General features: G+C 31.9%; 51 protein-coding genes (1 of these 51 cut by a window edge). 31 read left to right on the top strand and 20 right to left on the bottom strand.

All coding sequences use genetic code 11. The features are described 5' to 3' along the window. On the top strand, nucleotides 1–557 hold the 3' portion of the coding sequence (locus IW20_RS15555) for a hypothetical protein (protein ID WP_035624176.1). The gene continues 223 nt to the left of window position 1, outside the view; only the last 557 of its 780 coding nucleotides appear in the window; its start codon lies off the left edge, out of view; it ends in the stop codon at nucleotides 555–557. 169 nt (nucleotides 558–726) lie between these two features. Next, a complete protein-coding gene (locus IW20_RS15550) occupies nucleotides 727–1,278 on the top strand; it encodes a DUF1697 domain-containing protein (protein WP_035624175.1) in 552 nt (183 codons plus the stop codon). 13 nt (nucleotides 1,279–1,291) lie between these two features. Here the strand turns inward: IW20_RS15550 and IW20_RS15545 are convergent, their stop codons facing one another. From IW20_RS15545 to IW20_RS15530, 4 genes are all read right to left on the bottom strand, one after another. Beyond that, nucleotides 1,292–1,585 (bottom strand): hypothetical protein, encoded by a 294-nt coding sequence (locus tag IW20_RS15545; protein ID WP_240478499.1) that lies wholly within the window; start codon nucleotides 1,583–1,585, stop codon nucleotides 1,292–1,294. Nucleotides 1,586–1,891: 306 nt separating this feature from the next. Then, entirely contained in the window at nucleotides 1,892–2,584 is a 693-nt protein-coding gene (locus tag IW20_RS15540; RefSeq protein ID WP_035624170.1) for an aspartyl/asparaginyl beta-hydroxylase domain-containing protein, read from the bottom strand. 3 nt (nucleotides 2,585–2,587) lie between these two features. Continuing rightward, nucleotides 2,588–3,094, bottom strand: coding sequence for a hypothetical protein (locus IW20_RS15535; protein ID WP_035624168.1), 507 nt, complete (start codon nucleotides 3,092–3,094; stop codon nucleotides 2,588–2,590). A 177-nt stretch (nucleotides 3,095–3,271) separates the two neighbouring features. After that, nucleotides 3,272–4,000, bottom strand: a complete 729-nt coding sequence (locus tag IW20_RS15530) for a Dph6-related ATP pyrophosphatase (protein WP_035624165.1) — start codon at nucleotides 3,998–4,000, stop codon at nucleotides 3,272–3,274. A 104-nt stretch (nucleotides 4,001–4,104) separates the two neighbouring features. Here IW20_RS15530 and IW20_RS15525 point away from each other — a divergent pair, with 104 nt between their 5' ends. Both IW20_RS15525 and IW20_RS15520 read left to right on the top strand, forming a co-directional pair. Continuing rightward, complete coding sequence (locus IW20_RS15525) at nucleotides 4,105–6,168, top strand: M1 family metallopeptidase (protein ID WP_035624162.1); 2,064 nt, start codon at nucleotides 4,105–4,107, stop codon at nucleotides 6,166–6,168. Nucleotides 6,169–6,342: 174 nt separating this feature from the next. Beyond that, entirely contained in the window at nucleotides 6,343–7,242 is a 900-nt protein-coding gene (locus tag IW20_RS15520; protein ID WP_035624159.1) for a patatin-like phospholipase family protein, read from the top strand. 235 nt (nucleotides 7,243–7,477) lie between these two features. Here the strand turns inward: IW20_RS15520 and IW20_RS15515 are convergent, their stop codons facing one another. Next, a complete protein-coding gene (locus tag IW20_RS15515) occupies nucleotides 7,478–7,999 on the bottom strand; it encodes a DUF7935 family protein (RefSeq protein WP_035624156.1) in 522 nt (173 codons plus the stop codon). Between the two features lie 125 nt (nucleotides 8,000–8,124). On the opposite strand from IW20_RS15515, the gene IW20_RS15510 reads away from it, so the two are divergent. The 3 genes from IW20_RS15510 to IW20_RS15500 all read left to right on the top strand — a co-directional run bounded on the left by IW20_RS15510 (nucleotide 8,125) and on the right by IW20_RS15500 (nucleotide 12,315). After that, nucleotides 8,125–8,892, top strand: coding sequence for a sulfite exporter TauE/SafE family protein (locus IW20_RS15510; protein WP_035624153.1), 768 nt, complete (start codon nucleotides 8,125–8,127; stop codon nucleotides 8,890–8,892). Between the two features lie 398 nt (nucleotides 8,893–9,290). Next, entirely contained in the window at nucleotides 9,291–11,630 is a 2,340-nt protein-coding gene (locus tag IW20_RS15505) for an ATP-dependent helicase (RefSeq protein ID WP_035624152.1), read from the top strand. Between the two features lie 64 nt (nucleotides 11,631–11,694). Further along, nucleotides 11,695–12,315: an L-threonylcarbamoyladenylate synthase gene (locus IW20_RS15500; protein ID WP_035624150.1), complete on the top strand. Its 621-nt coding sequence runs from the start codon at nucleotides 11,695–11,697 to the stop codon at nucleotides 12,313–12,315. A 641-nt stretch (nucleotides 12,316–12,956) separates the two neighbouring features. On the opposite strand, the gene IW20_RS15495 is transcribed toward IW20_RS15500, so the two are convergent. The 3 genes from IW20_RS15495 to IW20_RS15485 are packed head-to-tail and all read right to left on the bottom strand — an operon-like array spanning nucleotide 12,957 to nucleotide 15,317. Beyond that, nucleotides 12,957–13,793: an OmpA/MotB family protein gene (locus IW20_RS15495; RefSeq protein WP_035624148.1), complete on the bottom strand. Its 837-nt coding sequence runs from the start codon at nucleotides 13,791–13,793 to the stop codon at nucleotides 12,957–12,959. Nucleotides 13,794–13,829: 36 nt separating this feature from the next. After that, complete coding sequence (locus tag IW20_RS15490) at nucleotides 13,830–14,849, bottom strand: glycosyltransferase family 2 protein (protein ID WP_035624143.1); 1,020 nt, start codon at nucleotides 14,847–14,849, stop codon at nucleotides 13,830–13,832. A gap of 15 nt (nucleotides 14,850–14,864) precedes the next feature. Then, a complete protein-coding gene (locus tag IW20_RS15485) occupies nucleotides 14,865–15,317 on the bottom strand; it encodes a type I restriction enzyme HsdR N-terminal domain-containing protein (RefSeq protein ID WP_035624139.1) in 453 nt (150 codons plus the stop codon). Between the two features lie 94 nt (nucleotides 15,318–15,411). On the opposite strand from IW20_RS15485, the gene holA reads away from it, so the two are divergent. From holA to ettA, 3 genes are read left to right on the top strand one after another with little or no spacing between them, the layout of a single operon-like run. Beyond that, a complete protein-coding gene (gene holA, locus IW20_RS15480) occupies nucleotides 15,412–16,416 on the top strand; it encodes a DNA polymerase III subunit delta (RefSeq protein WP_035624135.1) in 1,005 nt (334 codons plus the stop codon). A gap of 54 nt (nucleotides 16,417–16,470) precedes the next feature. Next, a complete protein-coding gene (locus IW20_RS15475) occupies nucleotides 16,471–16,653 on the top strand; it encodes a CAL67264 family membrane protein (protein ID WP_035624132.1) in 183 nt (60 codons plus the stop codon). Between the two features lie 35 nt (nucleotides 16,654–16,688). After that, nucleotides 16,689–18,383: an energy-dependent translational throttle protein EttA gene (gene ettA, locus IW20_RS15470; protein ID WP_035624130.1), complete on the top strand. Its 1,695-nt coding sequence runs from the start codon at nucleotides 16,689–16,691 to the stop codon at nucleotides 18,381–18,383. Between the two features lie 345 nt (nucleotides 18,384–18,728). Here ettA and IW20_RS15465 read toward each other — a convergent pair whose 3' ends face one another. Both IW20_RS15465 and IW20_RS15460 read right to left on the bottom strand, forming a co-directional pair. Continuing rightward, nucleotides 18,729–19,172 carry a thiol-disulfide oxidoreductase DCC family protein gene (locus IW20_RS15465; protein ID WP_035624127.1) on the bottom strand — a complete coding sequence of 148 codons (444 nt, stop codon included), beginning with the start codon at nucleotides 19,170–19,172 and terminating at the stop codon, nucleotides 18,729–18,731. A 304-nt stretch (nucleotides 19,173–19,476) separates the two neighbouring features. Beyond that, nucleotides 19,477–21,642 carry an endonuclease MutS2 gene (locus IW20_RS15460; protein WP_035624124.1) on the bottom strand — a complete coding sequence of 722 codons (2,166 nt, stop codon included), beginning with the start codon at nucleotides 21,640–21,642 and terminating at the stop codon, nucleotides 19,477–19,479. Nucleotides 21,643–21,753: 111 nt separating this feature from the next. Here IW20_RS15460 and IW20_RS15455 point away from each other — a divergent pair, with 111 nt between their 5' ends. Next, a complete protein-coding gene (locus IW20_RS15455; protein ID WP_035624121.1) occupies nucleotides 21,754–22,425 on the top strand; it encodes a uracil-DNA glycosylase in 672 nt (223 codons plus the stop codon). On the opposite strand, the gene IW20_RS15450 is transcribed toward IW20_RS15455, so the two are convergent. The 9 genes from IW20_RS15450 to IW20_RS15415 form a co-directional block, all read right to left on the bottom strand. After that, complete coding sequence (locus IW20_RS15450) at nucleotides 22,422–22,805, bottom strand: DUF4258 domain-containing protein (protein ID WP_035624119.1); 384 nt, start codon at nucleotides 22,803–22,805, stop codon at nucleotides 22,422–22,424. The two genes, IW20_RS15455 and IW20_RS15450, sit on opposite strands and share 4 nt — an antisense overlap. Nucleotides 22,806–22,841: 36 nt before the next feature. After that, nucleotides 22,842–24,041, bottom strand: coding sequence for an alanine dehydrogenase (locus IW20_RS15445; RefSeq protein ID WP_035624117.1), 1,200 nt, complete (start codon nucleotides 24,039–24,041; stop codon nucleotides 22,842–22,844). Nucleotides 24,042–24,154: 113 nt separating this feature from the next. Further along, nucleotides 24,155–24,562, bottom strand: coding sequence for a tRNA (adenosine(37)-N6)-threonylcarbamoyltransferase complex ATPase subunit type 1 TsaE (tsaE, locus tag IW20_RS15440; RefSeq protein ID WP_035624115.1), 408 nt, complete (start codon nucleotides 24,560–24,562; stop codon nucleotides 24,155–24,157). 32 nt (nucleotides 24,563–24,594) lie between these two features. Beyond that, on the bottom strand, nucleotides 24,595–26,148 hold the full coding sequence (porX, locus tag IW20_RS15435; RefSeq protein ID WP_035624113.1) for a T9SS response regulator signal transducer PorX: 1,554 nt from the start codon (nucleotides 26,146–26,148) through the stop codon (nucleotides 24,595–24,597). A gap of 172 nt (nucleotides 26,149–26,320) precedes the next feature. Further along, complete coding sequence (locus IW20_RS15430; protein WP_035624110.1) at nucleotides 26,321–27,724, bottom strand: efflux transporter outer membrane subunit; 1,404 nt, start codon at nucleotides 27,722–27,724, stop codon at nucleotides 26,321–26,323. Further along, nucleotides 27,714–30,884, bottom strand: a complete 3,171-nt coding sequence (locus IW20_RS15425) for an efflux RND transporter permease subunit (protein ID WP_035624108.1) — start codon at nucleotides 30,882–30,884, stop codon at nucleotides 27,714–27,716. Before IW20_RS15425 ends, IW20_RS15430 begins: the two co-directional genes overlap by 11 nt. A 47-nt stretch (nucleotides 30,885–30,931) precedes the next feature. Further along, the gene (locus tag IW20_RS26710; RefSeq protein ID WP_240478498.1) at nucleotides 30,932–31,117 is read right to left on the bottom strand and encodes a hypothetical protein; all 186 of its coding nucleotides are present in this window, start codon (nucleotides 31,115–31,117) and stop codon (nucleotides 30,932–30,934) included. Next, entirely contained in the window at nucleotides 31,118–32,014 is an 897-nt protein-coding gene (locus IW20_RS15420; protein WP_240478497.1) for an efflux RND transporter periplasmic adaptor subunit, read from the bottom strand. 28 nt (nucleotides 32,015–32,042) lie between these two features. Beyond that, complete coding sequence (locus IW20_RS15415) at nucleotides 32,043–32,537, bottom strand: GbsR/MarR family transcriptional regulator (RefSeq protein WP_035624105.1); 495 nt, start codon at nucleotides 32,535–32,537, stop codon at nucleotides 32,043–32,045. A gap of 236 nt (nucleotides 32,538–32,773) precedes the next feature. Between IW20_RS15415 and IW20_RS15410 the strand changes: the two genes are divergently transcribed. The 17 genes from IW20_RS15410 (at nucleotide 32,774) to IW20_RS15330 (ending at nucleotide 51,618) form a co-directional block, all read left to right on the top strand. Next, nucleotides 32,774–34,003 carry an HD domain-containing protein gene (locus tag IW20_RS15410; protein WP_035624103.1) on the top strand — a complete coding sequence of 410 codons (1,230 nt, stop codon included), beginning with the start codon at nucleotides 32,774–32,776 and terminating at the stop codon, nucleotides 34,001–34,003. Nucleotides 34,004–34,043: 40 nt separating this feature from the next. Further along, on the top strand, nucleotides 34,044–35,087 hold the full coding sequence (gene lpxD / locus IW20_RS15405; protein WP_035624100.1) for a UDP-3-O-(3-hydroxymyristoyl)glucosamine N-acyltransferase: 1,044 nt from the start codon (nucleotides 34,044–34,046) through the stop codon (nucleotides 35,085–35,087). Continuing rightward, nucleotides 35,080–36,468, top strand: a complete 1,389-nt coding sequence (locus IW20_RS15400) for a bifunctional UDP-3-O-[3-hydroxymyristoyl] N-acetylglucosamine deacetylase/3-hydroxyacyl-ACP dehydratase (RefSeq protein ID WP_035624285.1) — start codon at nucleotides 35,080–35,082, stop codon at nucleotides 36,466–36,468. The genes lpxD and IW20_RS15400 overlap by 8 nt, the downstream gene beginning before the upstream one ends. A gap of 73 nt (nucleotides 36,469–36,541) precedes the next feature. After that, nucleotides 36,542–37,327: an acyl-ACP--UDP-N-acetylglucosamine O-acyltransferase gene (gene lpxA, locus IW20_RS15395; protein ID WP_035624097.1), complete on the top strand. Its 786-nt coding sequence runs from the start codon at nucleotides 36,542–36,544 to the stop codon at nucleotides 37,325–37,327. 94 nt (nucleotides 37,328–37,421) lie between these two features. Beyond that, nucleotides 37,422–37,988: an elongation factor P gene (gene efp, locus IW20_RS15390; protein WP_035624093.1), complete on the top strand. Its 567-nt coding sequence runs from the start codon at nucleotides 37,422–37,424 to the stop codon at nucleotides 37,986–37,988. Between the two features lie 97 nt (nucleotides 37,989–38,085). Further along, nucleotides 38,086–39,015, top strand: coding sequence for a UDP-3-O-(3-hydroxymyristoyl)glucosamine N-acyltransferase (locus tag IW20_RS15385; RefSeq protein ID WP_035624092.1), 930 nt, complete (start codon nucleotides 38,086–38,088; stop codon nucleotides 39,013–39,015). Nucleotides 39,016–39,017: 2 nt separating this feature from the next. After that, nucleotides 39,018–39,380: a nuclear transport factor 2 family protein gene (locus IW20_RS15380; protein ID WP_035624090.1), complete on the top strand. Its 363-nt coding sequence runs from the start codon at nucleotides 39,018–39,020 to the stop codon at nucleotides 39,378–39,380. Nucleotides 39,381–39,466: 86 nt separating this feature from the next. Beyond that, on the top strand, nucleotides 39,467–40,339 hold the full coding sequence (sucD, locus tag IW20_RS15375) for a succinate--CoA ligase subunit alpha (protein ID WP_035624087.1): 873 nt from the start codon (nucleotides 39,467–39,469) through the stop codon (nucleotides 40,337–40,339). A 144-nt stretch (nucleotides 40,340–40,483) separates the two neighbouring features. Then, nucleotides 40,484–40,912, top strand: a complete 429-nt coding sequence (locus IW20_RS15370) for a hypothetical protein (protein WP_035624084.1) — start codon at nucleotides 40,484–40,486, stop codon at nucleotides 40,910–40,912. Nucleotides 40,913–41,021: 109 nt separating this feature from the next. Then, complete coding sequence (locus IW20_RS15365; protein ID WP_035624081.1) at nucleotides 41,022–43,424, top strand: DUF7619 domain-containing protein; 2,403 nt, start codon at nucleotides 41,022–41,024, stop codon at nucleotides 43,422–43,424. A 123-nt stretch (nucleotides 43,425–43,547) separates the two neighbouring features. Beyond that, nucleotides 43,548–44,294 carry a 3-oxoacyl-[acyl-carrier-protein] reductase gene (gene fabG, locus IW20_RS15360; protein ID WP_035624079.1) on the top strand — a complete coding sequence of 249 codons (747 nt, stop codon included), beginning with the start codon at nucleotides 43,548–43,550 and terminating at the stop codon, nucleotides 44,292–44,294. 68 nt (nucleotides 44,295–44,362) lie between these two features. Further along, nucleotides 44,363–46,390, top strand: a complete 2,028-nt coding sequence (locus IW20_RS15355; RefSeq protein ID WP_035624076.1) for a hypothetical protein — start codon at nucleotides 44,363–44,365, stop codon at nucleotides 46,388–46,390. Between the two features lie 63 nt (nucleotides 46,391–46,453). After that, nucleotides 46,454–47,287: a DUF4846 domain-containing protein gene (locus tag IW20_RS15350; protein ID WP_035624074.1), complete on the top strand. Its 834-nt coding sequence runs from the start codon at nucleotides 46,454–46,456 to the stop codon at nucleotides 47,285–47,287. Next, the gene (locus IW20_RS15345; protein ID WP_035624072.1) at nucleotides 47,288–48,034 is read left to right on the top strand and encodes a M15 family metallopeptidase; all 747 of its coding nucleotides are present in this window, start codon (nucleotides 47,288–47,290) and stop codon (nucleotides 48,032–48,034) included. Nucleotides 48,035–48,101: 67 nt separating this feature from the next. Continuing rightward, nucleotides 48,102–48,998, top strand: a complete 897-nt coding sequence (locus tag IW20_RS15340) for a LysR family transcriptional regulator (RefSeq protein ID WP_035624282.1) — start codon at nucleotides 48,102–48,104, stop codon at nucleotides 48,996–48,998. A gap of 75 nt (nucleotides 48,999–49,073) precedes the next feature. Next, nucleotides 49,074–50,039 (top strand): YeiH family protein, encoded by a 966-nt coding sequence (locus tag IW20_RS15335; RefSeq protein ID WP_035624069.1) that lies wholly within the window; start codon nucleotides 49,074–49,076, stop codon nucleotides 50,037–50,039. Between the two features lie 580 nt (nucleotides 50,040–50,619). Beyond that, entirely contained in the window at nucleotides 50,620–51,618 is a 999-nt protein-coding gene (locus IW20_RS15330; protein WP_035624066.1) for a zinc dependent phospholipase C family protein, read from the top strand. A gap of 395 nt (nucleotides 51,619–52,013) precedes the next feature. Here the strand turns inward: IW20_RS15330 and IW20_RS15325 are convergent, their stop codons facing one another. Then, nucleotides 52,014–54,107: an LTA synthase family protein gene (locus IW20_RS15325; protein ID WP_035624063.1), complete on the bottom strand. Its 2,094-nt coding sequence runs from the start codon at nucleotides 54,105–54,107 to the stop codon at nucleotides 52,014–52,016. A gap of 303 nt (nucleotides 54,108–54,410) precedes the next feature. On the opposite strand from IW20_RS15325, the gene IW20_RS15320 reads away from it, so the two are divergent. The 3 genes from IW20_RS15320 (at nucleotide 54,411) to hisG (ending at nucleotide 57,665) form a co-directional block, all read left to right on the top strand. Further along, complete coding sequence (locus tag IW20_RS15320) at nucleotides 54,411–55,073, top strand: response regulator transcription factor (protein ID WP_035624060.1); 663 nt, start codon at nucleotides 54,411–54,413, stop codon at nucleotides 55,071–55,073. 3 nt (nucleotides 55,074–55,076) lie between these two features. Further along, the gene (locus IW20_RS15315; RefSeq protein WP_035624057.1) at nucleotides 55,077–56,471 is read left to right on the top strand and encodes a sensor histidine kinase; all 1,395 of its coding nucleotides are present in this window, start codon (nucleotides 55,077–55,079) and stop codon (nucleotides 56,469–56,471) included. Nucleotides 56,472–56,807: 336 nt separating this feature from the next. Then, on the top strand, nucleotides 56,808–57,665 hold the full coding sequence (gene hisG / locus IW20_RS15310) for an ATP phosphoribosyltransferase (protein ID WP_035624052.1): 858 nt from the start codon (nucleotides 56,808–56,810) through the stop codon (nucleotides 57,663–57,665). Nucleotides 57,666–57,671: the final 6 nt, after the last annotated feature.

The raw sequence follows: 57,671 nt of genomic DNA, 5'->3' as shown, positions 1-57,671 counted from the left end.
AAAAACACTCAGCCAATATAGAAGCCGAGATTAATCAGATTAGAAATAATCACAAAAGAACTTTATGGCAGTTATTATACCCGTGGTCATTTTGTATTGTATTGCCATTAATCGTTTTAATTGCATTGGGTTATAGTAAGATTAATAACAAATCTATTGAGAAAAAGTCTGAGGAGTATGCTGCATTAATTGCTAATCCGCAATCTGGAGATATTTACAAATCAACATGGTCTCAAGAAAATAGCCAGTTACAAGGTGCATTAGTGAAACTGATACGAATTGATGCTGATACGATGTATGTTATTCGTAGTAAAGAAATGATTCCTATGAGTTTTTCTAAAGCTGAATGGGATAAGCTTTCTTCTAATGCCGACGCATTCGATTCTAAAGAGTATAAAGTAAAGAAATTTACAGATTTAAATGGAGGCAATTTTGGGCAGTTTTTCATGTACAATAAAGATAATAACGGTAAAATAACTCCAAAATATTTGGGAGCAATACTTGATAATACTGCTGTAATGGATTTAAATTTTGAAACGATAGTACGAGCAAAATAAAAAACATAATATCAGTAGTTTTTATGATTCTAAATAGATTTATAAAAACTACTGATATCTTGATAAATTAAGAATCTGTGCATTTATTAGTAATTGGTAACTATTTTTAAACCACTCTAGGTTTTTATTATAATTGAATCTTTACCTTTGAAAAATAAAAATCAATACAATGACAACTCATCTCGCATTACTTCGTGGCATCAATGTTTCTGGACACAACATGATAAAAATGGAAGCCCTAAAAACAACACTCGAAGCTATTGGTTTTAAGAACGTGCAAACGTATATTCAGTCAGGAAATGTTTTTGTTGATACAGATGAAGAGAATGCGTCTAAAGTTGGCTTTTTAATCAAGCAAGAAATTTTTAAAGTTTTTGGACACGAAGTGCCTATTGTTGTTATTAATAAACAAGATCTAGAAGCTTGTTTTAAGAACAATCCTTTCTTAAAAGAAAAAGACGCAGACATTAAAAAATTGTATGTGGCTTTTGTATCAATAGCATTACGAAGCGAAAGCATTAATGACTTAAAAATAAGCCAGTTTAAACCAGACGAAGCTAGTATTGATGGCAATAGAATATTTATTAAGTATGCTGTTGGCGCAGGAAAAACTAGATTTGACCAAAAATATATTGAGAAAAAACTAAATGTAACAGCAACTATAAGAAACTGGAATACAGTAACTCAATTATTAAAAATTTACGAAGAAAGAGAAGCTTAAAAACTAAACTTATTTACTTAGAAACTTGAATCGATACTTTTTTTAGATAAATAGTATCGGCATTATGTACGGCACCTTTTCTCATTCCGCCACCAAAAGGATTGTGTAAATCAATAGATTTTTTTTCGTAGCCTTCTTTGTAAATCGCTTCATTTACATGTAATGGCGGTGCTTCATACCCAACAAAAGTAAATTGAGAATATCTTATTTCTTTTAAATTAAAATAACCTATTGCGTTGGTTAAACTTTCTCCTACTTTACAATTTTCGATGGGAGTATGAGTCGTTTCGTCATAGATATAACCCATAATTTGTGGTCTTTGGCATCTACTTACTAAACAGCTCTGGAATGAAAATGCGACAATAATTAAGGTAATTATTATACCACATTTTCTAAAATTTGATTTATTCACTTTATGTTTATTCTTTAGCACCACAAAGGGCACAATTAATTTTAACACATAGAGACATAGATTTTTGTACTTTCAAAAAAGGCGTTTTACTTAATTTAAATGTACATAGCTAGTTAACTATGTGAAGGAAAAGTTTTTCTTTTTGTGTTCTTTTTTACACATAAGATCTATGTTTCTATGTGTTAGACGAAACTTTAAAACTTATAACTCTAAATTTTTAATGAGTTCATCTGCCATTGGCGTATTCATTCGTTTTAATTCGGCAATCATAAGTTGTTTTTGCTCTTCGCTCATAACCAGAGCAGCTTTTACAAATTGATCTTTGTTTGCTTCTTTATAAAACATCTCGTCAGTCCAATCATTTCTTACCCCATCGATTACAAGATGAATACGATTTTCGGTACCACGATTAGCAACCGAATGAATAAAGTTAGCATCTATATACCAACATTCACCCTCGTTCATTATTAAACGAGTACCATCTAAGATAAATTCGACTTCGCTATTTGTAATTATCGGAATATGCAATCTAAAAGAATCATCTTCATATCCTAAACAATTATCACTATGTGGCTTAATTTCAGCTCCAGCGGCTAATTGCAATAATCGGACAGCAGTTTTTTCGAATAAAAACCCATCCAATATTTCTTTAAAATAAGTGCACGAATTTAAAATTTCGGTAGCAATTAGTTTTTCGTCATTGTTTGGTAAAGCATAAATAGCATCCGATTTTCCGCTTTGTGACATTAAAGCAATCGAAGTCCATTTTCCAGAATAATCATTTGTATTATAATGATCAATCCAGTTTTTATCCATGATTTTCTGAAAATCATTTTGTAGTTTTTCCTTATCAAACAAAAGAGGAAATTTTATAGAGCGTACTAATTTATCCATGATTTATTCTCTTAGCCATTTAATCATTGCAGGAAATGCTTCTTTTCCCTCATTTGCTGCCCGTTCTTTTCCTAATGTAAGTCCAGCCCATTCAAGAAAAGGCAAGCCAATATAATTCTCATCATTAAAATTTGAAATTAACCATTCTGAATCGTTTTTATATCCATTAGGATGAAACACAAATTCTATTGGTAATTTTAAATGTTTTGCTGCTGCAAAAGACCAAAGGATTGTTGCAATTTCTTCACCTTCTGTTGGCCAATTAGTAGCCATTTTATCTGTGCCAACTAATTCTCTTTCAACTGTAGTAGTAACAGCTAGATGTCCTGCTTCGTGCAGAATATCTCCTGGATATAATAATTTATCAAAATCAATATAAATGCAACTTGGACCTAAAGCCAAGCCGGGCAAAAAAGTATTATCTAAGTCTTTTTCAACAACCTTAATTCCGATTTCATCCAAGAAAAATAAAATTTTCTCTACTTCTAAGCTCTTTTCTTTTACAGGCATATGTATGAGTTTTTAAATAATAGTATTGAGTTATATCGTTAGATTAGATAAGCTTAAGACCACTATAAGAAAAAGTTAACCATATAAGCTATATAAGTTCATTTAAGTTTATACAGGTTGATTATACTTATATTTGCTTACATAGCTTATATGGTCAAATGATTAATTTTTAGCTGTTTATGTCAAATCGCAATACCAAAATCCATAATCAAAAACATCGCTTGCACTTGTGTCACAAGCAGTATCACTAGATTCGGTTTTAGGTTTTTCATATTTTCTATGTACAATTTCTCCAATTTCAAATTGTATTGGTTCCGAAAAAATTGGTCCATCGAAAGTAAAGGTATGAAATTCACCATTTTCTCCGCATACATCTACATTATCTGGTAAATCATTTATAAAATTCTGATCGATTACACGACCTACAAAACTCTTATCAAGAAAACGTTCGTTTACACAAACAACTATTGTTTTAAAACCCAAAGAAATAAATTCCTGAATTATATCTTTCGTTGGTATTTTCCACAACGGGAATACGCCTTCAAAACCAATATTTACCAATTTATCTTCACGATACTTTCGCAAATCTTCCAGAAAGATATCTCCAAAAATAGAATTTTTAACGCCTTGATCTTTAAGCTTAGCCAATGTTTTGGTCATTACTTCTTCGTACACTTCCATTGTTGGCATTTCTGGAATTTGCATGATTTCGAGTGGTAATCCAATGCTTTTTGCTTGTTGTTCTAATAATTCCACACGAACTCCATGCATCGAAATACGCTGAAACTGTTGATTTACACTTGTAAGCAAACAATTTATTTCGAATTCTTTTTCTTGTTGTATTTTGTATAATGCTAAAGCTGAGTCTTTACCGCTGCTCCAATTAAATAAGGCGATTTTTTTCAAAGGAATTGTTTAAATATTTTCTAAAAGTAAACATACAAATTTCCTTCGATTTGTTCATCAATCCTTTGTAACTTTGGAGACCTTCGCATCAAATTAAATAAATAATGAAATACCTATTTTTTCTCTTTTCCCTTTTCAGTTTTGCACAACAAACCCAATATGTCGATTTTAAATCCGTTTTGGGAGAAATCACTATCAATACAACAGATAAGGCAATTTCGGGGAATATAAAATATAATTTTGACGTTCTAAAACCGATAGATACTATAAAAATTGATGCCCAAAATATGTCATTTTCGGATTTAAAAATCAACGGAAATGAAATTATGTTTATCAATACAAACAAGCAACTACAATTGATTTTTCCGTTTCAGAAAGGAAAAAACACGCTTACATTTAATTATTTGGCTAAGCCAAAACAGGCGTTATATTTTATAAACGCTGAAAGTAAAGACGGTTTAGAAATATGGACACAAGGACAAGGAAGATATACTAGCAATTGGTTTCCTAGTTTTGATGATGTAAATGAAAAAGTAGTTTTTAATCTAGATATTACTTTTGATAAAAACTATAAAGTGATCTCTAATGGAGTTTTGAAAAACAAACTCGAAAACGGTAATTCTTTCGTTTGGCAATACCGAATGCAAAATCCTATGAGTTCTTATTTGCTTATGCTTGCCATAGTAAAATATGAAGAAAAAGAACTTAAATCTAAATCTAGAATCCCTCTGGAGTACTACATCGAAAATAACGACATTTCCCGTTTTGAGCCAACATATCGTTACTCAAAAGAAATCTTTGATTTTTTGGAAAAAGAAATTGGAGTGAAGTACCCTTGGGAAATATACAGGCAAGCTCCTGTTCGTGATTTTATATATGCGGGTATGGAGAACACAACTGCTACTTTATTCTCAACCAGATATGTTGTTGATTCTATAGGATTTGAAGATAGAAAATATACCAATATTAATGCACATGAATTAGCGCACCACTGGTTTGGTAACTTAATTACTGCCGAAAGTAGTACACATCATTGGCTACAAGAAGGTTTTGCAACTTATTATGCCTTGCTTGCTGAGAAAGAAATTTATGGTGAGGATTACTTTTATTCTAAATTATATGATACAGCACAACAGCTAAAATATGCATCAAGAACCGATACTATTCCGGTTTTGAATGCCAAAGCCAGTTCGCTTACTTTTTATGAAAAAGGAGCTTGGGCTTTATTTGTTTTACATGATGCTTTAGGCGATAAAATATTCAAAAAAGTAATCAAGAATTATTTAAAAAAATACGCCTATCAGACTGTAAATACGGATGAATTTTTTGAAGAAATAAAAAAACTATCTAATTATGACTTAAAAGAATTCTCAAAAGTATGGTTAGAAACAACCGCTTTTAATACCCAACAAGCAAATGAATTGTTGAGTAAAAATAAAGCAATTCAAATGCGTTTAGAAGTTGATAAAGTCAATAAAAAACCTTTGTCCGAAAAAGAAGCCTTTCTGTCGAAAGTTTTACAATCCGATGTTTATTTTACAGTTAAAAAAGCAATTGTAAACCAATTGAAGAATGAAAAATATGAGGCGAAAAAGCAATTACTCATTCTGGCTTTAAACACAAACGACCTACAAGTTCGACAAGAAGTAGCTGTTTCTTTACCAAAGATTCCTGAAGATTTTAGACCTCAATACGAGACTTTACTTAATGATAAATCTTACCAAACACAGGAAATAGCTTTGTATTATTTGTGGAATAATTTCCCTTCTCGTCGTAGCGAATATTTAGATAAATCGAAAAATTGGATTGGTTTTAACGACTATAATTTAAAAACATTGTGGTTGTCTTTAGCTTTATCTACACCTAATTATGCACCTGAACCAGAGATTTTAGTTAATGAGTTAATAGCGTATTCTTCACCTAAATATGAAGCAACAACGCGTCAAAATGCTTTAGAAAAATTAATAGATTTTAGATTAACAAATGATATTGTATTAGCAAATTTAGTAAATGCTACAACACATCATATGTGGCAATTTTCTAAATTTGGTAGAGATTCCATTCGATTATTATTAAAAAATAGTGAAATGCGTAGTTCGTTTGAAAGAATTTTGCCTAATTTGTCCTCGAATGAACAGTTCCAATTAAATCGTTTATTAAAAGAGTAAAAAAGAGATATAGAATAAGAGTATAGAATAAAGAGTATAGAATAAAGAGCAATACAGAATCATGATTGTTGAGAGTTAAGAGATGAGAATTAAAGAGTGTAGATTTAGTACATTCTCTTTATTCTTTCATCTATTCTCTTTTTTCTCTTCTCTAAAAAAAACTACAATACATTTATGAGAGCATTGGTTATTTCAGGAGGAGGAAGCAAAGGAGCTTTTGCCGGAGGAGTTGCACAATATTTATTACAAATTAAAAAATGTGAATATGATTTATTTCTGGGAACATCTACAGGAAGTTTACTTATTCCGCATTTGGCACTCGGAAATATTGATAAAATCCATGGAATCTACACTAATGTAAACATGAATAAGATATTCAATATCAGTCCTTTTGTAGTAAAAGAGAAAGACGGTGTTGATATTGTTACAATCAACCATTTTAATGTATTACGTCAATTCTTTAAAGGAAAAAGAACTTTTGGCGAAAGCAAAAGATTGCAAAAATACATTAAAGATCATTTGTCTTTATCTGAATTTAATCAGCTAAAAAAGCTTAAAACAGATGTTGTTGTTACGGTTACTAATTTGTCTCGTAATGAAGCTGAATACAAATCGATAAAAGATTGTTCTTATGACGAATTCTGCGATTGGATTTGGATATCGAGTAATTACATTCCGTTTATGAGTTTAGTGTCAAAAAATAACTCCGAATACGGTGACGGAGGGTTTTCTAGTTTGGTACCTATACGCGAAGCTATAAAACGTGGTGCTACTGAAATAGATGTAGTTATTCTGGAAACAGAAGTAAATACTACCAAAAGTACAATAGGTAAAAATCCGTTTTCGTTAATGATAGATTTGTTTAGAATTGCTCTCGATCAAGTCGAAAAACATGATATCGCGCTTGGGAAACTGGTGGCGAAAAACAAAAATGTAAAACTAAATTTGTTTTATACACCAACAAAGCTAACTAACAACGCACTCATTTTTAATAAAGAAGAAATGAAAAAATGGTGGGAGGAAGGGTATGAATATGCTCAGAATAAATCTGAAATTATGAGTGATAATAGATAATGATTTTAGATTTTAGAGTTCAGATTTTAGATTAATAAAGATTGAACTTAATTAAATAAGTTAGTATTCACTGAATCATTTTAACCATGTAAGTGATGTAAGTAAATATAAGTACAACAAATCGGCATAAAGCTTAAATGAATTTATATCACTTATATGGTTAACTTTTTTATTACAATCTTAAATTTTATGGGTTAGATATTTTATTCTTCACTCTAAAATCTAAAATTAAACCTTACCACATTTCGCTTACTTCTCTTTTAATATATCCTAAAGCAGCACTACTTGGTGATTGTTTATCGAATAAATCGTTTAAGATAACTTCACGTAATTTATCGGCACTGTCTACACGGTCGCTCATATTTGCTTTACGAATCATTTGGATTGTAGCGTTCTTAGCTGTAGTTACAATAGTCCAACATTCATCAGACATGTATATTTGTTGTGTTAAGTTATGTTCAAATTCTTGCTCAATTTGTGCAATAACTAAATTTTCATAATCATTCTTATCGGTAGATATTGGCGCAACACGTATTAATAGGTTAGTTAAACTGATGCGCTCTAAGTATAATGTGATACGCTCGTAAGCTTGTAATCGTAAAGGCAAAGCTTGTTTTTGAGCATCTTTTTGCAACAACCATCTTCTTGTGTTTTGTTTATCCTGAAGATACGATTTGAAGAAATAATAAGCTACGCTTCCTGTTATGATTGAAGGTATAGTATAAGCTAGAACTTCTATAATTTTGTTTGAATCCATTTTTATAATTTAAGGAAACAAAAATATACTTTTTGGTTGTAATTCAACATCATTTTAATTGTAATGTTTGTTTAAGAAGGTTAATTTTGCAAACATTAAAAATCAAACTAAATACTACAAAATAATTGGAAGACTATATTATAATTTTACTTTGTTTAGCTGCTTTTGCTGCTGGATTTATTGATGCTATTGTTGGCGGCGGCGGATTAATTCAGACTCCGATGGGATTAATTTTATTACCAAATTTACCTGTTTCGACTGTTATTGGAACTTTAAAATTACCTGCGTTTAGCGGAACTGCTTTTGCTGCTTTTCAATACATGAAAAAAGTAGTTATACAATGGAAGTTGTTACTCATTATGATGATTTTAGCAGTGCCATCGGCATTTTTAGGATCTACTTTATTAACTTATGTAAGTAATGATTTTATGAAACCGTTGTTACTAGTGGTTTTATCTCTGTTATTAATTTATACGTATGCTAAAAAGAATTTCGGGCAACATGAAGCCAAAGATCATTCGGCTAAAACTCAAATACTATATGCTGTTGGAATTAGTATAGTTGTTGGTTTTTATGATGGATTTATCGGTCCTGGAACGGGTAGTTTTTTTGTAGTTGCTTTTATAGCTTTAATGGGTTTTGACTTTTTGCATGCTTCGGCAAATGCTAAAATGGTTAATCTGGCGACAAATTTCGGTTCAATCTGTCTGTTTATACTAAAAGGAAAAATAATTTGGACTATCGCAATTCCTATGGCAATAAGTAACGGCCTTGGCGGATGGCTTGGCGCTAAACTTGCAATAAATAAAGGAAACGGTTTTATTAGAGTTTTCTTTTTGATTGTTGTAATTGGTACCTTGATTCGCTTTGCTTACGATGTATTTTATAAATAGAGGTACTGAGAGGCTGAGTCGCTAAGGTTCTAAGTTTTTTAGCTAATTGTCTGGCTCGCTTTTAAGAATAGGATTATTTTTGTTTAATACTATACTTTTTATAAGTAAGGTACTGAGAGACTGAGTTGCTAAGGCTCTAAGTTTTTTTAACCTTTGAATCTTTGATGCTTAGAACCTCAGAACCTTTGCCCCTTTTAAAAGCTTATTGCTTGAATCTAGCCCCGATAGAGGTGATATCCTTGTAGTGAAACGGAGAGATAAAGCCGAAAGCGGGAACTATCTTTGATAAAATGCCTATTGTTTCTGCTTCTAAAAAAACTTAGTAACTCAGTACCTAAGCATCTTAGGAACTTTCTTTTTAAATTCTTATTTTTGCATCAATTATGGAGAAAAATTTCATGCAAAAGTACATTGATCAACTCAATGAAGCGCAACGACAACCCGTTCTGAAAAAAGACGGGCCAATGATTATTATTGCTGGAGCAGGTTCAGGAAAAACCCGTGTTTTAACTATTAGAATTGCTTATTTGATGGCGCAAGGAATCGACGCTTTCAATATTTTATCGCTTACGTTTACGAACAAAGCGGCTCGTGAAATGAAGCACAGGATTTCTGATATTGTGGGGGCATCTGAAGCAAAAAATCTTTGGATGGGAACTTTTCACTCGATTTTTGCACGTATACTTCGTGCGGAATCAGATCATTTAGGATATCCGTCTAATTTTACGATTTATGATTCTCAGGATTCTGCCAGATTGATTTCGTCAATCATAAAAGAAATGCAACTGGATCGTGATGTTTATAAGCCAAAACAAATTTTAGGACGTATTTCGAACTATAAAAACAGTTTGATTACGGTAAAAGCATATTTTAATAATCCTGAATTAGTTGAGGCTGACGCCATGGCTAAAAGACCAAGATTAGGTGAAATTTATCAGCAATACGTAGACCGTTGTTTTAAAGCGGGTGCTATGGATTTTGATGATTTATTATTAAAAACCAATGAATTACTGAATCGTTTTCCAGAAGTTTTATCAAAATATCAAAATCGTTTTCGCTATATTTTGGTTGATGAGTACCAGGATACAAACCACTCTCAGTATTTGATTGTAAAGGCTTTATCTGATAAATTTCAGAATATATGTGTGGTTGGTGATGATGCGCAGAGTATTTATGCCTTCCGTGGAGCAAATATTAATAATATTTTGAATTTCCAGAAGGATTATGAAGGCGTGATTATGTTTCGTTTAGAGCAAAATTACCGTTCGACAAGAAATATTGTTGAAGCAGCAAATACCGTAATGGAACATAATAAGACCAAACTTGATAAAATAGTTTGGACTGCAAATGATTTTGGACAAAAAATTAAAGTCCACAGAAGTTTAACAGATTCTGAAGAAGGTCGTTTTGTAGCAAGTACCATTTTTGAACAAAAAATGCAAAATCAATTGCATAATGGTTCGTTTGCGATTTTGTATCGTACCAATGCACAATCTCGTGCAATGGAGGATGCGTTGAGAAAACGTGATATTCCATATCGTATTTATGGCGGATTATCGTTCTACCAACGTAAGGAAATTAAGGATGTCTTGTGTTATTTGCGTTTGGTGATCAATCCAAAGGATGAAGAAGCATTGGTTCGTGTGATTAATTATCCAGCTCGTGGAATTGGAGATACTACGGTTGAAAAATTAACAATTGCTGCTAATCATTACAAGCGTTCGATTTGGGAAGTGATGGTGAATATTGATAAAATCGACTTGAAACTGAATACTGGGACAAAGAATAAAATTAGAGATTTTGTAACGATGATTCAGAGTTTTCAGGTTATTGATCAAAACCAGGATGCTTTTTATATTACAGATCATGTTACAAAAAAGACAGGATTGGTTCAAGAACTAAAGAAAGATGCTACACCAGAAGGTATGGCAAAAATTCAGAATATTGAAGAATTACTGAATGGTTTAAAAGATTTTACCGAAGGTCAGAAAGAAATTGATGGAGCAAGAGGAGCATTGTCTGAATTTATGGAAGATGTGGCACTTGCAACTGATTTAGATAAAGATACAGGCGATGAAGATCGTGTTGCTTTAATGACGATTCACTTAGCAAAAGGATTAGAGTTTCCTCACGTTTTTGTTGTCGGGATGGAAGAAGATTTGTTTCCTAGTGCCATGAGTATGAGTACGAGGAGCGAACTTGAAGAGGAACGTCGTTTATTTTACGTAGCTTTAACACGTGCAGAGCATCAGGCTTATTTAACTTATGCGCAATCGCGTTACCGTTGGGGAAAATTAACTGATAGCGAACCTTCACGTTTTATTGAAGAAATTGACGGTCAGTATTTAGAATATTTAACGCCAGTAGAGAGTGGATATCGATATAAACCAATGATTGACATTGATGTTTTTGGGGATGTTGATAAATCAAAATTACGTTTAGCTAAGCCAATTGGATCTACTCCGCCGCCAAAACCTACTAGTAACTATGAACCAAAATCGGATTTAAATATTCGAAAGTTAAAACCTGTTGCAAGTAATCCTAATGCGTCAAGCGCACCGAATTTATTTGATAATAAATTAACCGCTGGAAATATCGTGATGCATGAGCGTTTCGGGAAAGGCGAAGTTATAAACTTAGAAGGAGTTGGAGCTGATAAAAAAGCCGAAATAAAATTTGAAGTTGGCGGAATTAAGAAATTATTATTGCGATTTGCTAAACTTGATGTGATTGGGTAAAGGGTAAAATGGTGAGATAATCTTTTGAACTTGAACAAATTGTGAAACTTTAAACTAAAACAAAATGGCAGAATTTATAAAAATATATACCGATAAACCGAGTGAAGCTGCTATTGCAAAAGTAGTCAAGGTTTTAAAAAATGGAGGTTTGGTTATTTATCCAACAGATACTGTTTATGGTTTGGGTTGTGATATTACCAATTCTCGTGCTTTAGAGAAAATTGCAAAAATAAAAGGAGTGAAGCTAGAAAAAGCAAATTTCTCTTTTATTTGTCACGATTTAAGTAACTTATCTGATTATGTGCGACAAATAGATACATCTACTTTTAAAATACTAAAAAGAGCTTTACCTGGTCCTTATACGTTTATTTTACCAGGTAACAATAATTTGCCAAAAGAGTTTAAGAAAAAAACAACTGTCGGAATTCGTGTGCCCGACAATTCAATTGCTTTAGAGATTGTGCGTCAGTTAGGAAATCCTATTGTTTCTACTTCTATTCGTGATGAAGATGATGTTATTGAATACACAACCGATCCTGAGCTTATTTTTGAAAAATGGCAAAATCTAGTTGATATGGTTATCGATGGAGGTTATGGTGATAATGTTGGATCGACTATTATCGATTTATCAGAACATGAGCCAGTAATTGTCAGAGAAGGAAAAGGAAGTTTAGATATTTTGTAAAAACACATTGCTACGGCAAGGTATTTGAGGTTAATTACTTATATTAGTGCCTTATTAACAGTGTATTACAAGTAATATTACGATAATGTTATTCTTAATTGATATTTAATTGGTTATTAAAAAGATTAAGGATACATAAAAGCAGGTCAACCGACCTGCTTTTTCTGTTTTTATAGATAGGTGTTTGTGCACAATTTTAATTTTTCTTTATTTCTTAATGGTAAAATCTGTGTGAAAAATTTAACCGCAAAGTTCGCAAAGGTTTACGCAAAGGTGACAAAGGTTTTAAAAATCTGTTTAATCCACGTTCCATTATAGACAATACAGGAAATTCCTTTAATCTTTATAATCTGTGGCAAATAACCTTAACGATTAAGATATTAAGAATCAAGCTTAATTTTTTTTTATTTCTTAATGGTAAAATCTGTGCAAAAAATTTACCGCAAAGTTCACAAAGATAGCAAAGGTTTCAAAAATCCGTTTTTATCCGCGTCTTCGCTTTTGCGAATCTGTTTCATCCGCGTTCCATTGTAAACAATCGAGATATTAGACATAAAAAAAACCAGTGAAATTTTCACTGGTTTTAGTTTTTTTAGAATCTTAATCCTAAAAGGAGGATTCCATAATATGAAATAATCGGATTATTTACCTGATTGTTTTTTCATTTCTTTTTCAACCATATCATAGAATTGGTCAATTTTTGGCATAACAACGATACGAGTTCTTCTGTTACGAGCTTTATCTTCCGCAGTATCATTAGCAACTAATGGTACGTAAGAACTTCTACCAGCTGCAATTAATTTTGCTGGGTTAACACCAAGGTCGTTAGTTAATACACGAACGATAGATGTAGAACGTTTAACACTTAAATCCCAGTTGTCTAGCAAGATTCCGTTGCTTTTGTAAGGAACGTTATCAGTATGACCTTCAACCATACATTCAAAATCTGGTTTGTCATTAACTACTTTTGCAACTTTAGCCAAAACTGTTTTAGCTTTATCTGTTACATCATAGCTACCACTTTTAAATAATAATTTGTCAGCGATAGAAATAAACACAACTCCTTTTTCAACATTAATTTCGATGTCTGGATCATTGATACCTACAGCTCCTTTTAAACTAGTAACTAATGCAAGAGTAACGCTATCTTTCTTAGTTAAAGCATCTTGAAGTCTAGATATTTTTAAATCTTTTTCTTTTAAACTTTCCAAAGATTTTTCTAAATTTTCAGCTCCTTTAGAAGTAAGCATTGTTAAATCTTTAGAACTGCTGATTAAATTCTGGTTGTGTTCTTTTAAACTAGCAACTGTAGCAGTTAATCCAGCTTTTTCTTCTAAACAAGAATTCAATTTTACAGTACAAGAATTTAGCAAATCTTGAGTCTCTTTGTTTTTAGCTTCTAAATCAGCATATTTCTTTTTAGAAACACACGAAGATAGTACCATTAGTGCAGTTAGGGCGATGAATATTTTTCTCATAAAAAATAAAATTTAATTAGACTTTTAATTACAAAGTTAAGGGTTATTAATTTGATTACTGTTAAAGATATCTTTAAAAACACGGTTTTTCTTTACATAGTACAAGAAAACGACACTTTTAATCATATAGTATTTTCGTGTTTGAAAATTACTTCTTTTTTTATAATATTCCGAAAAAAGACTATAAAATGAAAAATGGGCTTGTATAATTGCCCAGGTGTGTTTGAACTTTCCTTTTGTAAAAAACTGTACTCCCGCAATACCATCGAGTACCAATCTAGCAAAAAGAATGCCATAAAACCCTTGCTTAGGTAAGTTTTTCGTAAGCATAAGTAAGGAGTTTCTAAAATTAAGAAAGGTCTTTTTAGGGTTGCCTTGTTGTAAAGTTGCTCCACCAACATGATAAACAACTGATTGCGAATTGTATTTAATCGTATGACCTAGATTAATTGCACGCCAGCACAAATCTATTTCTTCCTGATGGGCAAAAAAACCTTCGTCAAAACCTTTTAATTCTTTGTAAACGGAGCTTCTGATAAAGAAACAAGCACCCGAAGCCCAAAATAATTCGCAAGTATCATCATACTGATTATTATCTTTCTCGATAGTATCAAAAATACGTCCGCGACAAAACGGATAGCCGTATTTATCAATAAAACCACCAGCTGCTCCAGCATATTCAAAGTATGCTTTATTCTTAAAATCTAATATCTTAGGCTGGATAATTGCTGTTTTAGGTTCTTTTGTAAAAGTGTCCAGAATTGGTTGTAACCAATTTTTAGTTACTTCAATATCCGAATTAATCAAGGCATAAATTTCGGCATCTATATGTTGTAAAGCTTCATTATATCCTTGAGCAAAACCGTGATTTCCTGTATTTACGACAATTTTTACGGTAGGAAAATGCTCTTTTACGTAAGTAATAGAACTATCTGTCGATGCATTATCGGCTACATATATAGTAGCTTCAGGCGAGAATTGTATTACCGATGGCAAAAACTGTTCTAATAATTTTACGCCATTCCAATTTAAAATGACAACTGCTATTTTATCCAAGTGTATTATTTTTATTTATGTTAGAGAGTTATAATTGGGTAACTCCCTTAAAAATTCATATTTTTCATTTTCAAAATCCATTTGACAGAAATAATGGCTCAGTCCGTTAGTAACCATTAAATATTGTGCATTCATGGTCATATTATATCGGGCAATCTGATCAAAAGTAGCTTGCGAAATCTTTACTTCGGGTGCTTTACATTCTACCAATATATATATAGTACCATCAGGATTATAAACTACAATGTCGTAACGCTTCCTCAATCCATTGACTTTTAAAACCTTCTCTACATTTATCAATGATTTCGGGTATTTCTTCTCCGTCATCAAGAACAGAACAACATGTTGGCGAACCCATTCCTCTGGAGTGAGAATGATAAATTTTTTCCTGATTTCATCAAAAATAGACACTTTATTTTCGCTATTTTTGAACCGAAATATATAAGAGGGAAAATTTAGTTTTTGCATGAAGCAAAAATATAAAATAGTTTTAGGTTTACGGTTTAAACTTTCAAGATATTGAAACAACAACCTTAAACATTTAACTTGAAACAATAAAGAAATGGATGAAGTTGTAAAAATTGTTAATGATATAAAAGCTGGGAACATCATGCCCATCTACTTCCTTATGGGAGAAGAGCCTTATTACATTGACAAATTAGCCGAATATATAGAGAAAAACGTTTTATCTGAAGAAGAAAAAGGCTTTAATCAAACTGTTTTATATGGTCGCGATGTAACTGTAGATGATGTTGTTTCGGCTGCCAAACGTTACCCCATGATGGCTGATCGCCAAGTTATTATTGTAAAAGAAGCTCAGGATTTATCCCGTACAATAGATAAACTCGAGGCTTATGCAGGAAACCCAATGACTACAACAGTTTTAGTTTTTTGCTACAAATATAAAACGCTTGATAAACGTAAAAAAGTAACCAAATTATTAGGTCAAAAAGGACTTGTTTACGAAAGCAAAAAATTATATGAAAATCAGGTAGGCGATTGGATTAAAAGAGTGTTATCGGGCAAAAATTATACGATAGAGCCAAAAGCCAATGCCATGCTAGTGGAGTTTCTTGGAACCGATTTGAGTAAAATTAATAACGAATTAGAGAAATTACAGATAATTTTACCAAAAGGAACCACTATTACGCCTACACATATAGAGGAAAATATAGGTTTTAGTAAAGATTATAATGTTTTTGAGTTGCGTAAAGCAATCGGAGAACGCAATCAGGTTAAAGCATATAAAATTGCAGAGAATTTTGCTCATAACCCCAAAGATTATCCGCTAGTTATGACCACAGGATTAATTTTTGGTTTCTTTATTCAGTTATTAAAATACCACGGATTAAAGGATAAAAACCCGAAAAATGTAGCGGCTGCAATTGGTGTAAATCCTTATTTTTTAAAAGAATATGATTTGGCAATAAAAAATTACCCGATGAAAAAAGTAAGTCAGGTAGTTTCGGCATTACGAGATATTGATTTAAAAAGTAAAGGAGTGGGAGCCAACGCATTACCACAATCTGATTTATTAAAAGAAATGCTATATAAAATATTTAATTAAGCCACTAAAAATACCGATATTTGTAAGCTGATATAATTAAAAAATACCGTAATTATGGGGATGAATAAAAACACAATCTTAGGATGGGCAACTTTTATAATGGTAATAATGGGATTTCTCCTAATAGGACTTGGCATTTTTAGATATAGAGATGTTTCAGGTTGGGGATTTGCAGCAACTGGAGTAGGTTTTCTAGCCAATGCATGGGTTTTTAATGCCTTAAAAGGAAGAGTTTAAAACAAGATAAATAATAAAATTTAAAATAAATAGGCATGTCAGACGATAAGAAAGTAATTTTCTCGATGTCAAAATTGAGTAAAACTTACTCAAGCAGCGACAAACAAGTATTAAAAAATATTTATTTGAGCTTTTTTTACGGAGCTAAAATTGGTATTCTAGGTTTAAATGGATCAGGAAAATCTTCACTTTTGAAGATTATTGCTGGTGTCGACAAAAATTATCAAGGAGATGTAGTTTTTGCTCCAGGGTATACAGTTGGGTATTTAGAGCAAGAGCCACAATTAGATGATGAAAAAACAGTTATCGAAATTGTACGTGAAGGAGTTGCCGAAACTATGGCAGTTCTAGAAGAGTACAATAAAATCAATGACTTATTTGGTCTTCCAGAAAACTACGAAGATCCTGAAAAAATGGATAAATTAATGGATCGTCAGGCAGCTTTGCAAGATAAAATTGATGCATTAGGAGCTTGGGAAATCGATACAAAACTAGAAATTGCAATGGATGCGTTACGTACTCCAGACGGAGATACGCCAATCAAAAACCTTTCAGGAGGAGAGCGTCGTCGTGTTGCATTATGTCGTTTGTTATTACAACAACCTGATGTATTGTTACTTGATGAGCCTACCAACCACTTAGATGCTGAGTCGGTACTTTGGTTAGAGCAACACTTAGCACAATATGCAGGAACTGTAATTGCTGTAACGCACGATAGATATTTCCTTGATAACGTTGCAGGTTGGATTTTAGAGTTAGATAGAGGAGAAGGTATTCCTTGGAAAGGAAATTATTCTTCTTGGTTAGATCAAAAATCTAGCAGAATGGCACTTGAGGAAAAAGTGGCTTCAAAACGTCGTAAAAACTTAGAGCGTGAGCTTGACTGGGTTCGTCAAGGAGCAAAAGGACGTCAGACAAAACAAAAAGCACGTTTACAGAATTACGACAAATTATTAAACGAAGATCAAAAACAACTAGATGAAAATCTAGAAATCTATATCCCGAACGGTCCACGTTTAGGAACAAATGTTATCGAAGCTAAAAATGTAGCTAAAGCATTCGGAGATAAATTATTGTATGATAATTTAAACTTCACTTTGCCACAAGCCGGAATTGTTGGAGTTATTGGGCCAAACGGTGCTGGTAAATCGACTATTTTCAGAATGATTATGGGTGAGCAAGAGCCAGATAGCGGCGAATTTGCTATAGGTGAAACTGTAAAAATTGCTTATGTAGATCAAGCGCACTCAAACATTGATCCTAATAAATCTATTTGGGAAAATTTCTGCGATGGTCAGGAATTAATCATGATGGGCGGACGCCAAGTAAACTCTCGTGCTTACTTAAGCCGTTTCAATTTTGGTGGAAGTGATCAAAACAAAAAAGTTTCAACATTATCAGGAGGTGAGCGTAACCGTTTGCACCTTGCAATGACTTTAAAAGAAGAAGGAAACGTACTTTTGCTAGATGAGCCTACCAATGATTTAGATGTAAATACACTTCGTGCATTAGAGGAAGGTTTAGAGAATTTTGCTGGTTGTGCCGTAGTTATCTCTCACGACAGATGGTTCTTAGATAGAATTTGTACGCACATCTTAGCTTTCGAAGGAAACTCAGAAGTATACTATTTCGAGGGAGGATTCTCAGAATACGAAGAAAACAAAAAGAAACGTTTAGGTGGGGATTTAACTCCAAAACGTCTGAAATACAGAAAATTAATAAGAAACTAATATTCTTATCAAGTACAAAAAAGCCTCAAATATAATTATTTGAGGCTTTTTTTATTTAGAAAATTTGATGTTTTTTTAGGAGCTAATTCCTGCTATTCACTACAATCTTTTTGGTTTTAAAGAAAAACCAAAAAGGATTTCCGTTTTTATCAGGGCTAGAGACTAAGTTTTCAAAAGAGGCTTTGTTCTCAATTTTATCATCCCGAGTAACGAGGACACGAGCGATAGCGAACTGGCGAAGCAATCTCCGCAAGAAACTCTGTAAAGTAAATTGCCAATCTTTGTCGAGCCACTAACGGAGATCCCTCGTTCCTCGGGATGACAATATCGTGTGAAAATTGGAATTTACAAAAACTTAGTTTTTAATTCTGGAGTAGGAATCATGCAGCTTTCTTTTTTGCCATACCATTTATATCTGTTCTTTGCAATATAATTATATAACGGATCTCTTAAGAAAACTGGAATTATTTTAAAAACAGAAAACCAACTCCATAAAACCCCAAGATTTTCGGCTATTGCAATTGCAGCTCCCGATTTGTAATAATAAACAACACCAGGTTCGTAAAAAATAATACTATCTATTTTGGTAGTATCAACGCCTATATGTTTACAAATTTCTTTTCCGATTTCCGATTGCAAAGCTGCAAAACGAAAAATATCTTTTTTGTCATGCTTAATAATAAACTGCACTGCCGAATCACATAAATTGCAAACTCCATCAAAAAGAATTATTTTTTTGTTCTCAGCATTATTTGCGAGGAACGAAGCAATCTCATTTTGTGTATTCATTTTTATTTTGGTTAAAATTTAAAAAGCTTTGTCAAAGTTTAAAACTTTGACAAAGCTACTTTGTATAGATAATTTCGTTAAAAATATCTCCTCATGAAACTATTAATTTATTCTATCAAAATCAATAATTGTATAAATTTCATAAATCAAAAACAGCTTTCATAAAAAGCTTTTAAGTGATTTTTAAAAATCAACTATCTCATTAATCATCTTTTTATAGATATTTGTTTAAATCGCTTTATTTGATTTTTAGCCTAAATTTCATGTTTTTAAAGGCTGAAAATCGCAATCAAAAACTATAAATTTACTTTTTTCCAGCTTCTACAAATTCTAATTCGTCTAAATTCACTTTCGAAGTAAAAATGCCATAATTTACGGTAGCTTTATTTTTTTCAATAGAATCAATGCTTCCCACGGATCTTCCGTCAATCATTCGTACGCGATCACCAACTTTTAAAGTTACTTTAGGTTTTTCGACAACAGCTTTTAATTTCTTTTCTTTTTTCTCTTTTCTAATTTCCTCAACCTGAACTGTTACTTCGGCAATAACTTCTTTTTTCTTTTCCGTAATTGCTTTGGCTTCTTTAGGAGTTGCTTTTTTACGTTTAGAATTTTCAATTTCTATAATCTTCAAAAATTCACCTATCAGTTCTTTTTTATTTTTGTTATTGAAATACTTCTCAGAAATATCTTCAATTTTTTGTCCAATATAAATTGTCTTCTGGTTGCTATCATATAATTCCTGGTAGCTTTCAAGTTTCTGTTTTATCTTAACATTTATATTTTCCATCTTATTACTTTCGGCACGTGCTCTAGTTTCCTCTTCTTTTAAGTTCAAAGAAGTTTTTTCTAATTTCGAGCGTTCCTTCTGAAGTGTTGCAATGGTTTTATCAAAACGAACTTTTCCTATTTCGATTTTCTTTTTTGCACGATTTATTAAACCAAACGGAATTCCGTTTTTCAAAGCAACCTCAAATGTAAATGAACTTCCCGCTTGTCCAAGAACCAACTTATACATTGGCTCCAAAGATTTTTCATCAAAAAGCATATTAGCATTTGTAGCAAAAGGCAATTCGTTTGCTAAAATCTTAAGATTAGAATAATGCGTAGTTATAATTCCAAAAGCTTCACGATGGTAAAATTCTTCCAAGAAAATTTCAGCCAAAGCTCCACCTAATTCAGGATCAGAACCTGTTCCAAATTCATCAATTAAAAACATTGTTTTGCGATTACATTTCTTAAGGAAATAATTCATGTTTTTTAATCTATAACTATAGGTACTCAAATGGTTTTCGATAGATTGATTATCACCAATGTCAGTTAAGATTCTGTCGAACAAGAAAGTTTCACTACGCTCATGCACAGGAATCAACATTCCGGATTGCAACATTAATTGTAGTAATCCAACCGTTTTTAGCGAGATTGTTTTTCCTCCCGCATTAGGTCCAGAAATTACAATAATTCTGTTATCTTGTTTTAATTCAATAGTTTGCGGATGCGTAATTTCATTTTTCTCTTTGTTATTTAAATACAAAATAGGATGAAAAGCATCTCTAAAAAACAAACGACGTTCTTCTGTAATTGTTGGTAAAATACCATTTATCTTATTTGCATATTTTGCTTTGGCAGCAACAACATCTATATCACTTAAAAATGCTTGATAGTCAACAAGCAAAGATAAATACGGACGTATAGCGTTTGATAATTGTTTTAAAATACGAGTGATTTCTTCTTTTTCTTCATATTCTAGATTACTTAATTCTCTAGAATATTTTAAAGTAGTTTCAGGTTCAATATATGCAATACTTCCTGTTTTAGAACTACCTAAAATTGAGCCTTTTACCTTACGGCGATACATTGCCAAAACCGCCAGAACTCTACGGTTTTGTACAAAGCTTTCCTTAATATCATCCAGATATCCTAAACCATTGTATTGTGTTAAGGCTACACCAAAACTTTGGTTTACTTTGCCACGAACTAAATTCATCTCACGACGAATGTTAGATAATTCAGGAGAAGCATTATCTTTAATTTCTCCATATTTATCTACAACAACATCTATTTGCGAAATGATGTCTTTTGTAAATCCTACTTGGGATGCTCTCGCATTTAGATTTGGATAATAATCATCGAATTTTTTAAAGTAATTCAATAAGAGATTAACCGTAGATGATAAAGTTGCAATTTTCCTAAAACTTCCAACTTCAAGAAAACTATCCTCGATTGCCAGAAATTTTATTTCGTAGGTAATCGCATCAAAACCATGATTTGGAATTGCATTATTATTTTGAAAAGAGGAAATATACTCAGATGTTTGCATTAATGCTTGCATCAAAGTTTCTTTGTCTCTGAAAGGTCTTATTTCTAAAGCTTTTTGTTTGCCTATATCGGTATTACAAATGTCCGAAATAGTTTCGAGCACTGTAGGGAATTGTAAATCTTGTAATGTTTTATCAGTAATAGATATCATATTATATCGTAAGTTGTAAAGCTTCAAAGTTACAAAGTTTTGAAACTAAATAGTAGTATTAATTGGTACTTTGCAAAAAACTTTGCTTAATTTGTAATAAAATTTATTGAAATGAAAATTAACCTCAATCCGGATTGGCAAGCAGTATTATCAGATGAAATAGGAAAACCTTATTTTAATGATTTACTATTATCTCTTGAAGATGAGTATAAAAACCAAATTTGCTATCCTCCAACTGATTTAATTTTTTCTGCTTTCAATCATTGTTCATTTCAAGATACAAAAGTAGTTATCATTGGGCAAGATCCTTATCATGGAGTAGGAGAGGCCAATGGTTTAAGTTTTTCGGTAAATGATAATGTAAAAATTCCTCCTTCGCTCCGTAATATTTTCAGGGAATTAAATACAGATTTTGATTCGGTTTTTATGCCGACTTCTGGTAATTTAGAATTTTGGGCAAAACAAGGTGTTTTACTTTTAAACGCTTCATTAACTGTTCGAAAAGACACACCAAATAGTCACAAACATCTAAAATGGAATTTATTTACCGATGCTGTAATCAAGATAATATCTGATCAAAAAGAAAATGTAGTATTCTTATTATGGGGAGCTTTTGCTCAAAAGAAAGGTCTAAAAATTGACCGTACAAAACATTTTGTTTTAGAATCGGGACATCCATCGCCTATGAGTGCTAATCAAGGAAAATGGTTTGGAAACAAACACTTTACTAAAACAAATGAATTTTTAAAATCAAAAGAAATTCCAGAAATTAAATGGCTCTAATTAGCTGGTTTTTTTTCTATAGATTCTAAAACAGCTTTTCCTGGGTAATTAATTACTTTAAGTATTACTTCTTGGTTTTTCAAGGTTTTACCTTCTATAACATATAACTTCCCTTTTTTATATTCTACATTACTTTGATCAAAATCTACATCACCAAATTGTAATGTGTTTTTTATATCTAAAGTGTCAATCCATTTTTCAGTCAAAATTTTAGATGCTTCTTCAGAATAGTGAAATGGTTTATTTCTTAAATCATTTAAAACTCTTGCATTCGGAAAATAATTACAACGTGTATCTTTCCCACTAAATACAAGGGCTACAAAGAAACATCCAATAACTAAACCAACTAAATAATAAGCAAAACGATGTGCAAACTTCATGAATTCTATTTTTGGCAAAGGTACACTAAAGTTGCCTTAAAATACAAGTAAATTAATGTCATTATCAGGTAAATCAAACCATTCGCCTATAGCTTTATTGGTAAGGATTCCGTGATACATATAAATTCCGTTTTTTAATCCTTTATTACATCTTATGGCACTTTCGAGTCCGCCATCTTCAGCAATTTGTAACAAATAAGGAGTAATTATGTTACTTATTGAAAGTGAGGCAGTTTTAGAATATCGAGATGGAATATTTGGCACGCAATAATGTAAAACATTACTTTTAATGAAAGTTGGTTTTTCGTGTGTTGTTACTTCCGAGGTTTCAAAACAACCACCAGTATCAATACTTACATCTACAATTACAGCACCTTTTTTCATGTGCTCTACCATAGTTTCGGTTACTATAATTGGGCAACGTTCTTTTCCTCGCATAGCACCAATGGCAACATCACAACGTCTTAATGCTTTTAATAATGCTTTTGGTTGTATGGTCGATGTAAAAATACGCTGATTAAGATTGTTTTGTAAACGGCGCAATTTAGTAATCGAATTATCAAATACTTTTACAGTTGCCCCTAGGCCAATTGCGGTTTTTGCAGCAAATTCCCCAACAGTTCCTGCGCCTAAAATTACAACATCGGTAGGAGGGACTCCAGTAATATTACCAAATAGCAATCCTTTTCCGAACTCATTTGTAATCATTAATTCGGCAGCAATAAGTATTGATGCTGTTCCTGCAATTTCGCTTAATGACTTTACAGCAGGATAAGTTCCGTCCTCATCTTTTATATATTCAAATGCTAATGCGGTAATTCTTTTTTGAGCCAAAGCTTCAAAATAAGCTTTTTTCTTAGTTTTTAATTGAATCGCAGATATCAAAATCGTTTCCGGATTCATTAATTTAATCTCAGCAACTGTTGGTGGTTCAACCTTTAATAACATCGGACAACCAAAAACTCGTTTGGTATCTTTTGTTACTTCTGCACCAGCATCACTATATTCTTTATCGGTATAACTTGAACTTTCTCCTGCTCCAGATTCTATCATTACTCTGTGTCCCTGATAGGTAAGTGAGTTTACAGCATCTGGTGTTAAGCAAATACGACGTTCCTGATAACTAGTTTCCTTAGGAATTCCAATGAAAAGTTCTCTTTTGTATCTGCCAATTTCAAGTTTTTCTTCTTGTGGCAACAAATCTTGTTTCGTAAATGGAGTTATCGTTATTGACATTGTTTATGCAAAATTAAGAGTACAAATTACGTAAAATCTTTTTAATAAAACAGTATTCTCTAGGCTAATACACGTTCCTGAAAGAAGTATATTTTTGGCTTTAGCCTAAAGAATTAAACCAGTTTTAATAAACGTTTTCCGTCTGGCAACAATTCGATTGTAACAACCGAATGTTGCTCTGGGATTAAATTTGGAATTTTTTCTGACCATTCGATAAAACACCAATTTCCAGAATATAAATAATCATCAACTCCCATGTCTAGAGCTTCAGTTTCATGATTTAATCTATAAAAATCAAAATGATAAACAGTTTGATTGTCATTAGTTTGATATTCATTAACCAAAGAAAAAGTTGGGCTGCTTGTGGCATCTTCTATTCCTAAACTTTTACACAATTGCTTTATAAGTGTGGTTTTACCCGCACCCATTTCTCCATTAAAAAGGAGAATTTTATTAGGGTTTTGTGCTAAAATTTGTTGTGCAACATCCTGGATTTGGTCTAACGAAAAAGTAACTTCCATTTTTTATTTATATTTTCTTAAGCTAATTTTTTTTACTTTGGATTAAATATTAAGAACGGAATTATCATTTCTTCTAATGAAATTCCTCCATGCTGATACGTGTTTTTATAATAACTTACATAATGATTGTAATTATTTACGTAAGCCAAAAACAAATCATTTTTTGCAAAAATAAACGAACTGCTCATATTTATTGCAGGTAAACCTATTTTTTTAGGTTCTTTTACAACATACACATCTTTTTGTTCATAGGTTAAACTACGTCCTGTTTTGTAGCGTAAGTTTAAACTTGTGTTTTTATCTCCTACAACTTTGGATGGATTTTTTACATTGATCGTTCCGTGATCTGTAGTAAGAATCAATTTAAACCCTAAGTTCTGAGCTTGTTGTATAATTTCTAACAAAGGTGAATTCTTGAACCAGCTTAACGTCAGCGATCGGTATGCTTTATCATCTGAGGCTAATTCTTTTACAACATCTAGCTCTGTTTTTGCATGCGATAACATATCAACAAAATTGTAAACTACCGTTACAAGGTCATTATTTTTGAGTGCTTTAAAATTTTCCGCTAATTTTTTTCCGCTTGCAAGGTTGGTAATTTTAAAATAGTCTTCTTTTATATTTAGACCCAAGCGTTTTAATTGAGCGCTTAAAAACTCTGCTTCGTATAAATTTTTCCCACCATCTTCTACATCATTTTTCCAATATTCAGGAAATTGTTTTTCCATTTCTGTTGGTAATAGTCCTGAGAATATTGCATTTCGGGCATATTGTGTTGCTGTAGGAAGTATAGAGAAATAAGGAACTTCTTTCTCTAATTTATAATAATTTCCTACTACAGTTTCAAATGATTTCCATTGGTCGTAACGTAAATTATCAATTACAACAAACAAAATTGGTTTGTCTTTCTTTTTAATTTCTGGAACTACTAATTCTTTAAATAAAGTATGGGACTGAATTGGTTTATCTGCTTTTGGTGCAAACCAATCTTCATAATTACGCTCGATGTATTTACCAAACTGTGAATTTGCTTCAACTTTTTGAGATTCTAAAATTTGAATCATTCCCTGGTCGTTGATGTTCTCTAATTCTAATTCCCAAAATATCAGCTTTTTGTATAGCTCTATCCAATCTTCATAAGAGTTTACCATTGCCATTTCCATTGCAATTTTTCGGAATTCTTTCTGATAATCAAGTGTTGTTTTTTCAGAAATTAATCTCGAATGATCCAGATTTTTCTTCAAGCTTAATAAAATCTGATTAGGATTTACAGGTTTTATTAAGTAGTCGGCTATTTTAGATCCAATAGCTTCCTCCATGATATATTCTTCCTCGCTTTTGGTAATCATAATCATCGGAATAGTAGATTTTTTTTCTTTCATTTCTGAAAGGGTTTCCAATCCGCTCATTCCTGGCATATTTTCGTCAAGAAAAACAATATCAAAATTTTCTTCTTCAAATATTGCAATTGCATCAAGACCATTGTTTGAAGTTGTAACTGCATAGTTTTTTTTCTCTAAAAAGAGTATGTGTGGCTTTAATAAGTCGATTTCATCATCAACCCAAAGTATTTTTATCTTATCCATAATTATATAGCTTGTTCAAAATTATTAAATCTTAGTGCCAATTTACTTCTTTTTAAAACGGCTATTTATTAATATTATGATAATTTTTACTATGAAAAATAAAAACCACTGAATATAAAAAATATCCAGTGGTTTAAATACGAAAATTAATAAGTAACCTAATTATGAAATCTTACTGCCATCCGCCTCCAAGGGCTCTGTATAATTGAATAATGGCATTATATTGTGAAAATTTATTTTCGATTAAAGTTAATTCAGCACTTAGAGCATCGTCTTTTGCTGTAAGAACTTCTAAATAATTTACTAAACCATATTTTAATAATTCATCTGAATATCCTGTAGCTACTTTTAATGCATCTACTTGTTTCTGACGGATTTCAATCTTTTTGGTTTCGTTATTATATTGTGCTAATGCATCAGAAACTTCTTTTCCTGCTATAAGCAAAGATTGCTCAAACTGTAGGTATGCTTTTTCTTGATTTGCTTTTGCAATTTCAAAGTTTGTTTTAATCTGACGTTGATTAAAAATTGGTTGTGTTAATCCTGTTACAACATTTGCAAAAAATGAATTTGCACTAAACCATTCTTTTAAATCAATACTCTGAAGTCCGCCTGTTGCAGTAATTTTAAGCGTTGGGTAAAAATTACTTCTTGCAACGTTTGTTCTTTCAAAATTTGAAATCAAATTATATTCTGCTGCAATTACATCTGGTCTGTTTCTTAATAAAGTTGCAGGTACTCCAAGTGTAATTTCTGGTTGCATTTTTTGTACTTCAAAACTACTTCTTTCTACTTTAGTAGAAGCTTCTCCTAAAAGAATGCTCATTTTGTTTTCAAAAAGTATTGTGCTTACTTTTAAATCAGCAATGATAATTTCTGTAGCATATTTTTGAGCTTCAGTTTGTTTAACACCAACTTCAGTAACGTTTCCAGCATCTTTTAAAGCAATAATCGTCTCAACACTTTCAACTCTGTTAATTAAAGTTTCTTCAGATAACTTAATTTGCTCATCTATTGCAATTAACTGATAGTAAGTAGAAGCAATATCAGCAATTAATTGCGTTTTAACAGCTTGATTTGCTGCAGTAGTTTGTAAAAAAACTGCATTTGTTGCACGCTTATTACTTCTTATTTTACCCCAAATATCTGCTTCCCAACCTAGAGTTCCAGCAATCTGGTATTGATCGGTACTACGATTTTGAAGTAAAGCCCCAAACTGGCTATTTTTTGATAATTGTTGGTGTGTCCAATCTGCACCTACGGAAACAGTAGGGAAGTACCCTGCTTTTCCTTGTTTCATTGATGCTTCGGCAGCAGCAATATTTTGCATTGCAATTCGGATATCCAAGTTATTCTCTAAACCTTTCCTGATGTAACCTTGCAAAATAGGATCTGTGAAAACTTTATCCCAAGATACATTTGCCATCGAAGTACTGTCTTTAGAAACTACTTCGGTTCTATATAAGTTTTCGGTTTTAATATCCTTTGGTCTTTCGTATTCTTTTGCAACGAAGCAGGATTGCATAACAGTTGCCGTGATGACAACTGTTACTATTTTATTTATATTATTTTTCATTTTCTTCGTCTAAAAGTATAACATCTGATTCTTTCTCTGTAAATGGTTTTCCAGAGATTCTTTCTTGTAAGCTTTGGAAGATGATAAACAAGATTGGAATTACAAATACTCCAAAGATTGTTCCTATCAACATTCCACCTACAGCTCCCATACCGATTGAACGGTTACCTACAGCACCTACTCCTGAAGCTAAAGCTAATGGCATTAAACCAAAGATAAAAGCAAGAGAGGTCATTAAAATAGGACGTAAACGTGCTTTTGCACCTTCTATCGCAGCTTGAGTTAAGTCCATCCCGTGTCGTCGCCTTTGTATGGCAAACTCGACTATCAGAATGGCATTCTTCGCTAGTAGTCCTATAAGCATTATCAGGGCTACCTGGAAATAAATGTTATTTTCTAATCCTGCTAGTTTTACGAATCCAATTGCACCAGCAATACCTACAGGTAATGAAAGCAATACTGATAATGGTACTAAATAACTTTCGTATTGTGCACTTAATAAAAAGTATACAAATATTAAACTCAATAAGAATACACCTGCAGCCTGACTACCAGCAATGATTTCCTCACGTGTCATACCAGAGAATTCATAGCTATAACTTTTTGGTAAATGTTGTGCCGCAACTTCTTGTACAGCTCTAATAGCATCTCCAGAACTATAACCTGGTTTTGCTTTACCATTTACGTTAACTGCTTTAAGCATGTTGAAACGAGCAACAGCTTCTGGTCCGTAAATTCTCTTGAAATCAACAAATTGGCTTATTGCTACTTGCTGTCCGGCAGCATTCTTAACATAAATTGTGTTAATCGATTCCAGAGTTGCTCTGTCAGAAGGTTTTGCCTGAATCATTACACGGTATTGTTTACCAAATTTGTTAAAATCTGTAGTATACAATCCTCCATAATACCCTTGCATTGTATTGAAAATTTCAGATACTGAAACTCCTGCATTTTTAGCTCTTTCTACATTAATATCCATTTGATATTGTGGGAATGTAGGGTTAAAGTTTGTAACAGCATATTGAATCTCTGGTCTTTTCATTAATTCACCCAAGAATTCATTACTTACTTTACTTACTGTAGTCCAATCATCATCTCCTTTATCTTGAATTTTTAATTCGAATCCGTCTGCAGAACCAAAACCTTGTACACTCGGAGGTGTAAAGAATAATGCTTTAGCATCTTTAAAATGTGCTGTTCTACCAAATAATTCACCAACAACAGCATCTACTGATTGATTAGCTTCTTTACGGTATTTCCAGTCTTTTAATTTAATTACGGTAAAGGCGTATGAACCACCATTTACACTGTTTAATAAACTAAAACCAACAACACTCATTCTTGCTTCTACAATATCCATTGAGGCTAAAATAGAGTCTAATTCGTTAACTGCTAATTGAGTTTTCTCAATTGTTGTTCCTGGAGGAAGTGTTAAATCCGCCATGATAATTCCTCTATCCTCATTAGGAATAAATCCTGATGGTGTAGTTTGGAATAAAAATATAGTGATTGCAGAGAATACTAATAATCCTGATATTGCAACCCATTTTTTTCTTGCCAAGAATCCAAGAGACTTAACATATTTATTATTCATTCTATCAAAACTTGTATTGAAAGCAATGAAGAATCTGTCTTTGAAATTTTTGTTATGATGTTCTGATGCTTCATGAGGCTTTAAGAACAAAGCACATAATGCTGGACTTAATGTTAATGCATTTACTGCCGAAATTAAAATTGCAATTGCCAATGTGATCGCAAATTGTTGGTAGAACACACCCGATGGACCACTTAAGAATGATACTGGTATAAATACCGCTGCCATTACTAATGTGATAGATATAATCGCTCCTGTAATTTCGCTCATCGCAGAAAGTGTAGCTTCTTTTCCTGATTTAGCACCTTCATCAAGCTTGGCATGCACCGCCTCGACGACGACAATCGCATCATCGACCACAATACCAATTGCTAGAATCATTGCAAACAATGTTAACATATTGATAGAGAACCCAAATACTTGCAAGAAGAAGAATGTACCAATAATCGCAACCGGTACTGCTATTGCAGGAATTAATGTAGAACGGAAATCCTGTAAGAATAAAAACACTACAATAAATACCAATATAAAAGCTTCAACTAATGTTGAAATTACTTTTTCTATCGATGCATCTAAGAACGTTTTAGTATTATAAGGAATTACATAATCAACTCCTTTTGGGAAATCTGGTTTTGCATCATCTAAGATATTTACAACCTCAGTAATAATGTCTTGTGCGTTTGATCCAGAAGTTTGGAATACCCCAACGGCAACACCTTGTTTACCCATTGCAATATTCTTGTTTCCATAATTAAAAGCTCCCAACTCTACAGTTGCAACATCTTTTAAGTGAACAAAGTTTCCATTACCTGTAGCTTTGATAACAATATCTTCGTAATCTTTAATTTCCGAAAGACGTCCTTTGTATTTAATTACGTATTCGTAAATACCATCGGCATTTTCTCCAAATTTACCTGGAGCAGCCTCAACGTTTTGTTCTTGTAATGCTGCCTGAATATCTTTTGGAGATACATCGTAAGCTGCCATTTTTTCTGGAGAAATCCAGATTCTCATCGAGTAATCTTTGGCTCCAAAAACATTTATTTGTCCTACACCTTTAACACGTTGTAATTTTGGTACAAGGTTAATTTTGGCGTAATTCTGAATATAAGTTTCGTCGAAATCTTTGTTGTTTGAATACAAAGCAAAGAACATCAAAGCACTCGTTTGGCTTTTTAGGGTAGTAACCCCGGTTTGTACAACGGCTTGTGGTAATTTACTTGTTGCACGAGAAACTCTGTTCTGAACGTTTACCGCAGCAATATCTGGGTCAACTCCAAGTTCAAAATAAACAGATATTTTTGCAGAACCATCATTCGCTGCAGAAGAAGTCATGTATGTCATTCCTTCTACACCATTAATTTCTTCCTCAAGAGGAATTACAACACTATTTAATACTGTTTCGGCATTTGCTCCAGTATATGTAGCAGTTACTTGAACAGTTGGAGGGGCAATTTCGGGGTATTGTTCTACAGGCAACGACATCAATCCTAAAATACCTAATATGGTAATTAAGATAGATATTACCGTCGAGAGAACTGGTCTTTCTATAAACGTTTTTAACATCTTGTATATTATTTTTTAGCTGTAGTATTTGTAGTTTCTGCAGCATCTTAAGCTACATCTTTAGCTTGCTGTGGTGTAATTTCCATATCATCTTTTAGTTTAGACGCTCCTTCAACTACTACGACATCACCTGCTTTAAGACCTCCTGTTACGATAAAATCTAAACCTGAAGTTCCGTTTGTCTGAACAATTGTAGATTTTACTTTGTTCCCTTTTTCAACAACATAGATCATTTATTTTCCTTGTACTTCAAAAACTGCATTTTGAGGAACTAACATAACATCTTTTTGCTCAATAGGTAAACGAATAATTCCTGTACTACCACTTCTTAAAATACCTTGAGGGTTATTAAAGTCTGCTCTAAATTGTGTATTTCCTGTTTCAGGATTTACTAAACCATTCATTGTAGCAATTTTTCCTTTTTGATCGTACTCAGTATTATCTACTAATAGTAATGAAACTGGTGGTGCAGATTTTAATTTTTCAGCAGTAGTTGCTCCTTTAAATGTTTTATTAAAGAACAACAATTGTTTCTCATTCATAGAGAAATAAGCACGAACAATTTTAGTGTCAGATACCGTAGTCAAAGGCACTTCGCTAGTTGCACTAACTAAGCTTCCTTCTCTAAAAGGTAAACCACCAATTACTCCACTTACTGGCGAAACAATAGTTCCGTATCCAATATTTGCAGCAATACTTCCGTAAGCACTTTTGGCTTGAGCCAATTTAGCTTTGGCAGTTTCTAATTGAACAATACTAATGATTTTTCTATCAACTAGTGGTTTCAATCTGTCAACCTCTACTTGCGCAGCCTGAACAGAAGCTTTTGCAGCAGATGCATCTTGATTTAATGTTTGAGTTTCTAGTTTAAAAAGTAATTGACCTTTTTTTACAACCTGACCTTCATCAACATAAATTTTTTGAATATATCCATTAACTTTTGGACGAATTTCAACATTATGTTGACCTTCAAGATTTGCACTATACTCTTGATAAACTACAGCATCTTGTACTGTAACAGTTTTAACAGGAAACGGAGCAGGGCCTTGTGGCGGAGCTTGCACTTCCTTTTTCTTACATGACGCAAAAACCAGCATGATAGCTATTAGGGAGAATGAAATATTCTTCATTGGTATTTAAATTTGATTTATGATTTACTTATTTATTATTAACTTTTTCTATTTCTATAAATTTTGAAATTGTTTCCTGGAGCAATTCCTCGACTTTTATAACGTGGCTTTTATATGCTTTTGCGTGTTCTAGATTAATTCTTTCCTCAGAGCTATCCATTGTTTTCTCTCTATAGGAAATCATTTTATCTATTATTTTTTTCTCAACTTCGAGTATCTTTAAATAATTTGAAAATCGTTCGCTAAAAGGCGATGGTCTAAAATATTTTTTTCGATCACCATGTAAAGTATAATAGTCTATCTTTCCCATTTTCAAAAGGAAATTCAAATTTGTTGACACTGAACTTTTACTAGCTCCCACTTTTTCAACGATTTGTTCAAATGTGAGACCTGATTTACAGGCTTCAACTATTAGTAATCCTAAAATTCTTGAGCAAAGTGGAGGCAAATTATACACTGATTCAAAATGAATACCGAATAACTCTATAAGCTCTTCTCTTTCTTTTTGTGTATTATTATCCATGATTTTTTTTGCAAAGATAAAATTGGTTCGCAATTTACCGAACTAAACGAACTTAAATTTCTGTTAATTATTTGTTACCAATAAAAATGCGTAATATTGTCTTTTCGATGTACTAATTTAGCTAATTATGATAACATTACATCATAAAAACTTTATTTGTTTGCTTTTTTGACTAAAATGTAAAACAAAATAAGTAGTAAATTAGTTATATTTGTTGACCTAAAAATGACCAAATAGTGAACCTTATTAATAAGCTGAAAATTTTCAATGATCCCATTTATGGTTTCATTTCCATTCCAAATGCTTTTATATATGATCTTATAGAGCATCCTTATTTTCAGCGTTTACGCCGAATATCTCAAATGGGATTATCTTATTTGGTCTACCCAGGAGCAAACCATACTCGGTTTCACCATGCTTTGGGGTGTATGCATTTAATGCAAAAAGCAATCGAAACATTACGGTTTAAAGACGTTATAATTTCTCCCGAAGAAGAAAATGCATTATATATAGCGATTATACTACATGATATAGGTCATGGACCATTTTCGCATGCAATGGAAAGAAGTATCGTTGAAGATGTAAATCATGAAGCGATCTCATTACTGTTTATGAACCAATTAAATATTGAGTTTAAAGGCAAGTTGAGTTTAGCAATTCAGATATTTAAAGGAGATTATCACAGAAAATTTATGCTACAATTGATTTCTAGTCAATTAGACATGGATCGTATGGATTATCTTAAACGTGATAGCTTTTATACAGGTGTAGCCGAAGGAAATGTAAATTCTGAGCGTTTAATTCAAATGATGAATGTTGTAGATGATGTTTTGGTTATCGAAGAAAAAGGAATTTACTCTGTCGAAAAGTTTTTGCTTTCTCGCAGACTAATGTATTGGCAAGCTTATTTGCATAAAACGAGCTTGGTTGCAGAGCTTATTTTGACGAAAGTCTTAAAAAGAGCCAAAGAATTAACTTTAAAAGGTGTTTACTTGCCTTGCAGCGAACCTTTGATGTTTTTTATGCAAAACAAGATTACTTTAGAAACATTTACTCCAGAAATATTAGATTTATTTTCTCAGCTAGACGATTTTGATATAATTGGTGCTTTGAAATCTTGGCAAAAACACGATGATTTTATTCTTTCTACTTTAAGTAAGATGATAGTAAACAGAGATTTATTGAAAATTAAACTAAGTAGCGAAAAGATTTCATTAGAAGAATTGCAAAGCCTGAAAGAAAAATTTGCCGCTCAGAATAATATATCAGTTATCGATGCAAATTATTTTATTTATAGAGGAAAAATTAAAAACCAAGCTTATAGTAAAGAAGCCGAACCTATACGAATATTAAAAAAAGATAAGACAATTGAAGATGTTGTAGAAGCCTCAGACCAACTGAATTTGAAATCGTTATCTAAATTGGTAACAAAATATTACCTCTGCTTTCCAAAACAACTGATCTAAAATTAACATTTAAAACCTATTTTTTTATATTTTTGTCGCAATGAAATTTACAGCAGAACAAATAGCAGAAATTTTAGGAGGTGAGGTTGTTGGGAATCCCAATGCAGAAGTTTCACGCTTATCTAAAATAGAAGAAGGTACAGAAGGATCTCTTACTTTCTTGGCTAACCCTAAATATATCAATCATATATATTCGACAAAAGCATCGGTAACAATTGTTAATGATACTTTTGTACCCGAAACAGAAATTAGCACAACATTAATTAAAGTTGATGATGCTTATGCGTCTTTTTCTAAACTATTAGAGTTTTATAATCAAGTAAAATTGAATAAAAACGGGATTGAACCTCAATCTTTCTTATCTGAAAGTGCCAAATACGGAGAAAACCTATATTTGGGTAGCTTTAGTTATGTGGGGCAAAATGTAGTTTTAGGAAACAATGTCAAAATTTATCCAAACTCTTTTATTGGAGATAATGTTGTTATTGGTAATAATGTACATATTTTTGCAGGCGCTAAAATTTATTCCGAAACAATCATTGGAAACAATTGCACGATACATTCGGGAACAATTATTGGTGCCGACGGTTTTGGTTTTGTACCAAATGAAGAAGGTATATATAGTAAAGTACCTCAAATTGGAAATGTAATTATTGAAGATAATGTTGATATAGGTGCTAATACAACTATAGATAGAGCAACTTTAGGATCTACAATTATCCGAAAAGGAGTGAAGTTAGACAATCAGATACAGATTGCCCATAATGTAGAGATTGGTGAAAACACTGTAATTGCAGCACAATCGGGCGTTGCAGGTTCTACAAAAATTGGTAAAAATGCGATGATTGGCGGACAAGTTGGTATTGCAGGTCATTTAACCATTGGAAACAATGTTAGATTACAAGCACAATCTGGAGTTGCCAGAAATATTAAAGACGACGAAATTTTGCAAGGAACACCTTCACTTGGGTATACAGATTTTAATAAATCGTATGTTCATTTTAAGAATTTGCCAAAAATCGTTGCTGAATTAGAAGAATTAAAAAAACAAATATTAAACCAAAAAAATGGAAATAATGGTTAAACAGAAGACCATCAAGAAGGAAATTTCACTAACAGGAGTTGGACTACACACTGGGAAAGAAGTAACAATGACTTTTAAACCTGCTCCAATAAATAATGGATTTACTTTTGTGAGAGTTGATTTGCAAGGACATCCTATCATTGAAGCTGACGCTAATTATGTAGTAAATACCCAAAGAGGTACTAACTTAGAAAAATTAGGAGTTAAAATTCAAACACCAGAGCACGTTTTGGCTGCATTGGTTGGTTGCGATCTTGACAACGTTATAATCGAATTAAATGCATCGGAACTTCCTATCATGGACGGTTCATCAAAATACTTCGTTGAAGCAATAGAAAATGCCGAAATAGAAGAGCAAGAAGCACAACGTAATATATATGTTGTAAAAGAAGTTATCTCTTTTACAGACGAAGCAACAGGAAGTGAAATTCTTGTAATGCCAAGTGATGATTATCAAGTTACTGCAATGGTAGATTTTGGTACTAAAGTTTTAGGTACTCAAAATGCTACTATGAAAAGTATCGCAGATTTTAAAGCAGAAATTTCTAACTCAAGAACATTTAGTTTCTTACACGAATTAGAATCTCTTTTAGAGCACGGATTAATTAAAGGTGGTGATTTAAACAATGCAATTGTATATGTAGATAAAGAAATATCTGACTCTACAATGGAGAATTTAAAGAAAGCCTTTGGAAAAGATAAAATATCTGTTAAACCAAATGGTATTTTAGATAATCTAACTTTGCATTATCCTAATGAAGCTGCAAGACACAAATTACTTGATGTAATTGGAGATTTAGCTTTAACAGGAATCAGAATTCAAGGTAAAATTATAGCTAATAAACCAGGGCATTTTGTAAATACTCAGTTTGCTAAAAAATTAGCTAAGATTATAAAAATAGAGCAAAGAAATCATGTTCCGGTTTATGATTTAAACCAGGAGCCATTGATGGATATTAATAAAATCATGGCAGTTTTGCCTCACAGACCTCCATTTTTGTTAATTGACAGAATCATTGAGATGTCTGACAGTCATGTTGTGGGAATGAAAAATGTAACTATGAACGAAAATTTCTTCGTAGGGCATTTTCCAGAAGCTCCAGTTATGCCAGGTGTTTTAATTGTAGAAGCTATGGCACAAACAGGAGGGATCTTAGTATTAAGTACTGTTCCTGATCCAGAAAATTACTTGACTTATTTTATGAAAATAGATAATGTTAAGTTCAAACACAAGGTATTACCTGGAGATACGTTAATATTTAAATGTGAGTTAATTTCTCCTATCAGAAGAGGAATTTGTCACATGCAAGCAAATGCTTATGCAAATGGTAAATTGGTTACCGAAGCAGAGTTGATGGCACAAATTGCAAGAAAACAATAAAAAAAATAGCTTAGTTATTTAGATTTATTGTTTCAAAAAAAGACAATTTTAATTTAAAATATAAAAAATACAGATGAATCAACCTTTAGCTTATGTTCATCCTGGCGCCAAAATCGCTAAAAATGTTGTAATTGAGCCTTTTACAACAATTCACAATAATGTAGTTATTGGTGATGGTACTTGGATTGGTTCAAATGTAACCATAATGGAAGGTGCGCGAATTGGGAAAAATTGCAATATTTTTCCAGGAGCCGTAATTTCTGCAGTACCGCAAGATTTAAAGTTTGGAGGAGAAGATTCTTTAGCTATAATAGGGGATAATTGTACAATTAGAGAGTGTGTTACGATTAATCGTGGTACAGTTGCATCAGGACAAACAATCCTTGGTAACAATTGCTTAATTATGGCTTATGCACACATTGCTCACGATTGCGAGATTGGTAACAATGCAATCATTGTAAATGGTGTTGCTCTAGCAGGACACGTAGTTGTAGGAAACCATGCCGTAATCGGTGGTTTGGCTGCAATACATCAGTTCATTCATATTGGAGATCACGCAATGATATCTGGAGGTTCTTTGGTAAGAAAAGATGTTCCTCCTTATACAAAAGCTGCAAAAGAGCCTTTATCATACGTAGGAATCAATTCAGTAGGTTTAAGAAGAAGAGGTTTTAGCACTGATAAAATCAGAGAAATTCAGGAAATTTATAGAATTTTATACCAAAAAAATTATAATACAACCCAAGCACTTAGCATAATCGAAGGTGAAATGGAAGCAACTCCAGAAAGAGATGAAATCTTAGATTTTATCAGAAACTCATCCCGTGGTATTATGAAAGGATACTCAGGAAACTATTAAAAAAAGTTTTATCGTTGATTTGTTTAATCGTTTATTCGGAAACAAATAAACGGTTAAACGATTAAACAAAATATACAACAAAAACAAAATAACAATGGCATCAACATCAGATATTAGAAACGGATTATGTATCAAATTTAATCATGATATTTATAAAATCGTAGAATTTCTTCACGTAAAACCTGGAAAAGGTCCAGCTTTCGTAAGAACAAAATTAAGAAGTTTAACTACAGGAAGAGTATTAGATAATACATTTTCTGCAGGACACAAAATCGACGATGTACGTGTAGAGACACATAATTACCAGTTTTTATATGCTGAAGGAGATGAATTTCATTTTATGAATACTGAATCTTTTGAGCAAATTTCTTTGAATAAAAATATCTTGGATGCTCCAGGATTATTAAAAGAAGGAACAAGCGTAATGGTTCAGGTAAATACTGAAACTGATTTGCCATTATCTGTAGATATGCCATCTTCTGTAATCTTAGAAGTTACTTATGCTGAACCAGGAGTAAAAGGAAATACAGCAACAAATGCAACAAAATCTGCAACTGTTGAAACCGGAGCTACAGTAAACGTTCCTTTGTTTATTAATGAAGGAGATAAAATTAAAATTGATACTGCTTCAGGTTCTTACATGGAGCGTGTAAAAGAGTAGTTTTTATTAGTTTTCAGTTTTCAGTCCCAGTTAGCAGTTTGTTGATCTCGATTGAAAACTGGGACTGAAAGCTGAGACTAAAAACTAATTATAAAATATGAAATTTCAAAAAGTTCACTCTTTAGAAGAAATTGCAAATTTGCTTAATTGCGAATTTATCGGTGATAAAAACTTCCAAGTCCTTGGTATGAATGAGATTCATGTTGTTGAGCCTGGAGATATTGTTTTTGTTGACCATCCAAAATATTATGACAAAGCCTTAAATTCGGCAGCAACAATTGTTTTAATCAATAAAGTTGTTGATTGTCCAGAAGGTAAAGCGCTACTTATTTCTGATGATCCTTTCAGAGATTTTAATACCCTGACCAAACATTTTAGACCTTTTCAGGCTACAAATGTTTCAATAGCACTTTCGGCAACTATTGGTGAAGGAACTGTTATTCAGCCTAATTGTTTTATTGGAAATAATGTTACAATTGGAAAAAATTGTTTGATACATCCAAATGTTACTATTTACGATCATACAGTAATTGGTGACAATGTTATGATTCATGCAGGAACAATATTAGGAGCAGATGCTTTTTATTATAAAAAACGCCCAGATGGTTTCGATCAGTTAATTTCTGGCGGAAGAGTAGTAATAAAAGACAATGTTGGCATTGGTGCGTTATGTACTATTGACAAAGGAGTTACAGGTGATACAACTATCGGAGAAGGAACTAAATTAGATAATCAGGTTCATGTTGGGCATGATACCGTTATTGGTAAGAAATGCTTAATTGCTTCGCAAACTGGTATTGCTGGTTGCGTAATTATCGAAGACGAAGTAACAATTTGGGGACAAGTTGGTACAACAAGCGGTATTACGATAGGAGAGAAGGCTGTAATAATGGGACAAACAGGAGTTACTAAATCTGTAGAAGGAGGAAAATCTTATTTTGGCACGCCAATCGAAGAATCTAGAGAAAAGTTAAAACAATTAGCTAATATCAAGAAAATTCCAGAAATTCTTAATAAATTAAAATAACTATGACTGCTAAAGAATTTGTTCAGAAATTTTATAAATCGGATGCTTTAATTGATAGTGAAACCTTCAAGTTATACCTGCATCCAGAAGTAATAGTTGATTGGCATAGTACAAAAGGACCTATCCAATTGAACTATGACGGCGTAATAGATTTATCTAACGAATTAGGCAGAGCTTACGTGCGTTCTAAAGTAAGAATTAGTCATATTATAGAAGAAGACGATTTAGTTTCTGTAAGATATTCTCATTATGTAAAAACAATAGAAAATCCTAGAGAAGAGATGCTATTAGCCCATTTTATGGCTATTTGGCAAATAAAAGACAATAAATTATACAGAGGTTATCAAATGAGTCAATTATTATAAGATATTTTGATAATAAAAAGGTTTAAAATAATTTACAAAACCTTACTTTTGCATCACAATTTTAAAAACTACATAAAATATATATCATGAGTGTTTTAGTTAATAAAGATTCCAAAATAATTGTTCAAGGATTTACAGGAAGCGAAGGAACTTTCCATGCTTCTCAAATGATTGAGTACGGTACTAATGTTGTTGGTGGTGTTACTCCAGGAAAAGGAGGAACTACACATTTAGATCGTCCAGTATTTAATACAGTACAAGACGCTGTAGAACAAGCTGGAGCAGATACAACTATCATTTTTGTACCACCTGCTTTTGCTGCTGATGCTATCATGGAAGCAGCTGACGCTGGAATTAAAGTTATCATCGCTATTACAGAAGGAATTCCTGTAGCAGATATGATTAAAGCTAATAGCTATGTAAAAGAAAGAAACGCTAGATTAATCGGACCTAACTGTCCTGGTATCATTACTCCAGGAGAAGCTAAAGTTGGAATTATGCCAGGTTTCGTTTTCAAAAAAGGAACTGTAGGTATCGTTTCTAAATCAGGAACTTTAACTTATGAAGCTGCTGATCAAGTTGTAAAACAAGGATTAGGAATTACTACAGCAATTGGTATTGGTGGAGATCCAATTATCGGAACTACAACTAAAGAAGCTGTTGAATTATTAATGAACGATCCAGAAACAGAATGTATCGTAATGATTGGTGAAATTGGTGGACAATTAGAAGCTGATGCTGCTAAATGGATTAAAGCTGATGGTAACCGTAAACCAGTTGTAGGTTTCATCGCAGGAGTTACTGCTCCAGCAGGACGTACAATGGGTCACGCAGGTGCAATCGTTGGTGGTACTGACGATACAGCTGAAGCTAAAAAACAAATCATGAGAGACAACGGAATTCACGTAGTTGATTCTCCAGCTGAAATTGGTAAAAAAGTAAAAGAAGTATTAGGATAATCTCTAATATTCAAAATAATAAATTCCAAAAAAAGTCTCAATATTTGTTGAGACTTTTTTTACATTAATAGAATGTATGGAATATAACAAATGCTTAGCGCCTTAGATTCTTAGAAACTCAGAACCTTTGCTAAAAAGAAAAATATGTATAAAGAATTAGAAAAGTTTACAGTAAAAGGAAATTTTACTTACACACAAGACGATAGTTTAGAAGAAGTATGTAATGCATCTGAAACTGGAAGTGGTATTTTTGTTGTTTACGCTATCCAAGGTGATAACAAAGAATTAATCATGGTAGCTTCTACAGGAACCGTACAAAATGACGGAACTTTAAAAAGCAAAAACGGAGGATTACACGATAAAATCGTAAACGGTCACCAATTTGCAAAAACAGGAAGAAAATATTCTTGGCCAGCACAAATGAAATTAGAAGGAATCGATAGATTAGAGGTTTCTTGGTACGAGACTTTTAATGCTGATGTAAAAGCAATCCCAACAACTGTTGAAGGACAAATTTTGCAAAATTTCTTAGATGAAAACGGTAGATTACCAAGATGGAATGTAGCTTTCTAGTCTTACACCAAATAACAATATAAAAAAAGCTTCACTTCGGTGAGGCTTTTTTTAGGAGATATTGTTCCAAAATTTCATTTTATATATTTACGACCATAAACTAATCTACATGATAAAAAATTACTTATTACTATTGGCTTTAATTTTTTTTTCTTTTGTTAACGCCCAAACTATTACTATTCCAGACGCTAACTTTAAAGCCAAATTACTTGAAGCGGATGTAACTAACAAAATAGCTCAAAATATTAAGGGTGAGTATATAAAAATTGATTTAAATGGTGATGGCGAAATTCAGGAATCTGAAGCTTTACAAATTGCAGGTCTTATTATTACAAAATCAAGTATCTCTACTTTAGAGGGAATTAAAAAATTTAAGAATTTATCTTCATTAGATTGCTCAGAAAACCAGTTGACAGAATTAGATGTTAGCGATATGATTTCTCTTCAGGTCTTATATTTATCTGATAATCAATTGGTAGGTTTGAATCTAAAAGGATTAGTTTATCTCGACAGATTATCTTGTTCTAGTAATCAATTAGAAAAATTAAACATAGAGGGACTATATAATCTAACCTATTTAGCTTATAGTAGTAACAGATTAACTAATGTAGATATCTCATCACTAAAAAAGCTTTCTAGCCTTTCATGCGGAGGTAATCCACTAGTTAAATTAGATTTAAAAGGATTAACAAATCTATATTCATTATCCTGTGAAAGTAGTGGGTTAACTGCTTTAGATTTAAATGGACTTACAAGATTAACGACGTTGCAATGTGACAACAATAACTTAACAAGTTTAGATCTAAAAGGGTCTGTAAATCTATTCCATTTAGAATGCTCAAATAATAAATTAAAAAAATTAGACTTATCAGGCCTAAATAAAATCGAGATTTTGACTTGTGGTGGTAATGAATTTACTACATTAAATATAGAGAATTTAAGTAAATTAGGGTATTTTACAATTAATAATAGTCCTTTTCTAGAGACTATTTTTATGAAAAATGGAACTCAAAAATATGCAAGTTTCTCATATCATCCTTCACCAAATTTAAAATATATTTGTACAGATGATTATAAAGTATCATTGTATATTCAATCATTAATAAAGAATGGCAATATTAATTGTGTTGTAAATTCTTATTGTTCTTTTATTCCTGGAGGACCTCTTTATTCAATTCAGGGTAAAATTGGATTGGATAAAAACAATAATGGTTGCGATGCATTTGATATCAATGTTTCTAATATGAAATTCTCCATTACCGATGGGGTAACAAAAGGGAATTTTATAACCAATGAATCTGGAAATTATTTTATCTCAGTTCCTCAAGGGAGCCATACTATTACGCCTTTATTAGAAAATCCAAGTTATTTTAACGTTTATCCATCATCTATACAAACCAATCCTACTTTTACAGGTCAAGTTTTGCAAAACTTCTGTCTATCTCCTAATAATGCTCATAAAGACTTAGAAATAGTTTTATTACCAATAGATGCAGCAAGACCAGGTTTTGATGCGAGTTATAAAATTATTTATAAAAACAAAGGAAATGTAACCCAATCAGGTAGTGTGGGTCTTACTTATAATGACGCTATTTTGGACATAGTAAGTTCAAGTTCAGTTTCTTCAAGCCAAGCTATAAATAATGCTTTCTGGAGTTTTGTTGATTTAAAGCCTTTTGAGACTAGAGAGATAGCAATAACATTGAATATAAATTCTCCTATGGAAACTCCTGCGGTAAACAATGATGATATCCTTAGCTATACTGCAACAATCAGTTCTTCAGATGCTGACGAAACGCCAAATGATAATGCATTTACTTTAAATCAAAAAGTTGTGGGTTCTTACGATCCAAATGATAAAACGTGTCTAGAAGGTGATGTAATTACATCTTCTTTAATAGGTGAATATGTGCATTACATGATTCGTTTTGAAAATACAGGTACATATCCTGCTCAAAATGTAGTGGTAACAGATATTATCGATTTAACAAAATTCGATATTTCGACTTTAATACCTACAAATGCAAGTCATTCGTATATTACCAAAATTTCAGATAAAAATAAAGTCGAATTCATATTCGAAAATATTCAATTACCGTTTGACAATGCTAACAATGATGGTTATATTGCTTTTAAAATAAAAACATTACCAACGCTTTCTGTTGGTGATAGTTTCCAGAATGAAGCCAATATCTTTTTTGATTATAACTTTCCTATACTTACCAATAAAGCTATATCAACTTTTAGAACTTTAGGAACTCAGGATTTTGAATTTTCAAATTATTTAAGTGTATTTCCTGTTCCTGCAAAAGAGATTCTGAATGTTTCTGCAAAAGGCAATATAGAAATTAAATCAATGGCAATTTACAACCTTTTTGGACAATTGGTTATTGCTGTTCCAAATGCACAAAATGCTAAAACGATAGATGTTTCTCCTTTAAAAACGGGAACCTATTTTCTTACTATAAAGTCAGATAAAGGAACATCTAATACAAAATTTATAAAGGAATAGTCCTTATTATATCAAACTTATAAAAAAGCTTCACTTCGGTGAGGCTTTTTTGTATTACAAATTTTATAAAACGCCTAAATAATCTATATTTGTATTTCAAAAATAAAAAACGAATACCTTAATATGAAATTACTAGAAGGAAAAGTAGCCATCATTACTGGTGCGAGCCGCGGAATAGGAAAAGGAATTGCTGAAGTTTTTGCTAAACATGGTGCAAACGTAGCTTTTACATACAGTTCATCTGTAGAATCGGCTTTGGCTTTAGAAAAAGAATTAAACGCTCTAGGGATTAAAGCAAAAGGATATCAATCGAATGCAGCTGATTTTACAGAAGCTCAAACTTTTGTAGATGCTGTTTTAGCAGATTTCGGAACTGTAGATATCTTGATAAATAATGCAGGTATTACTAAAGACAACCTTTTAATGCGTATGTCTGAGGCTGATTTTGACCAAGTTATAGATGTTAACTTGAAGTCAGTTTTCAATATGACAAAAGCTATTCAAAAGACATTTTTGAAACAGCGTTCTGGATCAATCATCAATATGAGTAGTGTTGTTGGAGTAAAAGGAAATGCTGGACAAACAAACTATGCTGCATCTAAAGCTGGTGTTAACGGATTTACAAAATCAGTAGCATTAGAGTTAGGTTCTCGTAACATTCGTTGTAATGCAATTGCTCCTGGATTTATCGAAACAGAAATGACTGCAAAATTAAGCGAAGATGTAGTAAAAGGTTGGAGAGAAGGAATTCCGTTGAAACGTGGAGGAACTACCGAAGACGTTGCAAACGCTTGTCTTTTCTTAGCTTCAGATATGAGTGCTTACGTTACAGGACAAGTTCTTAATGTTTGTGGAGGAATGCTTACTTAAAAAAAAGTCTCAGTTTAAAGTTCTCAGTATACACTGATAACTGAAACTGTCACTGAAAACTAAAATTTATGACTACAAACACGATTCTATTATTAGTACTTTCATTAGTAATTGCAGGAGGTTTGTCGTTTTTTCAATATTATTATAAAGCCAAAAGCAAATCAAAACTGACTTTGTTTTTGGCTTTTTTACGTTTTCTATCCATTTTTGGATTATTGGTTTTATTGATAAATCCAATAATTACAAAGAACTCGTTAGAAATCATAAAAACTCCATTACCAATTGTAGTGGATAATTCAAGTTCTATAACAGCTTTAAATGCTAAAGAGAAAGTTCTTGAATTATATAAAAAATTAACGTCGAATAAAGATTTGCAAGACAAGTACGAAATTCAATCGTATCAATTTGATGCTGACTTTAAACAATCTGAAGAATTTGATTTTAAAGGAACGCAGACTAATCTAGACGAAATTGCTAAAAGTTTAAAAAGCATCAATAAGAATGTAGTTTTTCCAACGGTGATTATTACTGACGGAAATCAGACTACAGGAAATGATTATGTATATCGTTTTGATCCAAATAACAAAGTATATCCTGTAATTGTAGGCGATACAACTACTTTTTTAGATTTAAAAATTAATCAGCTAAACGTAAATAAATACGCTTTTTTTAAAAATAAATTTCCAGTTGAAGTATTCTTGCAATATTCGGGAACAAAAAGTATAAATTCCGATTTTACGATTTCGCAAGGAAATACAGTTTTAGCCAAAGAGAAAGTTTCTTTTTCTCCATCTAAAAAAACAGCTACTTTAAATATATTATTGCCTGCAGATAAAGTAGGAGTACAGATTTTTAAAGCAACTATTTCGTCAAGCGAAAAAGAAAAAAACTCCTACAACAATACTAAGAACTTTGCTGTAGAAATTATAGATCAAAAAACAACTGTAGCAATTGTCTCAGCAATAAACCATCCGGATGTTGCGGCTTTAAAACGTTCGATAGAATCTAATGCACAACGTAAAGTTGTTTTGGTCAAACCAAATGAAATCAAATCGTTACAAGATTATAATATCTTAATTTTATATCAACCAACAGCTGCGTTCAAATCAGTTTTTGATACGAACAAAGCGGCAGGAATCAATACCTTTATTATAACAGGAAATAATACTGATTTTAATTTTCTGAATCAGCAACAAACAGCTTTGTCATTTAGAATGAGCAGTCAGAAAGAAGATTATTTAGCTGAATTCAATTCACAGTTTAATTTATTTGCTGCAGAAGAAATTGGATTTGAAAATTTTCCGCCTTTGCAAAATTCATTCGGAACAATTACTACCAATGGAAATGTTTCGATTTTACTTTCGTCAAAAATAAGAAATGTAGCAACTAATGCTCCTTTATTAGCTTTTACAGAAAATCAAGGAAAAAGAAATGCTTATTTATTAGGAGAAAATACTTGGAAATGGCGTATGCAAAGTCATATCGATAATCAGTCGTTTACCAAATATGATATCTTTATTGATAAAATTATCCAATATTTAGCATCAAATAATACTAAAAAATCATTGGTTGTAAACCACGAAAGCTTTTATAATTCGGGAGATGCGTTAGAAATCAACGCTCAATATTTTAATAAAAACTATGAGTTTGATGAGAAAGCTAATCTTACTATTTCTGTAACCAACACAGAAACGAAGCAAACTAAAAATTACGATTTATTAAAAGGAAATAATTCTTATTCGGTAAACTTAGATGGACTTCCTGCAGGGAAATATTCTTTCTCGGTTAAAGAATTAAATTCAAAAACTACATATTCAAGTCGTTTTGAGATATTAGATTTTGATATCGAAAAACAATTTGTAAATCCAGATGTTCAGAAATTAGAACAATTGGCATTGCAAACCAATGGAAAAGCTTTTTTCCAAGACCAATCTGATGCCTTGATAAAAACACTTTTAGAAAATCCAGAATACAAAGCAATTCAAAAAAACGTGAGTACCAAAACTCCTTTAATTGATTGGGTTTGGCTTTTAATTTTAATTTCTATTGGATTAGCAACCGAATGGTTTGTTAGAAAATATAATGGATTGTTGTAACGAAATATAATCGGATTCCTTCTAGCTTTTTTAATATTGTGTTATGAATTAAAAGTCTAAATTATGAAAGTTAAATTCTTGTTTATTGTAGCAATTTTGATGGTAATTTTTTGTTTTTTTTCATTTTCAAAGACAAAAAACACTACCAAAATCAGTCTTTTGGAAAATACGATTCAGCAACGTTTCCAGCTACCTCAGGGGTTTGTGAGAGAGGAGGAATCTAAAACTTCGTTTGGATATTTTTTACGAAATCTTCCATTAAAACCTTCTGGTTCAAATGTTTTGTATTTTAATGGAACTGTAAAATCAAATCGAAACGTTTATGAAGCGGTTGTGGATCTACCCATTGGGAAACAGGATTTACATCAATGTGCTGATGCTGTGATGCGTTTGCGAGCGGATTATTTTTATAGCCAAAAACAGTACGATAAAATACATTTTAATTTTACAAATGGTTTTCAAGTTGATTTTAGTAAATGGGCTGCAGGTTACAGAATTGCAGTTAAAGGCAACAAAACCAGTTGGGTTAAAACTGCAAAACCATCTGACAGTTATGAAACCTATTGGAAATACTTAGAGACGGTTTTTATGTATGCAGGAACTGCTTCGTTAGAAAAAGAATTGAAACCAATAAATGTTTTAGATACAAAAATTGGAGATGTTTTTATAAAAGGAGGTTTTCCGGGGCACGCTGTTATTGTGGTTGATATAGCTGTGAACCCTAAAAACAACCAGAAAATCATGCTTTTAGCACAAAGTTATATGCCAGCACAAGAAATTCAAATATTGAAAAATCCAAATAATAGTTCGTTGAGTCCTTGGTACGCTGTTGATTTTGGAACCTCTCTTAAAACACCCGAATGGACTTTTAGTTCTTCACAATTAAAACGTTTTTAAATGAAACGATTCTTTTTTTTAGTCCTTATATTTCAAAATGCTTTTTCTCAGGAAATCCCATTGAATGTTCAAAAATTAATTAGAGCATACCCAGATCAAATTGTTGGTTATAAAGACAATAAAATCATTTTTAGTGATAAATCAAGTTTGATTTATGATGATTTTAAAAATAAAACGAATCAAGAATTGTTAGATAATCCTGATATTGAGGATCAATTTAAGTTTGTTTATAATAAAGCAAATAAGAATTTAGTACCAAAGGATGATGCTGGAAGAATTCGAAATGAAGCTTTTTTTAAGAAAATTTACGGAAATTCAAAAGCAGAAGTTGAATCTAAAATGACTGAAATTATTTGGTGTCCGAAATTAATCAATCAAAAAATAAAAATAACAACCGTAAATGGAATTGATAAAATAGTAAAAAAACTTTCGGCAGAATTAGATAATAATCCAGAGTTTAAAAAATATATTAATTCCATTGGAGGTACATTTAGTTGGAGGAAAATTTCAGGAACAAACCGATTGAGTATGCATAGTTATGGAATGACTATAGATATTAATGTCAAAAATTCTAATTATTGGCAATGGGATTGTAAATGTAAAAATGAAGAAGCTACTCTTTCGTATAGAAATCAAATTCCCCTCAAGCTAGTTTCAATTTTTGAAAAATATGGCTTTATTTGGGGAGGAAATTGGAAACATTATGATACAATGCATTTTGAGTACCGACCTGAACTTTTGTTATAAATTTGATTATTTTATTACAACAAAATATTGCAAAGGAAAGTAGATTACGAATTAAAAATTTATGATTATGGATTTTAGGCTAAAAGTATTTTTTGCTGTTGCAAATAGGTTGAGTTTTACCAAAGCCGCAGCCGAATTGTATATTACGCAACCTGCTGTTTCTAAGCATATTCAGGAATTAGAGGAAACCTACAAAACCAAGCTTTTTGAGCGAAATGGTTCTAAAATCACTTTGACCAAAGCAGGAGAAATTCTTTTAAAACATACCAAAGACATATTCGAAATTTATCGGGAAATCGATTTTGACATGAGTACGTTTATCAATGAGCGTCAGGGATTGCTGCGATTAGGAGCAAGCACAACCATTTCTCAATATATTATACCTCCTTTATTGGCGCGTTTTCACCAGAAATTACAAGATATAAAAGTTAATTTACTAAACGGAAATACCGAGCAAATTGAGAGCGCTTTAATTAATAAAGAAATCGAAATTGGAATTGTTGAAGGACAATCCAGAAATCAATCTATTAAATATACAGAGTTTTTAAAGGATGAATTAGTTTTAGTTTGTAGTAGTAAAAATCCTTTGGTTAATAAAAAAGAGATTCTATTAACTGATTTACAGAATCTACGTTTTATAACTAGAGAAAGGGGTTCTGGAACACTTGAAGTTATTGAGTACGCATTAAAACAATTCAATATCAAGTTATTAGAATTACAAATCGAAATGCAATTAGGAAGTACAGAAAGTATTAAATCTTATCTTTTAAATTCTGATTGTGTAGCATTTATGTCAATACATGCCGTGGATAAGGAGTTGAAAAATAATGAATTAGTGGTTTTGGATATAGAAAAACTAACTATCGAAAGATACTTTTATATTATCACACTACACGGAAAATCGGATGCGCTCACAGAGTTGTTTATAAAAAACATGTCTAGCTATTATAACTTGAAGTTATAGACGATTGCATTTTACGATTGGTAAATGTTGTAATAACTACAGACCTTTGTACTGTAATTATTAAATACTTTTACCTTGAAAACAAAACAACAAACAGCGAGTCATTTATTTGAGATTAGTACAATTTCAAAACAAATCATTTTTGTTTCTCTAATATTACTTTGTCTAACTTCAATTATATCTCCGCCAATCGCCTTATTATTAGGATTATTGGTAGCAAACTTATCAGGAAATCCTTTTTTAGATTTCAATCATAAAGCCATTACTATTTTACTTCAATTTTCGGTTGTAGGTTTAGGATTCGGTATGAATGCAACGAGTGCTTTATCAGCTGGAAAAGAAGGATTGGTTCTTACTATTGCATCAATCTTTAGTACCATTATATTAGGAACTTTTTTAGGAAAATGGTTTAGAATAGATAAGAAAACATCGCACTTAATCTCTTGCGGAACTGCTATTTGTGGTGGTAGTGCTATTGCGGCAATTGCTCCGGTAATAAAATCGGACGAGAAACAAACATCTGTAGCTTTAGGAGTAATTTTTATACTAAATTCTATTGCTTTGTTCTTATTCCCATATATAGGACATGAATTAAACCTGTCTCAAAGAGAATTCGGACTTTGGTGCGCCATTGCAATTCACGATACAAGTTCAGTTGTAGGAGCAGCCAATAAATTTGGTGCCGAAGCCTTACAAATCGCAACAACAGTAAAATTAGCACGTGCTTTATGGATTATTCCGATTGCGCTTATTACAACAGTACTTTTTAAAAACAAACAAACAAGAATTAAAATCCCATATTTTATTGGGTTGTTTATTCTGGCGATGTTACTAAATACGTATGTACCGCAAACCGCTATTATAGCTCCTTCATTGGTGCTTCTTGCTAAAATAGGACTAACGGTTACTTTATTCTTAATTGGAGCAGGATTAAACCTAAGCGTGCTAAAAACAGTAGGAGTGAAGCCTTTACTACAAGGAGTTTTACTTTGGGTATTTATTGCTACAGTTGCATTAATAGCAATTATACATTTTTCTTAATAATCTCAATTGAGAGTTTTGATTCCATCTTACTCTTTTGTTTTAATCATTTGTTTTGAATTACCTCTAAAGCTCAATGTCTTAAGTTAAGCCTTTTTGAGCTAATTATGGTTTATTGTTTTCACGCAAAGACGCAAAAGCGCAAAGATTTTAGGCATAAACTTAGCGGCTTGGCGACTTTGCGTGAAAATTATTCGGTGCGGTATTGCAGCTTAGTGACATTAAGATAGGCTGGAGGCAATTCAAAATTTAAAGTATAAACTCTTTAAGAAACAAACGCGGAAAAAACAGATTTTGAAACAATAAAAAGAAAATCTGTTTTTATTTGTGTTTTCGCCTTAGCGAATCTGTTTTATCCGCGTCTCATTGTTCGTAATTTTTGGCTATCGCTCGGATCTCAAAATACCAAACAACCTTTCATGACTCGGGATTAAAATACCGAACAGACAAAATAAATCAGCTTTAAAGAACAATTCAATTTCATAAAAAGTTATTTTTCTAAAATTAACATAATCTTTAGCAATATTGTTTTGAATTCTACTTAAATAAAATACTTTTGCACCCCTAATAAATATAAAAAATGAAAAACTTTAAAATGAAACCAAGACTAATCGCATTATTCGCATTAGCAATTGGTTTTTTAACATTATCCTGGGGTATTGTTGGTCATGAGCGTATTAATAAAGCCGCAGTTATGGCTTTGCCAAATCAACTTCAGGTTTTCTTTTACAATCACATCGATTTTATTACACAAGAAGCTTCTGTACCAGATATTCGTAAATATGCTTTGAATTATAAAGATGAAAATCCAAGACATTATTTTGACATGGAAAATTTTGGTTCTGCAGACAGCTTACCAAAAACTTTAGAAGAAGCAAAGAAAAAATATGATGATAAATTCTTAAACGTAAACGGGATTTTACCTTGGTATATCGAAGATATGATGGCTAAATTAACCAAAGCATTTAAAGATAAAAACAGAGCTGAAATTTTATTTCTTGCTGCCGATTTAGGTCATTATATTGGTGATGCTCACATGCCGTTGCATACTTCTGCAAATCATGACGGACAATTAACTGACCAAAAAGGGATTCATTCACTTTGGGAAAGTAGACTTCCTGAATTATTTGCTAAAAATTACAAGTTAAATGTTCCACAAGCACAGTATTATGAAGATGTTCATAAAGCAACTTGGGATATGATTAATGATACACATAGTTTAGTTCAGCCGTTATTAGACGTTGATAAAAAACTAAGAACTGCAACTCCAGAAAATCAGGTTTTTAAAATCGATGCAGATGGAAAAGTGATGAAAAGCAAATACAATTCGGCTGTTTTCTCTGATGATTATGCTAAGAAATTACATAAAGAGTTAAACGGAATGGTTGAAAGCCAAATGAGAAAAGCTATTACTGCTACTGCAAGTTTTTGGTATACTGCATGGGTAAATGCAGGAAAACCTGATTTAAGCGGTTTAGATGCACCTGAGGTTACACAAAGAAATTATCAAGCTTTAAGAGATGATTTAAAATTGTTTCAAAGCGGAAACTTATTTGGAATGAAAAACCAAAATGACTAAGAAAAGGTTCAAAGGGACTGAGAGACTAAGTTACTAAGGTTCTAAGATTTTCAGGTACAAAGGTTCTGAGGCTCAAAGGTTCAAAGGTTCAAAGGTTCAAAGGTTTTTAAAGGGACTGAGACTCTAAGTTACTAAGGTTCTAAGAAAGACAAAGGCTCAGAAGTTCTGAGAAAGATAAAAGGCTCAAATTCAATTGAATTTGAGCCTTTTTTATTGTTTCTTGCTTTGTGAACTTAACGTAAAACTTTGCAACCTTTTCGGTTTAATTATTTAAAAACTCAGAAACTTAGCAGCTTAGAACCTTTTAAAAAAAACTCTGAACCTTTGTTCCTTTGGATCTTTGAACCTAAAACCTTAGTAACTTAGAACCTTAACACCTCAGTATCTTTGAAGCTTTAAAACTCATATTTCTTATGCTTCAACATATCCGAAGCAGTTTGATAATAAGATATTGTTTCATTAACTAAATCGGTACGTTCCTTTGCTAGAGGAATTTCGTCGTAGAATATCTGATATTCTGGAGCAACGCCTTTCTTCTGAATTAAGTTTAACTGAAATTGTTTTACTTTTTGCTTTGGCGAAAGTATCGTTAAAACATTATCCTTTATTAATCCCATATCCTGATAAGTAGCAATAAATGCTCTAGGCTTATAATCTGGTTTTAAAACATCTTCACCATAAAATTTACTATCGTAGCTAAAATTCAGTAAACCAAACAAAGTAGGCATAATATCTATTTGCGACATTAATGTATTATACTTTTGAGCTGGGACAAAACCTGGGCTATAAATAAAAGCAGGAATTCTATATTTATCAAGCGGAAGTTCGGTTTTTCCGGCGCTAGATGCACAATGATCGGCTACAATTACAAAAACAGTATTCTTAAACCAAGGCTGTTTACTTGCCATTTCAAAGAATTTTTTTAGCGCGTAATCAGTATATTTTACACCACCATCACGAGATTTAATATCTCCTGGAATGTCAATTTTTCCATTAGGATATGTAAATGGACGATGATTACTTACGGTCATAATATGATTAAAGAACGGCTTATTTGTCTTTGCTTCAGCATTCATAACTTTGATTGCTTTATTAGACATATCTTCATCACAAACGCCCCAAACGTTAGAAAATGTAATTTCTTCGGGAGTAAATGTAGACTTATCTACAATATCATATCCATTGCCAGAAAAGAAATCCTGCATATTATCAAAATAAGCATCTCCACCATAAAGATATTTGGTAGTATATCCTTTTTTCTTAAAAACAGATCCCGTCGAGAATTTATTCTTATTGTCTTGTCTTTTAACTACGCTTTCGCCAGCAGTAGGAGGTATACATAAAGTTACTGCTTCCAGACCGCGAACAGTTCTGTTACCTACAGCATATAAATTGGTAAATTCTAAACTTTTATTAGCTAGACTGTCTAGGAAAGGAGTGATATTTTCTTCGCCACCATATCGCTTCATAAACTCGGCACTATAACTTTCGATAGTAATCAAGACAACGTTTTTACGATTTTCAGCTGAATCATTTTGTATTTTTCGTAGAGTCGTTTCACCAGATATAGTTGGTAATTGTTGTTTTAAAATTCCATACGCTTCGGCATTTGGAATCGTTTTGTAGAATTTAAAATAATCTAAACTACTATTTTTAAACGCTAAATAAAATTTATACAGTCCATTTGATTGAAGCTCATTCGAAAATACATTTTCGGAGTTTTCGCTGATGGCTATACGCGGAATTGCAAATAAAGAAACTGCAAATAGGGTAATGTATAATGCTGATATTTTTACTTTTTCAAGAAATGACGGAATATTATCGATGTAAACTCTCGTTTTCTTTACGATAAAATAAGTAACAGTTCCTGCAATTAGAAATAATGCCGAAAACAGCGGAATCACTGGATAAGATTGCATAATGTTACCTATAACCTCATTGGTGTAAACTAAATAATTTACAGCAATAAAATTATATTTTACTCCAAATTCGTTCCAGAAAAAGAACTCACTTATTCCGTTTTGCAAAATTAAAAGGACGTATAAAAAGATTACAAAGGCAAATAACCAGAATCTAATTTTATCACGATAATTAGGCAAGAAAAGTAACAAACCAAAGAAAAAGGTTTTTAAGCCAATAAAAATAAGGGCTATTTGCGGCAAGGCTCCGCCATACTCGTTAAGAATACTTTTTCCGCTTGCGATATAAAGAAATAGAGCTACAAATATTCCAAAAATGATATAACCTGATGGTTTTGAATATTTAGAATTGGATATAAAAATAAGATATAGCCATAAAAAAATATTAGCTATGACAAAAACAAACACATCAGAAACCAATCCTAATCCAAATATTTTTATTGTGTCAATAAAACTAAATGAAGTTTCGGTTATAGGATGAAAAAATAAAACTAATCTCAGTACAAAGCTTACTAGTAGGTAAAATAAAGTGAGATAGTAAAAAGGGGCGAGTTTTTTGTGTAATGACATTTAAAAAAGTTTACTGCAAATTTAATTGTTTCTATTAGTTTAGTCTTAATGTAACCTTTTGTGCAACTTAGCATTGCCTTAAGATTGTCTTAAGATAAGACATTTTATCGTTAATTTAAGGATTTGGATAGTGTTTTATTTGGAATATTATTCTTTCAAATAAATATTTTTAATTCAAGAACTAATAATACCGTGTTTACTAAGTTCAAAAAACATATATCTTTGAAATTAGTAAATAGACTTGCTTAGATAAATATAATTTAGGCAATCGTGTCAATTTTAAAATATATAACAAATTAAAAAATGCATATTTTAATAGTCGAAGATGAAGCTGGTATTGTACAATTTCTTCAGCAAGGTCTAGAAGAAGAAGGATACCAAATCACTACAGCATCAGATGGATTGATTGGTTTTGAATTAACTCAAAAGCAAAAATTTGATCTAATTTTACTCGATTGGATGCTTCCTAAAATCACAGGAATAGATTTATGCAAAGCCATTAGAATAAAAGACACTACAACGCCTATTATTTTTTTAACAGCAAAAGACACTATTCTCGAAACTGTTGAAGGATTAAAAGCAGGAGCAAATGATTATATAAAAAAGCCATTTAGTTTTGAAGAGTTGGTTGAGCGAATTAAAATTCATTTCAGAAACCAAAAAACTCCTGAAATACTCACACTTGGAACAATCCAAATAAACCTGGCGCAACATACTGTTAGGACAAATGATACATGCGTTTCTCTTACGCAGCGCGAGTTTGAATTATTAACCTATCTCGTAAAGAATAAAGGTAAAGTATGTACAAGAAATCAGATATTGCAAGATGTCTGGCAGATTAATTTTGAATACGATACGAGTGTTATTGATGTTTTTATGAATGCTATCAGGAAAAAGCTGAATTTAAAGATTGAAGAAGATTACATAAAAACAATTCGAGGTATTGGATATATCGCAAACGACTAAATAATGCTACAATTTTCGTTCAAAGACAGAATCGCTTTTAATTATATAACCATCACTGCATTATTAATTTTTGTAGTGTTTTTTACTATTTACTCTATTGTAAAACAGAGTGTTTACAGTCATATTGACAATGATATTATTGTTGAAATTAAAAATCATTTAGACGAAATAAAAGTCAAAAACGGTACATTGACTTTAATAGATGTTGAAGAATGGAACGAACGCGAACATAATACGGTTGATGTAAACCCGGTTTTTGTCCAGTTTTTGGATTTAAACGGAAAAATTATAGAGAAATCTCCTAATTTAAAACTTGCAACATTAACTTTTCATAGTAAGAAAGAAAATTTTGAATTGTTTAATACAAGGCTTTTAGGCAATATTGTGAGGCAAATCCAAGTGCCAATTTATGTAGATCAAAAGAAAATAGGTTACTTAATGATTGCCATGTCTTTAACTGACTCTACAATGGTGCTCGATAACTTATTTTATATACTAGTTGTGGCTTTTCCGCTTATTTTGATATTACTCTTTTTTATCGCACGTTTTTTTGCAGGAAGAAGTATTAAGCCAATTAATACTATTATCGAAACTTCGAATGTTATTACGAAAGACAATCTGAAAACAAGAATTGCTTTACCCGGAAATAGAGACGAATTATATGTATTATCTAAAACAATAAATAGCTTATTAGACAGGCTTGAAAATGCAGTAGAGAGAGAAAAACAATTTACATCTTATGCGTCTCATGAACTAAGAACACCATTGACTATAATTAAAGGAACACTTGAGGTATTAATACGTAAACCTAGGAATAACAATGAATATGAAGAAAAGATAAATTTTTGTATTACCGAAGTCGACCGATTAAATATTCTTGTAGATCAGCTATTATTATTGGCACGATTCGAAAATCAAAAACAAAGCTTACATATAGAAAAAGTGTATTTAAATGCTTTGATTTTAGATACAATTTCGCAGTACTCGAGTAATATACAGGCTAAGAATATTAATATTATCGCAGAATTTAAAAAAGATTATTGTTTAGATACAGATCGTTATTTACTTTCGATAATTATGAATAATTTAATTTCTAATGCAGTTAAATATTCTCATCAAAATGGAAAAATAAGTATCCTAATCGCAGATGTTGACAATGGTATCGAATGTCAGATAATCGATTCCGGAATAGGAATTCCATCGGATGATTTGCAAAAAGTATTTGATCAGTTTTTCCGTTCTCACTCAGAGCTACATCCCGATATTAACGGAATGGGACTAGGTTTATCGATAGTGAAAAAATTAAGTTTATTATTAGATATTACTATTTCTGTATCTAGCAAATTAAACGAAGGAACAACATTAAAACTTGGTTTTTATAAGAACAAAACAGATTAAACTAAGCGAGAAATTTATTAAATAAATAGCAGTATTTACTTAGTAAAGCCAGATAGATTTAAGTAATTTAACAATAAACTCACTTTAAGTTAAATTAAAAATTGTTTTTTAATTAATTATTCTAGTATATTTGCAAACGAAACAAAGAAAAAAAACAATTCTAGTTATGTTATTAATTCAATTACATCATCATCATTTTCATAATTGCTCTCAGGCGATGTGTTAATGGTATGCGTGTAAATCATCATATTTTAAAAACCCGTTTGAGTACATCAAACGGGTTTTTTTATACCCAATTCTTTGTACTCAGATTATTAATTTAAACAAAAAACTAAAATGAGTACTTTAAAAATTGCAATTCAAAAATCAGGTCGTTTAAACGAAGAAAGCATTCAAATCTTAAAAGATTGCGGAATTTCGATAGATAACGGAAACGATCAATTAAAAGCCGAAGCCACAAATTTTCCGTTAGAAGTTCTATTTCTAAGAAACTCAGATATTCCACAATATTTGATTGATGGAGTTGTAGACGCCGCCATTGTTGGAGATAATTTATTGGTAGAGAAAGGAAAAGGCATTCAAATTGCACAGAAATTAGGATTCTCTAGATGCAAAGTTTCAGTTGCAGTTCCTAAAGCATTTGAATACAACTCTATAAACGACCTTAATGGATTGCGTATTGCAACTTCATATCCAAATACGGTTAATGAATATTTTAATTCTTTCGGATTATCGGTAGACATTCACCAAATATCTGGATCGGTAGAAATTGCACCAAACATTGGACTTGCCGATGCTATTGTAGATATCGTATCTAGTGGAAGTACCTTGTTTAAAAACAATCTGAAAGAGGTAGAAGTAATCTTAAAAAGTGAAGCGGTTCTTGCGGTTTCTCCTAAGATAAACCCTGAAAATCAGAAACTAATCGATACGCTTAAATTTAGAATAGAATCGGTTCTTAGAGCAAGAAAATCAAGATATATATTGATGAATATTCCAAATGATAAAATCGAAGAAGTGGGCAAAATACTTCCAGTTTTACGAAGCCTTACCGTATTACCATTGGCACAAGAAGGATGGAGTAGTGTACACTCGGTAATCGATAAAGATACTTTTTGGGATGTAATAGATAAACTAAAAGATGTTGGAGCCGAAGGAATTTTGGTATGTCCAATCGAGAAAATGGTACTTTAAAAGGCT

The sequence above is a fragment of the Flavobacterium hydatis genome (assembly GCF_000737695.1).
Classification (GTDB): Bacteria; Bacteroidota; Bacteroidia; order Flavobacteriales; family Flavobacteriaceae; genus Flavobacterium; species Flavobacterium hydatis.
This window is presented reverse-complemented; position numbering and strand designations above follow the sequence as displayed.

Bases quoted from the DNA above. Each gene is read 5' to 3' on its own strand.
- IW20_RS15550 (WP_035624175.1), top strand. From the start codon at position 727: ATGACAACTCATCTCGCATTACTTCGTGGCATCAATGTTTCTGGACAC.
- IW20_RS15545 (WP_240478499.1), bottom strand. From the start codon at position 1,585: ATGGGTTATATCTATGACGAAACGACTCATACTCCCATCGAAAATTGT.
- IW20_RS15540 (WP_035624170.1), bottom strand. From the start codon at position 2,584: ATGGATAAATTAGTACGCTCTATAAAATTTCCTCTTTTGTTTGATAAG.
- IW20_RS15535 (WP_035624168.1), bottom strand. From the start codon at position 3,094: ATGCCTGTAAAAGAAAAGAGCTTAGAAGTAGAGAAAATTTTATTTTTC.
- IW20_RS15525 (WP_035624162.1), top strand. From the start codon at position 4,105: ATGAAATACCTATTTTTTCTCTTTTCCCTTTTCAGTTTTGCACAACAA.
- IW20_RS15520 (WP_035624159.1), top strand. From the start codon at position 6,343: ATGAGAGCATTGGTTATTTCAGGAGGAGGAAGCAAAGGAGCTTTTGCC.
- IW20_RS15515 (WP_035624156.1), bottom strand. From the start codon at position 7,999: ATGGATTCAAACAAAATTATAGAAGTTCTAGCTTATACTATACCTTCA.
- IW20_RS15505 (WP_035624152.1), top strand. From the start codon at position 9,291: ATGCAAAAGTACATTGATCAACTCAATGAAGCGCAACGACAACCCGTT.
- IW20_RS15500 (WP_035624150.1), top strand. From the start codon at position 11,695: ATGGCAGAATTTATAAAAATATATACCGATAAACCGAGTGAAGCTGCT.
- IW20_RS15495 (WP_035624148.1), bottom strand. From the start codon at position 13,793: ATGAGAAAAATATTCATCGCCCTAACTGCACTAATGGTACTATCTTCG.
- IW20_RS15485 (WP_035624139.1), bottom strand. From the start codon at position 15,317: ATGCAAAAACTAAATTTTCCCTCTTATATATTTCGGTTCAAAAATAGC.
- holA (WP_035624135.1), top strand. From the start codon at position 15,412: ATGGATGAAGTTGTAAAAATTGTTAATGATATAAAAGCTGGGAACATC.
- IW20_RS15475 (WP_035624132.1), top strand. From the start codon at position 16,471: ATGGGGATGAATAAAAACACAATCTTAGGATGGGCAACTTTTATAATG.
- ettA (WP_035624130.1), top strand. From the start codon at position 16,689: ATGTCAGACGATAAGAAAGTAATTTTCTCGATGTCAAAATTGAGTAAA.
- IW20_RS15465 (WP_035624127.1), bottom strand. From the start codon at position 19,172: ATGAATACACAAAATGAGATTGCTTCGTTCCTCGCAAATAATGCTGAG.
- IW20_RS15460 (WP_035624124.1), bottom strand. From the start codon at position 21,642: ATGATATCTATTACTGATAAAACATTACAAGATTTACAATTCCCTACA.
- IW20_RS15455 (WP_035624121.1), top strand. From the start codon at position 21,754: ATGAAAATTAACCTCAATCCGGATTGGCAAGCAGTATTATCAGATGAA.
- IW20_RS15450 (WP_035624119.1), bottom strand. From the start codon at position 22,805: ATGAAGTTTGCACATCGTTTTGCTTATTATTTAGTTGGTTTAGTTATT.
- IW20_RS15445 (WP_035624117.1), bottom strand. From the start codon at position 24,041: ATGTCAATAACGATAACTCCATTTACGAAACAAGATTTGTTGCCACAA.
- tsaE (WP_035624115.1), bottom strand. From the start codon at position 24,562: ATGGAAGTTACTTTTTCGTTAGACCAAATCCAGGATGTTGCACAACAA.
- porX (WP_035624113.1), bottom strand. From the start codon at position 26,148: ATGGATAAGATAAAAATACTTTGGGTTGATGATGAAATCGACTTATTA.
- IW20_RS15430 (WP_035624110.1), bottom strand. From the start codon at position 27,724: ATGAAAAATAATATAAATAAAATAGTAACAGTTGTCATCACGGCAACT.
- IW20_RS15425 (WP_035624108.1), bottom strand. From the start codon at position 30,884: ATGTTAAAAACGTTTATAGAAAGACCAGTTCTCTCGACGGTAATATCT.
- IW20_RS26710 (WP_240478498.1), bottom strand. From the start codon at position 31,117: ATGATCTATGTTGTTGAAAAAGGGAACAAAGTAAAATCTACAATTGTT.
- IW20_RS15420 (WP_240478497.1), bottom strand. From the start codon at position 32,014: ATGAAGAATATTTCATTCTCCCTAATAGCTATCATGCTGGTTTTTGCG.
- IW20_RS15415 (WP_035624105.1), bottom strand. From the start codon at position 32,537: ATGGATAATAATACACAAAAAGAAAGAGAAGAGCTTATAGAGTTATTC.
- lpxD (WP_035624100.1), top strand. From the start codon at position 34,044: ATGAAATTTACAGCAGAACAAATAGCAGAAATTTTAGGAGGTGAGGTT.
- IW20_RS15400 (WP_035624285.1), top strand. From the start codon at position 35,080: ATGGTTAAACAGAAGACCATCAAGAAGGAAATTTCACTAACAGGAGTT.
- lpxA (WP_035624097.1), top strand. From the start codon at position 36,542: ATGAATCAACCTTTAGCTTATGTTCATCCTGGCGCCAAAATCGCTAAA.
- efp (WP_035624093.1), top strand. From the start codon at position 37,422: ATGGCATCAACATCAGATATTAGAAACGGATTATGTATCAAATTTAAT.
- IW20_RS15385 (WP_035624092.1), top strand. From the start codon at position 38,086: ATGAAATTTCAAAAAGTTCACTCTTTAGAAGAAATTGCAAATTTGCTT.
- IW20_RS15380 (WP_035624090.1), top strand. From the start codon at position 39,018: ATGACTGCTAAAGAATTTGTTCAGAAATTTTATAAATCGGATGCTTTA.
- sucD (WP_035624087.1), top strand. From the start codon at position 39,467: ATGAGTGTTTTAGTTAATAAAGATTCCAAAATAATTGTTCAAGGATTT.
- IW20_RS15370 (WP_035624084.1), top strand. From the start codon at position 40,484: ATGTATAAAGAATTAGAAAAGTTTACAGTAAAAGGAAATTTTACTTAC.
- IW20_RS15365 (WP_035624081.1), top strand. From the start codon at position 41,022: ATGATAAAAAATTACTTATTACTATTGGCTTTAATTTTTTTTTCTTTT.
- fabG (WP_035624079.1), top strand. From the start codon at position 43,548: ATGAAATTACTAGAAGGAAAAGTAGCCATCATTACTGGTGCGAGCCGC.
- IW20_RS15355 (WP_035624076.1), top strand. From the start codon at position 44,363: ATGACTACAAACACGATTCTATTATTAGTACTTTCATTAGTAATTGCA.
- IW20_RS15350 (WP_035624074.1), top strand. From the start codon at position 46,454: ATGAAAGTTAAATTCTTGTTTATTGTAGCAATTTTGATGGTAATTTTT.
- IW20_RS15345 (WP_035624072.1), top strand. From the start codon at position 47,288: ATGAAACGATTCTTTTTTTTAGTCCTTATATTTCAAAATGCTTTTTCT.
- IW20_RS15340 (WP_035624282.1), top strand. From the start codon at position 48,102: ATGGATTTTAGGCTAAAAGTATTTTTTGCTGTTGCAAATAGGTTGAGT.
- IW20_RS15330 (WP_035624066.1), top strand. From the start codon at position 50,620: ATGAAAAACTTTAAAATGAAACCAAGACTAATCGCATTATTCGCATTA.
- IW20_RS15325 (WP_035624063.1), bottom strand. From the start codon at position 54,107: ATGTCATTACACAAAAAACTCGCCCCTTTTTACTATCTCACTTTATTT.
- IW20_RS15320 (WP_035624060.1), top strand. From the start codon at position 54,411: ATGCATATTTTAATAGTCGAAGATGAAGCTGGTATTGTACAATTTCTT.
- IW20_RS15315 (WP_035624057.1), top strand. From the start codon at position 55,077: ATGCTACAATTTTCGTTCAAAGACAGAATCGCTTTTAATTATATAACC.
- hisG (WP_035624052.1), top strand. From the start codon at position 56,808: ATGAGTACTTTAAAAATTGCAATTCAAAAATCAGGTCGTTTAAACGAA.